Source organism: Thomasclavelia spiroformis DSM 1552, from assembly GCF_025149465.1.
In the GTDB taxonomy this organism is placed as follows: Bacteria; Bacillota_I; Bacilli_A; order Erysipelotrichales; family Coprobacillaceae; genus Thomasclavelia; species Thomasclavelia spiroformis.
The window spans coordinates 2076175-2133845 of sequence record NZ_CP102275.1 but is presented as its reverse complement, the minus strand read 5'-3'; the positions used below and the strand labels follow the sequence as shown (position 1 = coordinate 2133845).

Annotated in this window: 33 protein-coding genes, 10 tRNA genes and 1 other RNA gene (2 of these 44 only partly in view); 33 read left to right on the top strand and 11 right to left on the bottom strand. The window is 30.4% G+C overall.

Annotated features, from left to right (window positions below):
* On the bottom strand, nt 1-1993 hold the 5' portion of the coding sequence (locus tag NQ543_RS10140; RefSeq protein WP_004609479.1) for an elongation factor G. 59 nt of this gene lie to the left of the window's left edge; 1993 of the gene's 2052 nt are visible here — the first part of the coding sequence; its start codon is at nt 1991-1993; the stop codon falls past the left edge of the window.
* A 393-nt stretch (nt 1994-2386) separates the two neighbouring features.
* On the opposite strand from NQ543_RS10140, the gene NQ543_RS10135 reads away from it, so the two are divergent.
* The 11 genes from NQ543_RS10135 (at nt 2387) to NQ543_RS10085 (ending at nt 4340) form a co-directional block, all read left to right on the top strand.
* Nucleotides 2387-2462: transfer RNA gene (locus NQ543_RS10135), tRNA-Val, on the top strand.
* Between the two features lie 16 nt (nt 2463-2478).
* Nucleotides 2479-2554 (top strand) — tRNA-Thr (locus NQ543_RS10130).
* Between the two features lie 4 nt (nt 2555-2558).
* Nucleotides 2559-2642 (top strand) — tRNA-Tyr (locus NQ543_RS10125).
* A 6-nt stretch (nt 2643-2648) separates the two neighbouring features.
* Nucleotides 2649-2724 (top strand) — tRNA-Gln (locus NQ543_RS10120).
* Between the two features lie 4 nt (nt 2725-2728).
* A tRNA-Lys gene (locus tag NQ543_RS10115) sits at nt 2729-2804 on the top strand.
* 13 nt (nt 2805-2817) lie between these two features.
* A tRNA-Leu gene (locus NQ543_RS10110) sits at nt 2818-2906 on the top strand.
* Between the two features lie 5 nt (nt 2907-2911).
* Nucleotides 2912-2985, top strand: a tRNA-Gly gene (locus NQ543_RS10105).
* A gap of 401 nt (nt 2986-3386) precedes the next feature.
* Nucleotides 3387-3932, top strand: coding sequence for a DUF2371 domain-containing protein (locus NQ543_RS10100; protein WP_004609480.1), 546 nt, complete (start codon nt 3387-3389; stop codon nt 3930-3932).
* A 178-nt stretch (nt 3933-4110) separates the two neighbouring features.
* Nucleotides 4111-4184: transfer RNA gene (locus NQ543_RS10095), tRNA-Gly, on the top strand.
* A 3-nt stretch (nt 4185-4187) separates the two neighbouring features.
* Nucleotides 4188-4263: transfer RNA gene (locus NQ543_RS10090), tRNA-Asn, on the top strand.
* Between the two features lies 1 nt (nt 4264).
* Nucleotides 4265-4340, top strand: a tRNA-Glu gene (locus NQ543_RS10085).
* 45 nt (nt 4341-4385) lie between these two features.
* On the opposite strand, the gene NQ543_RS10080 is transcribed toward NQ543_RS10085, so the two are convergent.
* Complete coding sequence (locus NQ543_RS10080) at nt 4386-4781, bottom strand: hypothetical protein (RefSeq protein ID WP_004609481.1); 396 nt, start codon at nt 4779-4781, stop codon at nt 4386-4388.
* A 72-nt stretch (nt 4782-4853) separates the two neighbouring features.
* Here NQ543_RS10080 and NQ543_RS10075 point away from each other — a divergent pair, with 72 nt between their 5' ends.
* The 10 genes from NQ543_RS10075 (at nt 4854) to ssrA (ending at nt 13655) form a co-directional block, all read left to right on the top strand.
* Nucleotides 4854-5054: a DUF1146 domain-containing protein gene (locus NQ543_RS10075; RefSeq protein WP_004609482.1), complete on the top strand. Its 201-nt coding sequence runs from the start codon at nt 4854-4856 to the stop codon at nt 5052-5054.
* A 44-nt stretch (nt 5055-5098) separates the two neighbouring features.
* Nucleotides 5099-6001 (top strand): stage II sporulation protein D, encoded by a 903-nt coding sequence (gene spoIID, locus NQ543_RS10070; protein ID WP_004609483.1) that lies wholly within the window; start codon nt 5099-5101, stop codon nt 5999-6001.
* Between the two features lie 44 nt (nt 6002-6045).
* Nucleotides 6046-6687 (top strand): M23 family metallopeptidase, encoded by a 642-nt coding sequence (locus NQ543_RS10065; protein ID WP_004609484.1) that lies wholly within the window; start codon nt 6046-6048, stop codon nt 6685-6687.
* A gap of 114 nt (nt 6688-6801) precedes the next feature.
* Nucleotides 6802-7791: a rod shape-determining protein gene (gene mreB, locus NQ543_RS10060; protein ID WP_004609485.1), complete on the top strand. Its 990-nt coding sequence runs from the start codon at nt 6802-6804 to the stop codon at nt 7789-7791.
* A 243-nt stretch (nt 7792-8034) separates the two neighbouring features.
* Nucleotides 8035-9711, top strand: a complete 1677-nt coding sequence (locus tag NQ543_RS10055) for an MraY family glycosyltransferase (protein WP_039903936.1) — start codon at nt 8035-8037, stop codon at nt 9709-9711.
* Nucleotides 9704-10183 (top strand): GNAT family N-acetyltransferase, encoded by a 480-nt coding sequence (locus tag NQ543_RS10050; RefSeq protein WP_004609488.1) that lies wholly within the window; start codon nt 9704-9706, stop codon nt 10181-10183. The genes NQ543_RS10055 and NQ543_RS10050 overlap by 8 nt, the downstream gene beginning before the upstream one ends.
* A 100-nt stretch (nt 10184-10283) precedes the next feature.
* Nucleotides 10284-10514, top strand: a complete 231-nt coding sequence (secG, locus tag NQ543_RS10045; protein ID WP_004609489.1) for a preprotein translocase subunit SecG — start codon at nt 10284-10286, stop codon at nt 10512-10514.
* Between the two features lie 49 nt (nt 10515-10563).
* Nucleotides 10564-12831, top strand: coding sequence for a ribonuclease R (rnr, locus tag NQ543_RS10040; RefSeq protein WP_004609490.1), 2268 nt, complete (start codon nt 10564-10566; stop codon nt 12829-12831).
* A gap of 21 nt (nt 12832-12852) precedes the next feature.
* Nucleotides 12853-13299, top strand: coding sequence for an SsrA-binding protein SmpB (gene smpB, locus NQ543_RS10035; protein WP_039903938.1), 447 nt, complete (start codon nt 12853-12855; stop codon nt 13297-13299).
* 4 nt (nt 13300-13303) lie between these two features.
* Nucleotides 13304-13655: a transfer-messenger RNA gene (gene ssrA / locus NQ543_RS10030) on the top strand.
* Between the two features lie 563 nt (nt 13656-14218).
* Here the strand turns inward: ssrA and NQ543_RS10025 are convergent.
* On the bottom strand, nt 14219-14872 hold the full coding sequence (locus NQ543_RS10025) for a YczE/YyaS/YitT family protein (RefSeq protein WP_004609492.1): 654 nt from the start codon (nt 14870-14872) through the stop codon (nt 14219-14221).
* Nucleotides 14859-15299: a MarR family winged helix-turn-helix transcriptional regulator gene (locus NQ543_RS10020; protein WP_004609493.1), complete on the bottom strand. Its 441-nt coding sequence runs from the start codon at nt 15297-15299 to the stop codon at nt 14859-14861. The genes NQ543_RS10025 and NQ543_RS10020 overlap by 14 nt, the downstream gene beginning before the upstream one ends.
* A gap of 180 nt (nt 15300-15479) precedes the next feature.
* Here NQ543_RS10020 and NQ543_RS10015 point away from each other — a divergent pair, with 180 nt between their 5' ends.
* Both NQ543_RS10015 and NQ543_RS10010 read left to right on the top strand, forming a co-directional pair.
* Nucleotides 15480-16814, top strand: coding sequence for an MATE family efflux transporter (locus NQ543_RS10015; protein WP_004609494.1), 1335 nt, complete (start codon nt 15480-15482; stop codon nt 16812-16814).
* 211 nt (nt 16815-17025) lie between these two features.
* Nucleotides 17026-22605, top strand: a complete 5580-nt coding sequence (locus NQ543_RS10010) for a GH92 family glycosyl hydrolase (protein ID WP_004609495.1) — start codon at nt 17026-17028, stop codon at nt 22603-22605.
* 713 nt (nt 22606-23318) lie between these two features.
* Here NQ543_RS10010 and NQ543_RS10005 read toward each other — a convergent pair.
* From NQ543_RS10005 to NQ543_RS09990, 4 genes are all read right to left on the bottom strand, one after another.
* Nucleotides 23319-23624: a PTS fructose-like transporter subunit IIB gene (locus NQ543_RS10005; RefSeq protein ID WP_004609496.1), complete on the bottom strand. Its 306-nt coding sequence runs from the start codon at nt 23622-23624 to the stop codon at nt 23319-23321.
* A 23-nt stretch (nt 23625-23647) separates the two neighbouring features.
* Nucleotides 23648-24715: a PTS fructose transporter subunit EIIC gene (locus tag NQ543_RS10000; protein ID WP_039903941.1), complete on the bottom strand. Its 1068-nt coding sequence runs from the start codon at nt 24713-24715 to the stop codon at nt 23648-23650.
* Nucleotides 24716-24779: 64 nt separating this feature from the next.
* Complete coding sequence (locus NQ543_RS09995; RefSeq protein ID WP_004609498.1) at nt 24780-25229, bottom strand: PTS sugar transporter subunit IIA; 450 nt, start codon at nt 25227-25229, stop codon at nt 24780-24782.
* A gap of 2 nt (nt 25230-25231) precedes the next feature.
* A complete protein-coding gene (locus tag NQ543_RS09990; protein ID WP_039903943.1) occupies nt 25232-27259 on the bottom strand; it encodes a BglG family transcription antiterminator in 2028 nt (675 codons plus the stop codon).
* Nucleotides 27260-27572: 313 nt separating this feature from the next.
* Here NQ543_RS09990 and NQ543_RS09985 point away from each other — a divergent pair, with 313 nt between their 5' ends.
* The 5 genes from NQ543_RS09985 (at nt 27573) to NQ543_RS09965 (ending at nt 35553) form a co-directional block, all read left to right on the top strand.
* The gene (locus NQ543_RS09985) at nt 27573-28559 is read left to right on the top strand and encodes a mannose/fructose/sorbose PTS transporter subunit IIB (protein WP_004609500.1); all 987 of its coding nucleotides are present in this window, start codon (nt 27573-27575) and stop codon (nt 28557-28559) included.
* A 12-nt stretch (nt 28560-28571) separates the two neighbouring features.
* Nucleotides 28572-29390, top strand: coding sequence for a PTS mannose/fructose/sorbose transporter subunit IIC (locus tag NQ543_RS09980; RefSeq protein ID WP_004609501.1), 819 nt, complete (start codon nt 28572-28574; stop codon nt 29388-29390).
* A 22-nt stretch (nt 29391-29412) separates the two neighbouring features.
* Nucleotides 29413-30330 (top strand): PTS system mannose/fructose/sorbose family transporter subunit IID, encoded by a 918-nt coding sequence (locus NQ543_RS09975; protein WP_004609502.1) that lies wholly within the window; start codon nt 29413-29415, stop codon nt 30328-30330.
* Between the two features lie 53 nt (nt 30331-30383).
* On the top strand, nt 30384-30770 hold the full coding sequence (locus tag NQ543_RS09970; RefSeq protein ID WP_004610666.1) for a DUF956 family protein: 387 nt from the start codon (nt 30384-30386) through the stop codon (nt 30768-30770).
* A gap of 235 nt (nt 30771-31005) precedes the next feature.
* Nucleotides 31006-35553, top strand: a complete 4548-nt coding sequence (locus NQ543_RS09965; protein WP_004609504.1) for a GH92 family glycosyl hydrolase — start codon at nt 31006-31008, stop codon at nt 35551-35553.
* A gap of 476 nt (nt 35554-36029) precedes the next feature.
* Here NQ543_RS09965 and NQ543_RS09960 read toward each other — a convergent pair whose 3' ends face one another.
* Entirely contained in the window at nt 36030-37214 is a 1185-nt protein-coding gene (locus NQ543_RS09960; protein WP_039903945.1) for an IS110 family RNA-guided transposase, read from the bottom strand.
* 274 nt (nt 37215-37488) lie between these two features.
* Here NQ543_RS09960 and NQ543_RS09955 point away from each other — a divergent pair, with 274 nt between their 5' ends.
* Nucleotides 37489-42027 (top strand): GH92 family glycosyl hydrolase, encoded by a 4539-nt coding sequence (locus NQ543_RS09955; protein WP_004609506.1) that lies wholly within the window; start codon nt 37489-37491, stop codon nt 42025-42027.
* Nucleotides 42028-42207: 180 nt separating this feature from the next.
* Here the strand turns inward: NQ543_RS09955 and NQ543_RS09950 are convergent, their stop codons facing one another.
* Together NQ543_RS09950 and NQ543_RS09945 are read right to left on the bottom strand one after the other, a co-directional pair.
* The gene (locus NQ543_RS09950) at nt 42208-42387 is read right to left on the bottom strand and encodes a hypothetical protein (RefSeq protein ID WP_004608942.1); all 180 of its coding nucleotides are present in this window, start codon (nt 42385-42387) and stop codon (nt 42208-42210) included.
* A gap of 10 nt (nt 42388-42397) precedes the next feature.
* On the bottom strand, nt 42398-43810 hold the full coding sequence (locus NQ543_RS09945) for an IS91 family transposase (protein WP_004608941.1): 1413 nt from the start codon (nt 43808-43810) through the stop codon (nt 42398-42400).
* Between the two features lie 334 nt (nt 43811-44144).
* Here NQ543_RS09945 and NQ543_RS09940 point away from each other — a divergent pair, with 334 nt between their 5' ends.
* The 4 genes from NQ543_RS09940 to gltB all read left to right on the top strand — a co-directional run.
* Entirely contained in the window at nt 44145-50099 is a 5955-nt protein-coding gene (locus tag NQ543_RS09940; RefSeq protein WP_004609507.1) for a GH92 family glycosyl hydrolase, read from the top strand.
* 1406 nt (nt 50100-51505) lie between these two features.
* Entirely contained in the window at nt 51506-53602 is a 2097-nt protein-coding gene (locus NQ543_RS09935) for a glutamine synthetase III family protein (RefSeq protein ID WP_004609509.1), read from the top strand.
* A gap of 12 nt (nt 53603-53614) precedes the next feature.
* Nucleotides 53615-55195 carry an asparagine synthase B gene (asnB, locus tag NQ543_RS09930; protein ID WP_039903948.1) on the top strand — a complete coding sequence of 527 codons (1581 nt, stop codon included), beginning with the start codon at nt 53615-53617 and terminating at the stop codon, nt 55193-55195.
* Nucleotides 55196-55208: 13 nt separating this feature from the next.
* Nucleotides 55209-57671: the 5' portion of a glutamate synthase large subunit gene (gene gltB, locus NQ543_RS09925; RefSeq protein WP_039903949.1), read on the top strand. The gene runs 2040 nt beyond the window's last position; only the first 2463 of its 4503 coding nucleotides appear in the window; it begins with the start codon at nt 55209-55211; the stop codon falls past the right edge of the window.

Sequence of the window (57671 nt, the reverse complement as noted above, 5' to 3'; positions counted from 1 at the left end):
CCATTTCAAAAACACCTTGCCCTTGGGTAATAGATCTTAAATCAACAGCATAATTCATAACTTCACTCATTGGTGCTTCGGCAATTATCTTTACTAAGCCGTCATTTAAAATATCGCTACCAATAACCCGAGCACGTTTAGTATTAAAATTGCTCATAATATCTCCTGTATATTCTTCATCAACGATTACCTTCATTTTCATATATGGTTCAAGCAATGCGGGATTTGCCTTTGGGATAGCTTCTTTAAAACACATTGAAGTAGCAGTTTTAAATGCCATCTCTGATGAATCAACATTATGATATGAACCATCAATTAATGTAGCTTTAATTCCTAAAACAGGATATTTAGCTAAAACACCAGTTTTAACGCTTTCTGCTAATCCTTTTTCAACGGCAGGAAAGTATGTTTTTGGAATAGCACCACCAAATATTTTTTCTTCAAAAATATAAGGTTTAGTGTAATCGTGTGATGGTTCGAAAGTAATTTCTACTTCACCAAATTGACCATGACCACCTGATTGCTTTTTATAACGAGTTCTTTGGGTGACACTTTTTCTAATTGTTTCACGATATGGTATTTTGATATCTTCATATGTGGCATCAACTTTAAATTTATTTTTTAATTTTGATAATAAAACATCTAAATGAATATCACCAATACCATATATACATTGTTGCTTTGTTTCGTAGTTAGGTTTAAATTGTAATGTTGGATCTTCTTCTAATAATTTATTAATAGCATTAGTGATCTTTTCTTCGTTGCTTTTACCAACTGGAACAATTGATTTGCCATAATATGGTGTAGAAAAATTAATTTCAGGAACAATTATCTGGTATCCAGCCATGCATAAAGTATCATTGGTTTTAGAAAAATTAAATTTTGTAACAGCACCAATATCTCCAGCATGTAAGCAATCTACTTCAATTAATTTTTTTCCTATTGGTTGATATAGTTTGGTAATCTTTTCAACTTCTTTACGCTTTACATTATATATCGATGTACCGCTGTATATAGTTCCTGTGATAACTTTAAATAAAGAAGTACGTCCAATAAATGGATCGGCAATTGTTTTAAAGATAAAAATACTACCAGGTAATTTTTCATCATAACCAATAATTTCTTCTTCGTTTTTATCGACATTTTCAACGATTAGTGAATTGCTCATATCGCCTGCGGCACTAAAAAAGGCAACCATAGAATTTAAAATTATTTGAATACCGATTTGATCTGTACCACATAAAACAGGAATTAAAGTTTTTTCAATAACACCTTTACGCAAAGCTAAAGAAATTTCTTCTTTAGTAAAGGGTTCTTCATTAATATATTTTTCTAATAATTCATCACTTGTATTGGCAACGGCTTCATCAATCATTTCTTTAATTGGAGTAACTTGATCCATCAATTCTTCAGGAATATCCATAGGCTTAGTTTGGGTACCTTCAAAAATACGTCCTTCCATTTTCGCAACATTAATATATCCAATCATTTTATTATTATCCATAATTGGTACTTGAATAGGGGCAATAGCCTTACCATAAGTATCTTTTAATTGTTGTAATTTAGTTGCATAATCACTATTAGGATTGTCTAAACCATTAATATAAATTATTTTAGCTTTATCTTTAGCTTTATACATAGCTTGTTTAGTTCCAGCGTTAATGCCAGATGATGAAGGAACAATTATTAAAGCAGATTCACATACACTTAAAGCAGATTCACATTCACCAGTAAAATCAAAAGTACCAGGAACGTCAATTAAATTAATTTTACAGTTATTCCATTCAACTGGAATAACAGAAAGATTAACAGAAGATTTACGAGAAATTTCTTCACTGCTATAATCACTAAGTGTATTTCCGCTATTAACATTGCCGATATGATCAATTAGGCCGCTACGATACGCCATCGCTTCGACAATGCTTGTTTTACCGCAACCGGAATGTCCTAACACGGCAACATTTCCAATTTCATTTGCATGATAAGTTCTCATTAAAATAACCACCTTTCTGTAATTGAACTTTATAATATAATTTTATCATATCTTTAAACAAAAGAGCATTAATATAGTAATAAAAAGATAACGCTTACATGAAAAAATTATTTGTAAGTAAATAATATTAATTAGTGTTTTTTAGATGATAATCAGTTTTATTGATAAAATTATATTTTATAAAATTAAATGTATTATTGGGGTAAAAGTTGAAGTTTTTTAGAAAAAATAAAAAATTTAAACTTTTTGTTGAAAAAATTTAATAGTTATGATAATATAGTTCTTGCTTGAGCCAATGAATATTTTGTGATTGAAAAATCCAAAAATAAATTTGGTGAAAAAAGTAGTTGACTTGTTGATATAGATATGATATATTAATTAAGCAAGATTTATGGAGGTTTAGCTCAGTTGGGAGAGCATCTGCCTTACAAGCAGAGGGTCAGCGGTTCGAGTCCGTTAACCTCCACCATTAAAATAAAAAATACGCCGGCTTAGCTCAATTGGTAGAGCAACTGACTTGTAATCAGTAGGTTGAGGGTTCAAGTCCTTTAGCCGGCACCATGATGGAGGAGTAGCGAAGTGGCTAAACGCGGCTGACTGTAACTCAGTTCCTTTCGGTTCGGTGGTTCGAATCCGCCCTCCTCCACCATCTTCTTGGGGTATAGCCAAGCGGTAAGGCAACAGACTTTGACTCTGTCATCTCCCTGGTTCGAATCCAGGTACCCCAGCCAATATGACCCGCTAGCTCAGCCGGTAGAGCATCTGACTTTTAATCAGAGGGTCAGGCGTTCGAATCGCCTGCGGGTCACCATTTCTTATAAATTGCCCAGGTGGCGAAACTGGTAGACGCACAGGACTTAAAATCCTGCGGACCTTAAAATCCGTGCCGGTTCGATTCCGGCCCTGGGCACCATTCTTGCGGGTGTAGTTCAATGGTAGAACTTCAGCCTTCCAAGCTGACTACGTGGGTTCGATTCCCATCACCCGCTCCATATTTTAAGTGCAATATGATGACATATGTTTATGTCATCTTTTTTTATAATAATAGATTTAAGTGCTTTCTATAAAGTTAAAATATATATATTATGATTTGGGTTAGAAAAATATGATTCCCTGATTTTCTTACCATAACCATTTATATCAAGAGGACGGTTTTAAATTTGTAACATTCATAAAATTTTTCTTTACTACTAACAGATATTAAATTAGTGCATTAACTTTCTCTTTTTAAAGTATCTTTTCAAATTAATGTTGTTTTTTTAGAACATTAAATAAAAGAGGTTCTATATTATAGGAGTATAAGTGATAAAAGTGTAAAATCAGTTAATTTATTATTGTTGTTTATATAAAATTCATATCTTTGTATAATATTAATATAAAAGAGGTGTAAATAATGGCAAAAAGATTTGAATTTGATGATACTACAGAAGTGGAAGATATTATTTATGAAGATGATTTAAATGAAGATGGAAGTGAAGATAAATCTAAAAAAGACAATAAACAAAAGCGAGCAAAGAAAAAGAAAGTAACAAAAACTAAAAGAAAGAATAAAACTAAAGTTAAAACAAAAGTAAAAAAAGAAAAGAAAGGTCGTTCAGTATTTTCGACATTAATCATATTTTTGTTGATTTTAATTGTTATAGCAGGAATTTGTGTTGGTGGCTATTTTGCTTATGAATATTATCAAGATCAACAAGCACAAATTAATGAATTACAAGAGCAGATAGATGAAAGCAATAAAAATGAAGATAATGATAAAGAATCTCAAAAATCTTCTGAGGCAGATGATAAAAATAAAGCTACTGATAAAAAAACTGATGAGAGTGATCAAACTAATGAATCTAATGATAAACCAATTGAAGATAATGGAATAGAAGATTCTAATGATATTCCTTTAGATGAAGGGGATGTTAATACTGGAAACGAGTCGAATCAATAAGTGCTGATTATATCAGTGCTTTTTTGTTTTGGGATTAAAAGGATGATATTTGTGTATATAGATGAGTAAAATTATTGAAAAAAATTTTTAAAATTTTTAAAAAAATGCTTGCATTAATTTAATATAAATGTTATTATACATGAGCAGTAGTCGTTAAGGGCTCTGCTAAAAAGGAGATGCGGGTGTAGTTCAATGGTAGAACTTCAGCCTTCCAAGCTGACTACGTGGGTTCGATTCCCATCACCCGCTCCATTTGCTTGAATAGCTCAGTTGGTAGAGCAATCGGCTGTTAACCGATCGGTCGTAGGTTCGAGTCCTACTTCAAGCGCCATGGCCTGTTGGAGAAACGGTTAACTCACATGCCTTTCACGCATGCATTCACGGGTTCGAATCCCGTACAGGTCACCATTAGAAAATTAATCCAAGAGTTATCTTGGATTTTTTATTTATATATTATTTTGTTAGTATTATATGACAAAGCCCCATGTATTGGTTGATTAAATTACCGGAAATATATTTTAATATTTTAATTTGATTATCTGGAAATTTATTGTTATAAGAATTTAGATGAAAAATGCGATATGCATTTTCAGTGTATTTTAAAAGCCACATAGTTGATTGTTTAAAATTACCATGAAATTCTGGTTTTTCAAGTAATGGAAAGAAACTGGTAGTGTTCAGTTCTTGATAAAGTTTATCAAGAAAAGTTGCGTTATTTTTACAATCAGATGAATAGTTATGCAATTGATTTTTAACTGTTTCATTGGGGGCAATAGTAAGAATTAAATCGTAGTTAGCAGCAAGATATAATAGATTGTAAATTAAATTTTTTATCATTGTAATGTCCATTTTATCACCTAGTATAGTCTATGCTTAAATTATAAAAAGATGATATATTAAATATGAAAGGTGGTATGTAAGATGTCATATCAAATTATTAAAACTTTGGTATATGTTATTTCAGTAATGCTTTCGATGTGGGGCCTTAGTTGTTTTAATTTTGATAATGTGATTAGAAAAACTAAACTTCGAGAGTTTTATTTATTTTTTTTGATTGCATCATTGGTATTAGGTTATTTATTAGGTTCTTTTATTTTAGAGTTTACGTCAATTCATTTTTAACATATAAATAAGTTTTTTTCATATATTTTAGATGAGGTAAATATATGAAAGAGATAAGTGTGAAGTTTGGAATTGTTTTTTTAATAGTAATTATTTTTTTATCAATGGGTCAGTCTCAAGGTAATAAAGAAGATGACGAAGTTATTAAAGAAGTAAAAAAAGAAGAAAATGTTAAAGTTGCAGTTACTGTTAATGATGATGTTAATTATGTAGATTTAGATGAATATCTTTTGGGAGTAGTTGCAGGTGAAATGCCTGCTAATTTTGAAAAAGAGGCATTAAAGGCTCAAGTTGTAGCTAGTCGAACATACGTTTATAATCGTAATTTAAGTGTGGATAATACTACAAATACCCAAGTTTATTTAGATGATAGTGAAATGAAGAAAAAATGGGGCGATAATTATAATGAATATTATGAAAAAATCAAAAGTGCTGTTGCAGAAACTAAAAACGAAGTAATGATGTATCAAGGTGATTATATTTCTGCACTGTTTTTTTCTTCGAGTAATGGTTATACTGAAAATGTAGAAGATTATTTTGATTCTAGTGCTTTACCTTATTTAAGAAGTGTTGATAGTCATTGGGATTTGACTATTGATCCTAAAAACACAAGACAAATGACATTTACTAAAAGTGAATTAGAAAGTAAGTTTAGTTGTGAAAATTTGGATTTTAATATTATTGCATACAAAAAAAGTGGTCGTGTTGAGACTTTGAGTGTTGGTGGCAAAAATTATAGTGGACGTGAAGTTAGAGAAAAGTTAGGTTTACCTTCAAGTTGCTTTACAATTGATTATGCAAACGGTAAATATACTTTTACTACTAAGGGAAGTGGCCATGGTGTAGGAATGAGTCAATACGGAGCTCAAGCTATGGCATTAGATGGAGCTAGTTATAAAGATATTTTGAATCATTATTATACAGGAATTGAAATCGTAAATAATTAGTATAAACCTTGTTTTAGTGGAAACACTACAAATGAGGTGAAATGATGAAAATATTTGTAAAACGTAATCGACGAGTTTTAATTTTTGGTACAGTTGTAATATTATTTTTAGTTGGTGTTGGTTTGATTCAGTTAGTTTTGAATCAATATCAGCCTTTTGAAGATACAGCGGTTGTGAAGGTTGAAGATAATAAAAAAGATACTGCTAAAGAAAAAGAAACAACTGTTAAAACAGAAAAACTATTAAAGCCAGTAGGCGATGATGTTAAGATTGTAAAAAAATTTTATGATGCGAAATTAAGTGATGAAGAACTTGAAAAAGCATTAGTTTATTTTGAGGGGGTTTATCGTCCTAATTTAGGTGTAGATTTTTCTAAAGATGGAAAATCATTTGATGTCATTGCTGCTTGTTCAGGAACGGTAACTAAAAAAGAAAATGATGCCTTGCTTGGTTGGATTGTAACAGTAACTAATGAAAATGGCTTTAGTACTACTTATCAATCTTTAAGTGAAGTTAGTGTTGAAAAAGACGCTGTTATTAAACAAGGTGATAAAATTGGCGTTAGTGGAGAAAATGTTTTTGAATCAGAATTAAAGAGTCATTTACATTTTGTTTTAGAAAAAGATAATCAAGCTTTAAATCCAGAAACATATTTTAATCAGGATGTTACAAAAATAGCGGTATAATCAACCAAATGGCAATAATAAAAAAATTATTGCTATTTGGTTTTATTTTGTTTTTTACCTTGTAAATATCAAAAATCATGGTACAATAGATAAGAAAAATAAGGAGGACTTGTGATGGCATTATCAAAAGAAATAGGTATCGATTTAGGTACAGCAAATATTTTAATTTATGTCAAGGGTGAAGGTATTGTTGTAAATGAACCTTCTGTAGTAGCAATAGATGATGAAACAAAAAAACCTTTAGCAGTAGGTCAAGAAGCTAAAGATATGTTAGGTAAAACACCAGGAAGAGTTAAAGCGATTCGTCCATTAAAGGATGGCGTTATTGCAGATTTTAGAATTACAGAAATTTTAATTACTCATTTTATTAATAAATTAAATTTAAAAGGAATTTTCTCAAGACCAACAATTTTGATTTGTTGTCCATCAAATATTACATCAATTGAAAAAAGTGCAATTAAAGACGTAGCTGAAAGATGTGGTGCAAAACGTGTATTTATCGAAGAAGAACCAAAAGTTGCAGCAGTTGGAGCTGGACTTGAAATTTCTAAACCAACAGGAAATATGGTAATTGATATCGGTGGGGGAACTACAGATATAGCAGTATTATCTTTAGGGGATATTGTAACAAGCAGTTCATTAAAGATTGCTGGTGACGTTATGGATGAAGATATTATCAAATTTGTTAAAGATAAATATAAATTATTAATTGGAGATCGCACAGCAGAACAAATCAAAATGCAAATTGGTACGGCAATCAAGGGAATTAGTGAAGAAATTTTTGAAGTTAGAGGAAGAGATTTAGTAACTGGATTACCACATACAATTACAATTACTGCTGATGAAACAGAATTAGCTTTAAGAGAAACTTGTCAAACAATTGTAAGAGAAACAAAACATGTATTGGAACAAACACCTCCAGAATTAGCAGCTGATATAGTATCAAGAGGAATTTTCTTAACAGGTGGAGGAGCACTTTTAAGTGGACTAGATCGTTTATTAGAAAATGAATTAGGTGTGCCTGTATTTGTAGCAGATGATGCTTTAAATTGTGTAGCTAATGGATGTGGTGTTATGTTAGAAAATACACATTATGTTAAATAATTTTGATGTTGCTTCAGATTTTATATTTCAAAATATTATCATTGTTTTCGTGAAATCTCAGGTACATACACCTGAAATTTCACGATTTTTTATTTTGTATGAAAAAATAAAGATGATAAATATAATAAATAAAGGGTATAGTAAGATGTAGAATATTAGCTATTTTTCTAATGTTAAGTGAGATTTTATCTTGTATTTTACTTAAAAATAATTGATAATATATACAAGATGAGGTGTGAAAAGATGAATCCTAGTTTAATCATGTCGTTTGTTGTTACAATGGTAATTACGGCTTTGTTGATACCGATAGTTATGAAAATAGGAGCAAAGTTAGGAATTGTAGCACATAAAAACAAGAGAACTGTTCATAAAGTTGAAGTCCCTCGAATTGGTGGGTATGCGATTTATATTAGTTCATTAATTGGGATGGTGATATTTTTAAAAACTGATCCACAAATAAATGCGATATTAATTGCTAGTTTTTTAGTTTTTTTTATCGGTTTATTTGATGATGTCCATGATTTATCGCCAAAAACAAAATTGATTGTTGAATTGATTGCAGCATTAATTGTGATATTGTATGGTGATATTTATTTAAAGGGATTTGATTTTTTACCTGCTAACTGGCCACCGATATTACCCGGAGCAATAACTGTTTTATGGATTGTAGGTATAACTAATGCAATTAATTTGATTGATGGACTTGATGGATTGTCATCAGGAATATCGATAATTGTTTTATTTACTATTTCAATTACTTCTTTAACAAGTGGAAGAACCGATATTGCGTCGTTATCATTAGTTTTGGCTGGTGCGATAATGGGATTTTTATTTTATAATTTTCATCCAGCGAAGATTTTTCTTGGAGATTGTGGGGCGTTGTATATTGGCTTTATGATTTCGGTTATTTCTTTGCTTGGTTTTGGATATAATGTTTCTACATTTTTTACTTTAGGAGCACCTATTGTTGTATTAATGGTTCCGATCATGGATACTTTAATTGCAATTATTCGTAGAAAAGTGCATCATAAAAAATTTAGCGAGGCGGATAAAGCTCATTTACATCATAATTTGATGTTTAAGTTAAAATTGGGTCACCGTAAAAGTGTTATTGTTCTTTACGGAATAACATTTTTGTTTTCGTTAACATCATACATATATTTATATGATTCATTACTTGGAACAATAATGTTTATTATTTTAATGTTAATTTTTGAATTGTTTGTAGAAATGACGAATATGGTTAGTAGAAAATATAAACCACTATTGACGATTATTAATATCTTTATACAAAGTGATCGATTACCTAAAATTAAATTTTTAGAACGTTATCGTTTAAAAAGAAGTAAAAAAAGAGTTATTATCGATCGTTTAATTATTATTAGCTGTTTAGTACTTATAATAGGTGGAGCTGGTTTTTATTTATTTGATGATGATAACAAACCGATAGCTGAAGAAACTCGTGTTACGCCTTATGTTAAAACAGGGTCAACACAATTATTAGATGATATCTATATTAGACTAGATAAATCGTATCAAAATAAGCTTGTAAGTGAAGAATGTCAATTAGTAGCAGCATATTTTGCAGCTGATTATTTTACTTTAAAAGGAAAAAAGGATAATCAAGTTGGTGGTTTAGATTATGTTTATCCAAGTTTACAAAGTGAGTTAAGTTCATTTGCGTTAAAATCATTTTACACATATAAAGAAAAATATCCTAAATTAGAGGTTGTTGATTATGAGATAATTTCTTTTTCACCTTCTAAAGTGGTAGTTGATGGTTTAGAGGATAATGAGTATTATAATGTGTTAATATCATTGGAATTCAATCGCGAAGTTGAAGAAATTTCAAAAAGTGCTAATATTGTATTAGTATTAGAAAATGAACGTTTTTATGTGGTAGGGATTGATAATGCTTAAATATCGAAGAGTTTTGGAATTGGATAATGAATTGTATCAATTTCATTTAAGGCAAAAAGGATATTATATGTTACAAGAAATTATTCCAACTAAAGAATATTTGATTAATGATATGGTTATTCCTGATGGATTTGATGAAGTCGATCATTTTATCTATAAAGTATATTTTAAAAATGAAATGGTAGGTTTAATCGATTATCAACTTGGTTATCGTTTTTCAATGATTCATGACGATAAATGTCTTTGGATAGGATTGTTTTTGGTTGATGAAAGTTATCAAAGAAAAGGTTTTGGTAAAGAGATTTTGAATAAAGTAGTTAAAAAATATGGTGATTTTTATAATCGGATTCAACTAGCTTGTATTAGGGATAATTTTAAAGGATTAGTTTTTTGGAAAAAGATGGGTTTTAAAGAAATTGCAACATCTAGTTATTGTAATTTAGAAGTTATTATATTCGAAAAGAAAATTTAGGTGTAGTAATGGCTAAAGTATGATTAAATCGTTGAAATTTTAGAAATATTATGTTATTATGTTCTAGCAATGTATCAAAATATCAAATAGGAGGTATATTATGTTTGGCACTATTTTAAATGTCTTATTAGTGATAATATCAATAGTACTTATTATATTATGTCTATTACAAAGTGGTAAGTCAGATGGAATTGTTAATGCTTTAACAGGTCAAAGTTCAAACTTGTTTGCTCAACAAAAAGAACGTGGCGCAGATTTAATAATTACAAGAATTACTGCTGGTTTAACGATTGCATTCTTCGTTATTGCCATTATTATTAGAATGTCATAATTAATAGGACTATTGGTCCTATTTTTATTTTAATTAAGGAGGTGAATCGATGGAAGACGAAATATTATCGTTGTTAAGTGATGATAATTTTTTAGAACGTTCAATCGATTTATTAGCAAAAAAATTGGAATGTACTTCTAGTGAAAAATTTATTCAATTAGTTAAGTTAATGAATAATTTAGAAGAAAGTGGAAAAATAGTTAGAAATAAATACAATCATTACTATCTACCAAATCAATTTGGAATGGTTTTAGGTACTTTAACAATCAATAAAAAGGGCTTTGGTTTTGTAGCGGTAGATGGCCAGGAAAAAGATATTTTTATTTCGCCCGATAATTTAAAAGATGCTTTTAATAAAGATGTTGTTTTAGTTGAAATCAATCCAATTGGTGATCCTGAAAAACCAGAGGGGAAAATACTTCGAGTTATTAAACGAGGTCAAACAAAATTAGTGGGTGAAATAAAAAAGGGTAGACGAGAATATTATGTTGAAGCTGATGATTCTAAGTTTAATAAACCTATTTATGTAGATCATGCTCATTTACATGGAGCAATTGTTGGTCATAAAGTTTTAGTTGAAATTAAAGTTTATAAGCCTGTTTTAAAAGGTAATGTAGAAAAGATTTTGGGGCATAAAAATGATCCGGGTGTTGATATTTTATCGATTGTGTATGATCATGATGCACCGGTAGAGTTTCCTAAAAACGTTTATGATCAAATTGAAAGTATACCAGATGCATTAGATGGAATTGATGTAAGTGATCGTGTTGATTTAAGAAATGAAGTCGTTGTTACTATTGATGGCGATGATGCTAAGGATTTGGATGATGGTATTTCATTAAAAAAACTAGTAAATGGTAATTATTATTTAGGGGTACATATAGCTGATGTGTCTTATTATGTAAAGGAAGGATCGCCATTAGATAAAGAGGCTTTTTTACGTGGAACATCAATATACTTGGCTGACCGTGTTATTCCGATGTTGCCACATAAATTATCGAATGGAATATGTTCTTTAAACCCTAAGGTTGATCGTTTTACAATTTCATGTTTTATGGAAGTTAATCAAAAAGGTGAAGTTGTTGATCATGAAATTGTACCTGCTATAATTAATTCAACAGAAAGAATGACATATACTAATGTAAATAAGATATTAGATGGTGATCAAGCATTACAATTAGAGTATAGTCATGTAAAGGATATGTTCTTTTTAATGCAGGAATTAGCTTCAATTTTACAAGAAAGGAAAGCAAAGCGTGGAGCTATTGATTTTGATGTTAAAGAAGCAAAGGTAATTGTTAATAGCAAAGGTGAAACAGTAGATGTTGTTTTAAGAAATCGTGGGGCTAGTGATCGAATTATCGAAGAATTCATGTTATTGGCTAATGAAACAGTTGCAAAACACTTTAAATGGTTAGAATTACCATTTATATATCGTGTTCATGAGCAACCTAAAACAAAAAAATTAATGCAATTTAGTTCGATTGCTAAAGTTATGGGATATACGATCAAAGGTTCATTAGAACATATTTATCCTAATGAATTAAGTAGTATCATTGAAGCAAGTAAGGATACTCCTGAACATACGATTATTTCTACATTATTACTACGTTGTATGCAAAAAGCACGATATGATGAACAATGTCTAGGACATTTTGGTTTGGCTGATGAGTTCTATACACATTTTACTTCACCAATTAGACGTTACCCTGATTTGATTGTTCATCGATTAATTAGAAAATACTTATTTGAAAAATGTATAGATGACCAAACTATAAGACATTATCAGGAAATAATGCCAGAAATTGCCCTTCAAAGCTCAAATCGTGAACGTGAGGCAATTGATATTGAACGTGAAGTAGATGATATGAAAATTGCTGAATATATGGAAAAACATATTGGAGAGGAATTTGAAGGAATTATTAGTTCGATTACTAATTTTGGTTTTTTTGTAGAGTTGGATAATACTATTGATGGACTAGTTCATGTTAGTGATTTGGTCGATGATTTTTATTTTTTTGATGAAAAGAATCTTCGATATGTTGGTCAAAGAACAGGTAAAGTATTTAAAATGTCAGATCGAGTGAAAGTAAAAGTATCAAGTGCCTCTAAAGTTGATAAGGCAGTAGATTTTGAAATTGTTGGCATGAAATCCAACAAAAAGACAAGAAAAACTGTTATAATAAACACATATCATGATGATAAAAGAAAACATAAGAAATCAAGACATCAAAGAAGTCGCAGAGAATCACGATTTAATCATCATAATCAAAATGAAAGACGTAAATCAAAACGCGTAAAAAGTAAATATCGATAAATCAAGGAAGGAGAAATGGACATGAAAATAATTTCAAATAATAAAAAAGCGTATCATGATTATTTTATTTTAGATACATATGAAGCAGGGATTGAATTAAAAGGAACAGAAATTAAATCTGTTCGCTTAGGTAATGTTAATTTAAAAGATGCTTTTGTAAGAATAAAAGATAATGAAGCTTTTGTTGAAAATATGCACATTTCTCCTTATAGTCATGGTAATCGTTTTAATCATGAACCAAGACGTAATCGAAAACTTCTTTTACATAAAAAAGAAATTTTAAAAATTTCAAATAAATTAAAAGAAGGGGGCTTGACAGTTGTCCCAACTAAGTTATACTTTAATACTGGTAGTAAAGTTAAACTAGAAATAGGGCTTGCCCGTGGTAAAAAACTTTATGATAAACGCCAAGATATAAAAGAAAGAGACTCTAAAAGAGAAATCCAAAGAGCTCTAAAGAATTATTAATCTTGGGGGTGTCCTGGGTTCGACAGGTATATGTCTGACCTTAGCTGCAGTCGAAGGCATTCGTAAAATGCACCAAAAAATAACTGGAAACAGACAAACTAATTACGCTTTCGCTTAGTCGACATAGACATGAAAGCTGCCACTGTTTAGTGTGCCTATAACTAAATAACTGGTATCATAACGCATAGGATAAGAGTAGTTATTGCTTAGTTAACTATTACGAAAATTTAATAAGCTCGTTAGGTGGAAAATTGCTCATTGATTGTAGCCTAATTAAATTTATTCAATGAGCTAAACTGTAGACGCTTTGGAGGGATTATGCTTGGACAGGGGTTCGATTCCCCTCACCTCCACCAGAGTTATTAAATAATTAATGATTGTGGTGAAGGTGAAAGGAGAATATATACAATAAAGTAGTTCTTTATTATTTTGAAATATAAATATCAAAATATATCAATTTAACTGATTTTATAGTTTTTAGGTACAATTAATTCAGTATGAAGAATTATAACATATATTATTTGGATTATTAAAAAGAGAATATATTTTATATGCTTTTTAAGTGATGTAATTATGATTGATCATTTTTAATCAATATATAATTTTGATAAAAAGAAGTTGAATCTATAAAATTAATGATGTATATAAGAGCAAATAGCTTATTTGATTAGAATTATTGTTTTTTAAGTGATTTGTAAGTTATAAGAAATATATAATAAATTAGCTGATATGATGGAAATTTATAAAAAAATTATTTATTTGTTAATTAAGTGAATAAAAAGGATAGTATCAGGAATTCTTCATAAGTTCTGATACTATCCTTTTGTGTTATCAAAATTAAATAAATATTTTAGAATCTTTTTATAGATATAAAATTATTAATTTATAAAAGTATTAGATTATTTTATTATGTTTACATTTAAGTCAGGCGATTTTTTACAAGCAATTTATCTTTGATCTTGGAAAATAAATTATTAAATATTCCAACGATAAATCCAACTAATATAGCAGCAACAATTGTTCCTTCACGAATACCTTGAAGTTGATAAAAAAAGACAAATGATAATATTCCAGCAATGACTGTCATTGAGACATCAAAAATTACTTTTATAGTACCAAATTTTTTATGCCATGTGTCGCTTATTGCTCTTACAAATGATTCCCCTGGAAGCATGGCAACGTTTGCTATAACTTCTAAATATACGCCAATAGCTAATACTAAACAACCGATAATTAGAAATATGATTGAAAATAAATAATTTTTATTAAATGACATTTTTGATAATAAAATCATCGTATAGTCAATGAAGTATCCAAATAAAAAAGAGATAGGAATTTGTAATAAATGTTCTAATTTAAAATTTTTTCTTAAAATTAATAATTGTAAAGCTACTAATAAAATACTAAAAAGAATTGTAAATTGTCCAAGAGTTAGAGAAAATTTCAAACTTAGTACATAAGGAATTGAGGAGATTGGGGATGTTCCTAAATTAGCTTTTGTAATAATACTTACCCCTAATGAACTGATAAACAGTCCGATCAAAAAAACTATATATCTTTTAATTTTTATCACTTTTTTTATACCCTTCTTTCATATTTAAATATATTTTTTCAAACATATTAATGAAAATTATTTTTTCTTCATTGCTAAAGTTTGAAAATGCAATTTTTTCTAATTGCTTAAATGATTGAACAACTTGAATTTGTAGCTGTTTTCCTTTTTCTGTTAGATAAATATGATAAGATCTGCGATTGTTATTTAACATTTTTCTTTCAATTAGTTCTTTATTTTCCATTCTGTTTAAAATAGAAGTTAAAGAGCCTGGCTCAATATTACAAGCATTCGCAATTTCTTTTTGGTTTGCACCGTCATGTTCGCTAAGATAATCTAGTATCTTAGGTTGTCCCATTGTTAACCCTGATGATTTAACTTTTTCAAAAATACTTTTTTGAAAATATGTATAGTTCAACATCAGTAAATAGTGAAATGATTTTTCCATAATACCTCCTTATAAATAGTTATAATTGATATAATTAGAATTATAACTATTTGTTATTATATGTCAATAAAGTTATTAAAAAATAGCTAATATATTAATTTACTAATTATCGTAATGATTTTGTTATTTTACAAGTGCAAAATATGTGATAGAATTTATTATATTTAAAGGGGGATAGATATGAAACAGGGGACTTCAATGTGTGAAGGTTCAATTGCTAAAACGATAATTGCTTTTGCAATACCGTTATTTTTAGGTAATTTATTTCAACAGTTATATAATACTGCTGACTCACTGATTGTGGGAAATTATTTAGGAAGTAGTGCTTTAGCAGCGGTAAGTTCTTCAGGAAATTTGATTTTTTTATTAGTCGGTTTTTTTAATGGGATTGCTGTAGGGGCAGGTGTAGTTATTGCCCGTTATTTTGGGGCAAAGGATTATAAAAGAGTTCATTTAGCGATTCATACTACTATTGCTTTGGGAATTGTTTCAGGAATTTTTTTAACTTTGTGTGGTGTTATTTTAGCACCTAAAATACTTGAATTAATGGCAACACCTAAAGATGTATTACCGAATTCAATTATTTATTTTAGAGTTTATTTTATGGGATCGATTGCATTTGTCTTATATAATTTTTTAACTGGTATTTTACAGGCTGTAGGGGATAGTAAACATCCATTATATTATTTAATTATTTCATCAATTATTAACGTTGTTTTGGATCTTGTTTTTATTTCTGGATTTAATATGGGGGTTGGTTCTGCTGCTTTAGCAACAATTATCTCACAAATTATTAGTGCAATTTTATGTATTGTACATTTAACAAAAGCACCTAAAGAATATCGTTTGGTTATTAAAGATATTCGTTTTAATCGTTATTTATTAAAACAAGTTATTTCTAATGGTTTACCAACTGGAGTTCAAAATTCTATTATTGCACTTGCAAATGTTGTAGTTCAAAGTCATATTAATAGTTTTGGAAAAATGGCAGTAGCAGGATGTGGATCGTATTCAAAAATTGAAGGATTTGGTTTTTTACCGATAACATGTTTTGCGATGGCGCTAACAACATTTATTAGTCAAAATTTAGGAGCAAAGAAATATGATCGAGTAAAAAAAGGATCTAGATTTGGAATAATTTGTTCTTTGATTTTAGCAGAGTTAGTAGGAATTGTAATTTACATATATATTCCACAATTGATTGCAATGTTTGATGGAACAAAAGCGGTTATTGAATTTGGTAGTGCACAGGCAAGAACAGTAACATTATTTTATTTTTTGTTAGCATTTTCTCATTGTATTGCTGGGATATTAAGAGGGGCAGGTAAATCAATTGTTCCAATGTTAGTTATGCTTGTTTGTTGGTGTATAATTCGAGTTACGTATATTTCTATTGTTGTATCTTTTGTCCCTAAAATTGAAGTAGTATTTTGGGCATATCCATTAACATGGACCTTAAGTTCAATTGTTTTTTTAATGTATTATTTAAAATCTAATTGGATGATGAAAGCTTAGTTTTGTTTAGTTTGTGTTAAGATTTTGAGTCTTTCTAGATAAAGAGTTAGAAAGACTTTTTAATTTTGTTACTTATATAGAAGAAAAACGTACAAATATGGTAAGCGGTTATAAATTTTGTAAAAAAAATTACAAATATTATAACTTAAAATAAATAAAACGAATGATATAATTAAGATATAAAATTATAAGGAGGAGAAAGAAAAAGAAAATGAAAGCAAGAAAGAAAAAACTATTTTCGTATTTTGCTACTGGATTGATTAGTGCAACTACTATTATTAGTTCTTGCCCAATCAATGTTCTTGCAACTGATACTAGAAATCAGCTCACAGAAGATATTATTTTGTGGGAAACTTCTTTCAATGGTGAAGAAGGATTTTTAGAAAATACAGTTGACAAAACTAAAGGTAGTGAAAACATTGAGGGGTTTGTTCCTGCTGATTTGATCAAAGGTGATGTTACTAGAGAAGTTGATCTAAGTACCGTTACTGGAAGCAGCGACTTCAATGATGCTGAAAGAAAAGTTAAACTATTCGATGGGGATTCTGGATCAAAATTCTTAACTAATGATAATGTTCCATCAGAAGATAACCCAGTTCATGTAGAGTTTGCTTTTGAAGAAGCAAAAACTTTAGATCGCTATGCGATGGTATCAGCAAACGATTCTCCAGAACGTGATCCAAAAAATTGGACATTCTACGGATCTACAGATGGAAATGAATGGGTTGTAATCGATCAACAAAGTGATCAAGCATTTTCAACAAGATTTGAAAAGAAAGAATATGCAATTGCAACACCAACTGCATATCAATATTACAAAATTGAAGTTACTGCAAACCAAGGAAATAATCAGTTAACACAATTTGCTGATTTGCTTTTAGGAACAGGTGAAGAAAAAGAAGAAGTTGTAGAACCAACTATGGTCACTAAAATTTCAACTGGTCCAACTGAAGCATGGAACCAAAGTACAAATGTAGGATGGGATGATGGCTTTGCTCTAGAAGTATCAGGTAAACATCTAGGAACAGGAGCTGCTCATTCATGGAATACTTTGTACAAAGACTTAAATATTACAATTACTGAAAATACTGCTTTAAGTTATTTGATTTTCCCAGGTTTAATTAATGGAGAATATGATTATAACTGGACACAAATGAATATGGCAGTTGATTTAAAATTTAGTGATGGAACATATTTGAGTGATATGGGAATCGAAGATACTAATGGTAATTTATTAACACCACAAGGTCAAGGGGATTCTCGTACATTAACAACTAATCAATGGAATAAAATTACTGCTCGTTTAGGAGAATATCCAAGCTTGAGAGGTAAAGTAATTACTGAAGTATTAGTTGCTTATGACAACAAAGACAATAAAGCTGAAGAAGATGTAGATTTTAGAAATTATTTAGATAATGTAAAAATCTATGAAGAAGCTTTAGAAGAATATGATGACAACAACTTAGCTGAATATGTAAATATCTTACGTGGAACTAATGACTCACCAAACTTCTCACGTGGATTAACTGCACCTTTAGTTACAGTACCACATGGATTTAACTTCTGGGCACCAGTAACTAATAGTGGTGATAACAAGTTATATACATATCAACAAAATGGTAACACAGGAACTCTTAAACATATTAGTGTAAGCCATGAACCAAGTTACTGGGTTGGTGACCGTGGAAACTGGGAATACATGGTAAATACAAGTATTGATCCAAATGGTGATTCTTCAATTGGAGCAAATGAAAGAGCTGCAAAATTCTCACATGAAAATGAAACTGCAAAAGCTCATTACTATTCAGTTGAATTTACAGAAGGAAATGCAGCTGGATCAAAATTAGAATTATCACCAACATTGCATGGATCTGCAACTAAATTTACATTTGATGATACTGCGACTTATCATAACGTAATTTTAGATTCAGTTCGTGGAAGCAATAAAAAAGTTACTTTAAATGATGATCATAAATCATTTACAGCTTATACAAACAATAATAGTAATGGTATGAAAACTATGTACATATATGGGGAATTTGATACAGAATGGACAGATTCTCGTTATGGAAATAGTTCAGAAAATTCTGCTATTATTAACTTTGGTGATGCTCAAACAGTTGAAATGAAAGTTGCTACATCTTTCATTAGTCCTGAACAAGCTAAAAAGAACTTTGATTTAGAACTTCAAGAAAAAGACTTTGATGAAGTTTATAATGATAGTAGAGAAGAATGGAATGACAAGTTAGATGTTATTACAGTTAAAGGAGCTACTCATGAACAAAAAGTAACTCTATATTCTAACTTATATAGATTATTCTGTTATCCAAACTTATTATCAGAAAATACTGGAACTAATGAAGAACCAGTTTGGGAATATAAGAGTACAGTAAGTGATGAAGTAAAAGAAGGCGAATTATATTATAATAACGGTTTCTGGGATACTTATCATACTACTTGGGCTGCTTATTCATTATTGACTCCAGAAAAATATGAAGAAATGTTAAACGGTTTAGTTGAACATTACAATGATGGTGAATGGGTTCCTAGATGGGTTGCTCCAGGTGGAACAAACTCAATGGTAGGAACAAGTTCAGATGTAATTTTTGGTGATGCAGCAGCAAAAGGTGCAGACTTTGAAATTGAAAATGCTTATAAATCAGCTTTAAAGAACGCATCAGTTGCAAATGTTGAAAACTTGACTTTAGGTGGTAGAGCTGAATTAACTACATCTATTTTCAGAGGATACACAACTAATTCAACAGGTGAAGGTTTCTCATGGTCAATGGAAGGCTATATCAATGACTATGGTATTTCACAAATGGCTCAAAGATTAGCTGATGAAGCTTTAGCTGCAGGTGACGAAGAAGCTGCACAAACATATTTAGACGAAGTAGAATATTATCGTAACAGAGCTTTAAACTATGTAAATTTATTTGATGGTTCATCTGATGATCCAACTGAAAAATGGTTTAAAGGTAAAAATGCTAATGGTGAATTTACTAGTGGAGATAGTTTTGATCCAACATTCTGGGGAGGAGATTACACTGAAACAGATGCATATAACATGACTGTAACAGTACCACAAGATGGAATTGGTCTTGCTAACTTATATGGTGGAACTGAAGCATTAGCAGCAAGAATGGATACAATCTTTACAACAAAAGGTACTTATAATGGATATAATGCAACTGATGGTGTAGGTGGTATTCATGAACAAAGAGAAGCACGTGAAGTTAAGTTAGGACAATATGGTCATAGTAACCAACCTTCACATGGTATTATTTACATGTACAATTACGCTAAACAACCTTGGAAAACACAAGCATTAGTTCGTGATGTATTACATAGATGTTATGTAGGTGCTGATTTTGGACAAGGGTACTTAGGTGATGAAGATAATGGTGAAATGAGTGGATGGCAAGTTTTATCATCACTTGGATTCTTCCCAGTAAATATGGGTAGTGGTGAATATGCTATTGGCTCTCCGTTATATGATGAAGCAACTATTCATTTAGAAAATGGTAAAACATTAACAATCAAAGCTAATAACAATAGTGATGAAAATGTTTATGTTCAATCAATGACTGTTAATGGAGAAGCTCATAATTCAAGCTTCATTTCTGCAAAAACATTAACTGATGGTGGAGAAATTGTTTTCAATATGGGATCTACTCCAAATAAACAATGGGGTGTTGAAGGAGATGGTACTTCAATTACAACTGGAAGCGAAGTTCCAAATCCAGATGAAGATTTAACTGTTTCAAGCTTAGATGTTACAGATGAATTTGCTATGTATGTTAATAAAGATACTGTTTCTGGAAAAGATGTTAGCGATATTACTAATTTATTTGATAACAATTCAAATAATGCTGCAACATTTACAGAAGATACAGAATTATATTATAGCTTTAATAGACCTGTAACTGTAAATATGATGACTTTAACATCAACAAAAGATCAACAAGCTGCCGCTCCTAGCTCATTTGTATTATATGGATCAAATGATGGAAGTGAATGGACAGAAATTGCAAATAGAGATAATGTCGAATTCGAATGGGGAAGATATACTAGACCATTCGGTGTAGATGCTCCATCAGCATATCAATATTATAAATTAGCATTAAAAGGTGGAACAACTTTATCAGAAGTTGAATTACTTGGAGATGCAGATGATTATTCAGGTATTACAAAAGATTTATTGAGCAAAGTAATTGCAAGTGCTAAAGAAATTGATCAATCTCAAATGAGTGATACAGTAAAACAAATCTTAAATGATGGTATTGCAGCTGCTCAAGCAGTGGTTGATAATCCAGATGCGACTCAAGATGAAATCGTAGCACAATACAATGCATTACGTGATATCATTAAACGTGTTGAAAACGTTAGAGATGGTTTAGAAAAAATTGAAGCAGAAAGCTTTGATACAAGTCATAGTAGCATCGTAAATGATGGTACAAATATTGGTGGTGTTAAAAAAGATACATGGGTAGGATACCGTGATGTAGAATTTAATACAGCTCCAGATAAACTTGAAGTTAGATATTCAGTACAAAATAGTGATGGATGTGAAAAAGGTGAAATCGAAGTACGTGTAGATTCACGTGATGGTGATCCATTATTTACAGTAGGTACTACTAAAACTGGCGGATGGGGTAACTATGTTACAACAACAGTAGAAATTCCTGAAGCTGTTCGTAATCAATTTATTGGATTACATGATTTATATTTTACATTTGTAGGAAATGATCCAGTTGATGTAGATCAAGCATATGTAGCAAATGTTGATTACTTTAATTTCATGGCAACTGCTGATAAAACATTATTAAAAATGGCAGTAGATAAAGCAAATGCTGTAACTGATGAACAATTAGAAAATGTAATTCCTGTAGTTGTAGAAGAATTCAAAGCAGCTAGGGATGAAGCAAATGCAGTATATAATGAAGCAAATGCAACACAAAAAGAAGTAGATAATGCATTTGATCGTTTATCATCAGTAATGCAAAAATTAGAATTCTACAAAGGAGATAAAACAGCATTAAAGATTGCAATTGACTTAGCTGATCAAGCTAATTTAGATAATGTAATCCCAGTTGTAGTAGAAGAATTCAATGCAGCATTACAAGAAGCTAAAGAAGTATATGCAGATGAAAATGCAATGCAACCAGAAGTAAATGCAGCATTTGATCGTTTAGCTGAAGCAATGCATAAATTAGAATTCTACAAAGGAGATAAAACAGCATTAAAAGCATTCATTGATAAAGTTAGTGGATTAGATTCAACTAAATACTCAACAGATACATGGACAGCATTTGAAGCAGAATTAAATGAAGCAATTGCTGTATATAACGATGAAAATGCAATGCAAGAAGAAGTAAACACAGCATACAGTGAATTAGTAACAGCATTCTTGAATTTAAGATTAATTCCAGATAAGAGCTTATTAGAAGAATTAATCAATAAAGCAGAAGGATTAGATAGTGCAAACTATACAAAAGCATCATATGCTGTAGTAGAAAGTGCCTTAGCAGCAGCTAAAGCAACATTTGAAAATCCAAATGCAACTCAAGAAGAAGTAAATAGTGCAAAAGATGTATTAGAAAAAGCAATCAATAGCTTAGAAGCAAATACGACAGCACCAGTAGACAATACTGCAAAAACACCAGTAAGTAATGGTGATAGTACAGTAAGTGTAAAAACAGGTGATGATGCACTAGTAGGAACATTAGCAGGATTAGCATTATTAAGTATTGCAGGAGCTAAAGTTCTTAGAAAAAAAGAAAATGATTAATAGTCATATATAATTTACGGGATGATTAAATCATCCCGTTTTTGTATGCGATATATAGAAATTTTAATTTAAATATCAAATAAATTTAGAAATATAGAGATAATATGTCATTTGCTACATTTTTAAGCATTAAAGTGTCTCATAATTAAGTTTAATATTTTAATAATCTTTAATATAGAACTTATGAAAGATAAAAAGTTTTTTAATGCAGAATAGTACATTGTCATGACTTAATTTTAAAATATAAGTGATATCATCGTACATGATATTATTCTTTCTTGATAGATTGATATAAGTAATTTAATCATGTCATGAAAGGTTTTTTTTTGTATGAAAAAAATTTAATTAGATATCTTTAAAAAGATAGTATTCATCATAGTTTAAATTGGAATACTGTATATTAAATAACTAAAAATAAAGAAATAGGAAATAATAGGCTAGAAAGAGTTTGATTTAAATTCGTTATAGATATCAAACAAGGATTAATAATCTTATATAATTATTAAAATTGGATTTAGTTAAATTACTGAATATAAAAACATTATAGAAAACAATAAAAAAAGAGTTTGCTCGATTTAACAAACTCTTTATGAGATAGATTATCATAATTAATGAATATTTGCATTTTAATTTAACAGTAATAGATGGAAAAGAAATTCACTAATTTATGTTTGATACACATATTTATTATATTTCTAAAAATGATTAACCATTTAAAATGTTTTTTTGATTTTTGAAATAATTGCATCTGATTTTTCAATTAAATCAGAAACTCCCATACGGAGAACCTTTTTTCCTTTAAAACGATCTTCTCCTTCGATATTAATATCATTTGATAAAATAACACAAACTGCTTCTTCGATATCTTTAGGATCTAATTTATTTTCAATCCCACACCCCCCTTGAGTTTCCATGTGTACTTCGACACCATATTTTTTTCCTGATAACATTAATGCTTCAGCAGCCATATATGTATGTGCTACTCCTGAAGGACATGCAGTACATCCAACAACTTTCATTCTCTCCACTCCTTTATAATGTATTATAGTTCTTCAAAATTTAATTCAATATCATCTAAATTATCTTTATAATCAGTTTTATCTGTATTTACTTTTTTTAATAAATTTACCATTATAGCAGTAATAATTGAACCGATAACGATACCTAGAATATATCCTAATCGTCCCTCTATTACGGGCAATACAATAAATCCACCCCATGGGGCGTGATTTAGTACACCTGATAGAAATGCAATTACATTTCCAATTGCTGCTCCAACACAAATAGAAGGAATAACTCTTATTGGATCATTCGCAGCAAAAGGAATTGCTCCTTCTGTAATTCCAACACAGCCCATTATAATTGCAGCTTTACCTGCTTGTTTTTCTTCGTTACTGTATTTTTTTGGTGCTAATAATGTTGCTAGTCCCATGCCAAGTGGCGGCGTACAAATTGCAACACCAACTCCTCCCATTAAATAGGGTAAAGTATTTACTTGGGTTTGAGCAAATAAAGTAGATACTTTATTTATTGGTCCTCCCATATCAAATGCTGTCATTGTTCCTAAAATAGAACCTAAAGGAATTAATCCAGCATCACTCATGCCTGCTAACCATTCTGTTAGTTCATTCATCAACATACTTAGTGGTGTTCCAATTAACCAAAATACAATGCCACCTGTTAAAAAGGTGCCAACCAATGGATATAAAAAAATTGTACCTAATGATTTTAAAGATGTAGATAGTTTGATTTTTTTTAATTGGTTGACAATATAACCAGCAATAAAGCCAGCAGCTATTCCGCCTAAAAAGCCGGCACCAATATCTCTAGCAATCCATGCTCCACACATTCCAGGGGCTAATCCTGGTCTATCAGCAATAGAATATGCAATATATCCACCAAGAATTGGAATATATAAAGTTAATCCTGCATTTCCAATCTGTGATAAGCCATAAAGAAAAGTATTGCTATCTCCTGATGGGGCCGTTGCCCCATCGGGATTTAACATAACTGAAATTGAAAATAAAATTCCTCCTGCTACAATAAATGGAATCATATGAGATGTACCAGTAAGTAAATGACGTTTTAAATTTGTTAGTATTTTTTTCATTTTCATCCTCCATTAAGATGGTATACATATCTGTATTATACTACAACAAATCATTATATATAATTTATATTTCTACTGTTGCATTTAAAAAGTCAAATACTTCTTCTTGGGTTCCGTTTAGTAATATATTTCGATACTCTGTATGCATTAATTTACGGGCTAAAGAAGAAATAATTTTCATATGTACATCAGATGAATTTTTTTCTGGAACAGCTATCAATATAACATATTTAACCTTTTCGCCTGTTTTTTCATTCCATATTACTGGATTAAGTAATCGACCAAAACAAATAGATGGTCTTAATACATTTGAAGTTTTGCCGTGAGGTAAACCCATTTCGTTTCCTATTGCTGTAGCACAAATTTCTTCTCTGTCTAAAACATTTTTATAAAATTCTTCGACATTAGAGATACATCCTACTTTATCAAGTTTACTAATTAAAGTTTTTATTACGTTATCTTTTGTAGTATCTGGGATATCAAATACTACGCATTCTTTATCTGCCAGATACATTATTATATAATTCTCCTTTCATATTGTACTAATGTTTCATACGCTTCTTTACTTGAATCGGCTTTTAAAACATACTTTATGAAATCTGTAGTTTTTTCTAATTTCATAAGATTAATAATCGCTGGTATATGTTCTTTTTGATCTTTACTAGATAAACAGAAAATTATATTAACTTCTTTTTCTCCAAATTTTATCTTTTTCTTATTAATGATCATGCTCATAGATGTTTTATACACGCCAATATCACAATTTCCATGTAATAATGCAAATGAACCATCAATAATTGAATAAAAACCATTTTGTTCAATTATATCAAAAATAGATTCCATATAGTTTCTATTAATAGCATTGATATTTTCCATGATACTACAACTTTGTATAATGGCTTCTTCCCATGTCATTTCTTCATCAACGATTTTAATAACATTTTCACTTAATAAATCACTTAATTTAGCAATTTTCTTCGGTTTACATAAATCACGATATCCAAGTTCTTCCCTAATAACATCTAATACCCTTAATCTATCTTCATCAGTTAAAAAGTCCAAAGATTTATTTATTGAATAATAATTTGATAACGGTGTTCTTCTGGCTATTCCAGCATTAATCAAACATCTATCATCTAGTTCTGTTAAAATTGGATTTACTTTTAAATAATCAATACCAACATCTAATTTTGTAGTTGTAATAACTAAATCGATATTATCAAAGTTTTGATAACTTGATATTTTATATTTTGGAATTGTGTCAACTATTTCAACTTGATATTCAGTTAATAATGTTTCTTTTAACATAGTTGTTGTGCCATAACCATGTCCACATACGAGTAATACTTTTTTACGATTAGTGGTATTGATTCTTTTTAGACTAGCAATAAAATGAATTGTTAGATAGGCAATCTCATTTTCATTTGTAATTTTGTTTAAAATATCTATTTTTGTTATAACTCGAGATACAATTTCATATACTTCTAAATTCTTTGTAGATAATAATGAAATAACATTTTCATCAACTACTACACCTAATTTAATCCGTTGAATAAGTGGAACAATGTGATTGAACAACCCTTCGATTAAAATTGGATCATTTTGAAATGGAATTCCCATTTCTAAAGACATTCCGGAAATAAAATTAGTAACTATTGCTTCAACATTTACCATATCTAAACTATTTTCTGATTTTGCATATAAATTTAAATAACTTAAGAAATTTATCATTTTATTACGATTTTTTTTATCGATTTCTTTATTTAAAAGTGTTTCTAACCGGAATATAAATTTATCAATATTTTGATCATCTCTTTCTAAAAAGCCAAGATCAAAAGCAGGTATTCCATCTTTTTCAAAAAGCCATATCATGCATAAAATATTTGCAACATACCAGTTATATGTTTCATCTGTAAATGTACGATTTGTTTCTTCAAGCATATCATCAATTGATGTAATAATTTTACTTAATGAAACACCCTTAAATGATTGTTCTAAAATTTCTAAAACATATTCTTGAAAACTATTTAAATATTTTGAATGTTTAATTAATGAAATATATTTTTTTATTTCACCTACCATAAAGCGAATACGATGTCTTGTATCACCATTGATAATAAAATTATCATCATATTTAATTTCAAATCCCTTTTTTAATAACATTTGCTCAATCTCATCAAAGTCGTTTTTAATTGTACTTCGAGAAACTTGAATTTTCTTTGCAATTTTATTAAGTTTTAATTCTTTGTTATTAAAGAAAAGATACAACAATAATATTGAAGAACGTTCTGCTTGTGAATAAACAAATTCGTTATTAGTTTCAAAGATATATGTTTTAAAATTAGCAGGGACTTCTAAAACACCCTTACCTTTTCTTTCTATTTGCTCTAGCCCATTTTCTGCTAATATTTCATTAATACGGTCAACATCATATCTAACATTTCTTTCTTTAATACCAAGAGATTGTTCTATTTCTTTATATGTAGTTGTTTTGTACTGATACAAATGTTTTACTATTTCAAGCATTCGTGCACTTATTAACATTTTTATACCTCCCATTTACCTAGTATATATTATAATGAACATTATTAATTTGAAAAGTTAGAAATTTCGTAATTTAATTTACAAATATTCTTATGTTCTAAAATTTCACAAGATTTGTAAATAAAATTACAAAACTTATAAGGGGTCAGTATATATAAAATTCTTGAAAATATTGATAAATATTTATATACTTAAAGTATAGTTATGAGTAAAGTTAACGGAAATAAAGTATATAAATAATACTGTAGAAATAAATATTTCCTATAAAAAATGCTTATAACTTTCAAAGACTAAAGAATGGGAGGAGAAAAAGATGGTAGGAATTATTCTTGCTAGTCATGGAGAATTCGCAAACGGAATCCTACAATCCGGATCAATGATCTTTGGAGAACAGCAGGATGTAAAAGCTGTAACATTACAGCCTAGCGAAGGACCAGATGATTTAAAGGCAAAGATAGAAGAAGCAATTGCTACATTCGAAAATCAGGAACAGGTCTTGTTTTTAGTTGATTTATGGGGTGGTACACCTTTTAATCAATCTAATGGACTAATCGACGGACATGAAGACACATGGGCAATCGTTACTGGTTTGAACTTGCCAATGCTGATTGAAGCTTATGCTTCTCGTCTATCAATGCAAACTGCACATGAAATTGCAAAACATATCGTAGAAGTTGCAAGAGAAGGTGTAAAAGTAAAACCTGAAAAACTGGAACCGGTAAAAGCAGCTCCAGCAGCTACAAAAGCAGCAGTTCAAGGAGCAATTCCGGAAGGAACAGTGATCGGAGACGGAAAGATCAAATATGTACTTGCACGTATCGATACACGTTTGCTTCATGGACAGGTAGCTACAACATGGACAAAGACAACAAATCCAAATCGAATCATCGTAGTATCAGATTCAGTAGCACGAGATGATCTTCGTAAGAAAATGATCGAACAGGCAGCGCCACCAGGAGTAAAAGCTAATGTAGTACCAGTTGATAAAATGATCAAGGTAGCTAAGGATCCACGATTTGGAAATACAAAAGCGATGCTGCTGTTTGAAACACCACAGGATGCATTGAAAGCAATCGAAGGTGGAGTAGAGATCAAAGAACTAAACATCGGATCAATGGCGCATTCAATTGGAAAAGTGGTTGTAAATAAAGCAATCGCAATGGATAAAGATGATGTAAAAACAATCGAGAAAATAAAATCGAAAGGAATCAAATTTGATATCCGCAAGGTACCAAGTGATTCAAAAGAAAATATCGATAATCTTCTTAAAAAGGCAAAAGCCGAATTAGGAAATGCTTAGGAGGAAATTATAATGTCAATCATAACAGTAATATTAATTATTATAGTTGCCCTGCTAGCAGGTATGGAAGGGGTATTAGATGAATTCCAGTTCCATCAACCACTAGTGGCATGTACCTTAATAGGTATCGTAAGCGGACATGCAACAGAAGGAATCATTCTAGGAGGTTCGCTACAGATGATTGCACTTGGATGGGCAAACGTAGGTGCTGCAATTGCACCTGATGCTGCACTTGCATCAGTAGCATCAGCAATCATCATGGTGTTAGGATTAGAAGGAGGAAGCACTGATGTGCAAACTGCTATTTCAACATCAATTGCAGTAGCAATTCCACTTTCAGTAGCTGGATTATTCTTAACAATGATCTGCCGTACAATTGCAATTCCAATGGTACACTTCATGGATGCAGCAGCAGAAAAAGGAAACATGAGATCAATGGAAATGTGGCAAATCTTAGCGATCTTATTACAAGGTGTCAGAATCGCAATCCCAGCAGCTGCACTTTGCTTCGTACCAGCATCAGCAGTAACAGGGGCATTGAATCAAATGCCATCATGGTTAGCAGACGGTATGACAATCGGTGGGGGAATGGTAGCAGCAGTAGGTTACGCAATGGTAATCAACATGATGTCAACAAAAGAAACATGGCCATTCTTTGCACTAGGGTTCGTACTAGCAGCAATTGGAGAATTAACATTAATTGCACTAGGGGCAATTGGAATCGCATTAGCATTAATCTATTTAGGATTAAAAGAAAATGGCGGATCTAATGGAGGAAACGGAGCCGGAGGTTCTGGAGACCCATTAGGAGATATCTTAAACGATTATTAATCTTGAAGGGAGAAAAATAAACATGGCAGAAAAATATAAGTTAACAAAAAAAGATCGTATGTCTGTTGCATGGCGTCATCAGTTCCTTCAAGGTTCATGGAACTATGAACGTATGCAAAACGGAGGATGGTGTTATTCAATAATACCAGCCATCAAAAGACTATATCCAAATAAAGAGGATCAAATAGAAGCATTAAAGAGACATATGGAATTCTATAATACACATCCATATGTATCAGCACCAGTAATGGGTGTAACATTAGCGTTGGAAGAAGAAAGAGCAAATGGAGCAGAAATCAACGACCAGGCAATCCAAGGGGTTAAGGTCGGAATGATGGGGCCATTAGCCGGAGTAGGGGATCCAGTATTCTGGTTTACATTAAGACCGATATTAGGTGCCTTAGGAGCATCACTTGCATTAAGCGGAAATATCGTGGGGCCATTACTATTCTTCTTTGCATGGAACATAATCAGAATGGCATTCATCTGGTATACACAAGAATTCGGATACAAAGTAGGAACATCAATAGCGAAAGACTTATCAGGAGGGCTATTAGGAAAGATCACACAAGGGGCATCACTATTAGGGATGTTCATAATCGGATCACTGGTACAACGCTGGGTAAGTATTTCATTTACACCAACAGTATCAGAAGTAACACAATCAGCAGGAGCATTCATTGACTGGTCAAATCTGCCATCAGGAGCAGAAGGGATCAAGTCAGCATTGACAACATACAGTCAATTGGGAGCTTCAGCATTGGATGAAGTAAAAGTAACAACATTACAACAAAACTTGGATCAGTTAATTCCAGGGCTTGCAGCATTATTATTAACATTACTATGCTGCTGGCTATTAAAGAAAAAAGTGTCACCAATCATAATAATCATCGCATTATTCATAGTAGGTATTGGAGCACATTTAATAGGAATCATGTAAAAGAAAAGCTCGGGGAAACCGAGCTTTTTATACAGAGAAATAGGAGAATACAGATGGTACAGTCAATGAATACAAAAGTAGACTATACAGTAGCGGCGACATCATATCTGGGGATGGCGAACTATGGGAAGGTGATGATAGGGGATAAGGCATTTGAATTCTATAATGAAAAGAATCTCAAGGACTATATCCAGATACCATGGGAAGAGATAGACTATGTGATGGCATCAGTAAACTTTAAAGGGAAATGGATACCGCGCTTTGCGATAGTGACGAAGCAAAACGGAAGGTTTACATTTTCAACAAGAGACAACAAGGCGACATTGAGAGCAGTAAACAAATATATAGAATCGAACCGGCTGGTAAAGTCACTGAGTTTCTTTCAGGTAGTAGGCCGAGGACTGAAGAGACTGTTTAGAATCAAGACGAAGAAAAAATAATATTAATACTTATATTGAAAATGCCCAATTGGGCTTTTTTTATTTAGAACAGTTTTAATAGTATAAAATTTTCGTAAATTTATTTTACGTAAATTTTATTTAGACTTTTCGAAAAAATAATTACAAAAGTTGAAAATTGTTAAAATAAGTATGAAATATTATACTTTAATTGTGAAAGATTGGAGGTGATGACTTTAATAATTGTAAATCATATCATAAATAGTGGGAGGTAAATATGAAAGGAAAAAGAAGCATATCTTTCTTGATTACAGGTATGGTGGCACTTACTAATATCTTAGGTAGTGCATCGACTGTATTTGCAAAAGAAAGTACGAATTATGAAATTACAACAAGTGATTATGAAACTAAGGATTTAGTACAACATGTTAATCCTTTAATCGGTACAAATAACTTTAAAGGGGATAGTGAATGGTCAGGAACTGCACCTTTTGTAAGTGCACCATTTGGAATGACTAATTTCACACCACAAACAAGAGAAAATCGTATTGGTGACATTTCTTACGAATACAAAGATACAAAATTTAAAGGTTTCTTTGCAACACACCAACCAGCAATTTGGATGGGTGATTATGGGTATGTTAATGTTATGCCTCAAATTGGAGATGTTAGTCCTGATCAAAATGGAAGAGCGTTGACTTTTTCACATGATGATGAAACTGCAACACCTTATTACTATAAAGTAACGGCTGGTAAAGAAGAAGGAAAACCAATCACTGCTGAAATGACTGCTACTAAACGCTGTGCGATTTATCGTTTTACTTATCCTAGCAGTGATGAAGCAAAAATATTTGTTGAATCTGCAAGAGGTCGTGGAAACGGACATATTGAAATTGATGAAGAAAATGGAGAAATTACTGGATGGAATAATGATAACATGAGTTCTCATTTAAATAATAATCCACCTGAAAATCTTAAAGGATATTTCGTTATTCAATTTAGTAAAGATACAGATGGTAAAGGAACTTATGAAAATTATAAAATCCAAAATGATGCTACATCAGCTGATGGACAAAAATCAGGTGCTTATTTAAGTTTTAATACTGAACAAGATGAAACAGTTGAAATAAGAATTGGAACATCATTTGTTAGTGTTGATCAAGCTAGAGCAAATATTGAACAAGAAATTGGAGATAAAGAATTTAATGAAGTTAAAGAAGAAACAAAGAATATATGGAATGATCGTTTAAATGCAATTCAAATTGAAGGTGCAACAGAATCAGAAAATCATATTTTCTATACAGCAATGTATCATGCTTTATTATATCCAAGAACTTTCTACGAAGTAGTAGATGGAAAAAATATTTACTTTAGTCCTTATGATGATCAATATCATGAAGGTAAATCATATACTGATTTTTCATTATGGGATACATTTAGAGCACAAAATAGTTTATTGACAATTGTTGCTCCAGATAAGATTGATGAAATGGTACAATCATTATTACAAAATTATCAAGAAGGTGGCTATATGCCAAAATGGCCAAATCCTGGATATACAAATATTATGATTGGTACACATGCAGATTCAATTGTAGCTGAAGCAATCAATAAAGGATTTGATGGTTTTGATTATGATTTAGCTTATGAAGCAGTATTGAAAGATGCAATGGTTCCTCAAGAAGGTGATGGAACAATTTATAAATGGGGCGATAGAGCTACAAACGTACCATATGAAGCACGCGCTGGACTATCTGCTTATAAAGCATTAGGATATATACCTAATGGTTACGTTAATGAAAACGTTTCTAGAACAATTGAATTTTCTTATGATGACTGGTGTGTAGCTCAAGTAGCAATGGCAGTTGGAAAAGATGCTGAGGCAAAATTCTTCTTAAATAGAAGTATGAATTATAAAAATGCAATTAATCCTGAAACTGGATATGCAATGGGTCGTGACGTAGATGGGAATTGGTCAACAAGTGGAGAACAATTTACTGAAGGTGATAGAAGAAAATATACTTGGTTTGCACCACATGATCCACAAGGTTTATTAGAATACATGGCTGAACATCAAGGTGCAGATTTCTATAACACTGAACTTGAAAAAGCATTTGGTGGATTAGGTGGCGACAAATGGATTGAACAACAAAATGAACCATGCCATCATTATGCTTATATGTTTGACTTTAGTGGTCGTCCTGATTTAACACAAAAATATGCAAGACAAACTTTATTAGAAAGTTATTTTGATGATACTAGTGGACAATTAGGAAATGATGACTGTGGACAAATGTCTGCTTGGTATGTATTTTCAGCAATGGGATTTTATCCAGTTAATCCAGCATCTGGAGAATACATGATAGGAAGTCCAATATTTGATAAAGTTACAATCAATAATCCAAAAACAGATACTCAATTTGTTATCACTGCAAATAATAATGATGATAATGAAACAAATGCTAACTGTTATATTCAAGATGCAACATTAAATGGCGAAGCATTAAATATTCCAGTTATTACATATAATCAAATTACATCTGGTGGAAATGTAGAATTCAACATGAATGATACACCTTCTAGTTGGGCAAGTGATTATCATAAAGAAGCAATCCAATATGACGAAGATGCTCAAAGTCCTGAAGATGATTCTGAACCACCATTCTTTGGAAATAGTGAAGTGACTAGAGTAACAGGTAAAAACTATGCATCTAAAGCAAAAGTAAGTACAACTGATTATGGACAACCTGGTGGTGATATTGATGTTCCATCAGTTTCATTGATTGATGGAAACTATGACACTGGTTATGTTAGTGCGAACGTTCATTCAAATGAAGATTTGTCTAATACACCATATTATTTGACAATGGAATGGGATAACCCATTAAGTAGAGTAACATCATTTAAAATTTGGTCAAATTATAGAGGTAACCAAAATCCTACAAAAATGGATATTGAAATAAAAGATTCATCATCAGATCAATGGAAAGTTATTGTAGAAGATTGGACACCTGAATGGAAAGACGAAAGCGGTGGCGATAATCGTTGTAGTGCAAATATTAAATTTAATAAAGCACTTAAAGATATAATAGGATTAAGAATTAGAATTAAAGAAGCAAACTTTACATGGGGTAAAATTGCAGTAAGAGAATTAGAATTATTTGAGGATTATTCTCAAATAATTGAAATTTCTAATCCATCTGATTATGTTGCTAATATTAAATATAATAGAAATACATTAGAAAAAGTATTATTTAATGGCAAAGAATTAGTAGAAAACGAAGATTATGCATTCTCAAGAGAAAATAATAATCAAATTACTGTCTTTGGAACATCGCTTGTAAAAGATGGTGTGGATTCAAGTGCTAAACTTGAATTTGTATTTAGTCAAGGTGATTCATATGTTGAAACATTAATTATCTGGGATGGATGGAAAGCACATCTTGAATCACTTGTAGAAAAAGCTGAAGCAATTGATACATCAATTTATACATCAGCAAGTGTAGATAATTTAAATGAAGCAATTAACGAGGCTAAATCAATTATAGATAAAGAAGATGCTAGTGATGAAGAGCTAGAAGCTGCTTCTAATAAACTTAATGAAGCAATTGAAGGTTTAGTTGTAGATACATTTAGAGGAAGTATTATGAATGATCCATCACTTAAAGTATCTGCTAATGGACAAGCTAATGAAAATGAAGGACCAGAAAAAGCAATTGATGCTGATTTGAACACAAAATGGAGCTGTCGTTATCAATATGCAGATGATGGAAAATTCTGGATGGAAATGGATTTTGATAAGAAGTATGCAGTTAATGGTTTAATCTTTATTGGTGCAGCAACAGAAAACTCATCATATCTTACAAAAGAATTCTCTTTACAAGTTAAAGAAAATGGTGAATGGAAAGATGTATATACTTTAAAAGATATTGAAGAAAATGAAGTAAAAGTTACACTTGATGAACCAATTATGGGTAGTCAATTCCGTTTGGTAATTCCTAAATTAAGTGATACAGATTCTGCAAATGCAAGAGTATATGAATTCCACTTATTAGGAAATGTGTTAGCTGATAAAACAGCATTAGGTATCGCTATCGATTTAGCTAATGCAATCACTGATGAAGATTTAGCTAATGTCGTACCAGCAGTAGCTGATGAATTTATTGCTGCAAGAGATGAAGCTAATGCAGTATATAATAATACTAGTGCTTCACAAGTTGAAGTAAATAATGTATTTGATAGGCTTGCTAACGTTATGCATATGTTAGACTTTAAACAAGGTGATAAAACAGCATTAAAAGCATTTATCGATAAAGTTAGTGGATTAGAAGCTGATAAATATATTCAAGCTACATGGACAGCATTTGAAACAGAATTAAATGAAGCTAATGCTGTATACGAAGATTTAAATGCAATGCAAGAAGAAGTAAACAATGCATACAGTGAATTAGTAACAGCATTCTTGAACTTAAGATTAATTCCAGATAAGAGCTTATTAGAAGAATTAATTAATCAAGCAAATGGATTAAACGGGGCGAACTATACAAAAGCAACATTTGATGGATTAACAAAAGCATTAGATGAAGCAAAAGCAGTATTTGATAATCCAAATGCTTCGCAAGTTGAAGTAGATAATGCAAAAGATGTTCTAGCCAAAGCTCTTGCAGGATTACAAACAATAACAACTGATAACACAGTAAGTACACCAGTAAATAATGGTGATACTACAAGTGTAAAAACAGGAGATGAAAGCTTAGCAGGAATGTTTGCAACAATAGCATTATTAAGTGTAGCTGGATATGCAGCATTAAAAAGAAAAGATTAATATTAGATAATAATTAAAATTGCTTTCTTTCCTCTTATAATTAATAAAATATTTAGGTTACTGATATATTTTGATAGCAGTAACCTTTTAGTTTATTGATATAAAATTATTGTATGATAAATTTACAAAAATTTTATCTATAGTTTTCGAAAAAATAATTACAAAAGTTCTAAATAGTAAAAGTTTTTTATTGGATTTATAATTGAAATGTAAATAAGTTTTTTAATGATTTAAGGAGGTGAAATTAATAGAATTTTAAATTATGGATAATATTTTAATTAATGATTTTAATTTTGAGAAAGCTAACTATATAAAAATCAAGAGTTTTTGATGAAAAAGTCTGAAAATAATAAACTTCCTGATTTTATGAATCAACTAGTAAAGTTCTTTAAAAAGTGAATATGTATTTGTAGTTTTTGGGCATGATGAAAACTACCTTGAAAAAGGTATTTTTAAAATTTGCATATGGCTATTTACTATCTCAGGAGTTCAGGGTCAAACTGCTGACCTGTAGTTAATAGATGATAAATGATTCTAAGCAACTTTCTTACACAATGTCCCTGAGCACAACGATGTCCCTTGCCTTGAGAAAGCTTCAATTGATAATACTGTTTGAATACTGGATTATTGTTGATCACAGGCAGTATGATTTGATATAAGGTCTTTCTCAAGTATTTAGATCCTTTCTTTGTAATAGCGGTATGCTGTGCAGTAAACTGACTGGATTCATAATGCAAAGGAGCGACTCCTGCAAATTTAATGATTTTTCTTGCGCTGGAGTAGTTGCTTATCTCTCCTAATTCGGCTAAAATAGAGGTACCAGAGAAATGAGAAATTCCTGGGATACTTAGGATAGGAGAGTTGTTTTGAACAGAGAACTCTTCTATTTTTTTATCTATTTCAGCGATTTGATCATGAATAAGTTCAATTTGACTAATGAGATGCTTGATTTGAATCACTTCTGCAGATGAAGAAATGCCTATAGAAGATTTGGCACACTCTTTAAGTTTTTCAGCGGTCAGAGAGATACGACCACCTCTGCCTTTGATGTCAAAACATTTACGAATGGTTCTGATATCAGCACTGGCGATATTTTCAGCACTGCCAAATGTTTTAAGTACATTCATGTAGACAGTACCATACTTGCACTTGAATAGACTATTAAACTCGGGAAACACAACATCAATGCATTTTTGTAAACGATTTGTATAGACGTTTATTTCCTTTTTTAAATTATGATGATGTCTAGTCAGCTGTTTTTGTTCATAAAGGTCGAAACTGTCAACCTTTGTAATACGATACTGTTTCTTACGTTTGGGGGTATCTAAGACGTCGCAAATAGTCAGCGTATCAAGTTTGTCATTTTTCGTGATACCACCTTGGAGCTTGCGCGTGAAATCGGTCGTTTTGGGATTGATCAAGGCAACAGTAAAACTTTGATCTAAGAGATACTTTAACAAAGCAAAATGATAATGTCCGGTATCTTCCATACCAATCAAGACAGAAGATTTAGAATAAGGTTTAAGTTTTTGAACAAGAAAATCAAATCCTTCTTTATTGTTGGCAAAAGAAGTAGGCGAAATAATAAGTTCACCTGTATCTTTATCCATGATGCAAAAGAAGTGTCTGTTTTTTCCAATATCGATTCCAACTAACTTCATGATAAAACATCCTTTCCTAATAGATTATGTGAAATGGTATCCACAACACTTAGACCACAAAACCTGGTGCAAAATAGGAATTCAAGACTCATCTAACTCATCATTGTTTAGGAATAAGGTGTGGTAAGATCCTTTCTAAAGTAGTCAAGCCACAAGGAAAAAAATACAAATCTACATTCACATATTCAATATTTTACAGAATAACTTAAACGTCATCAACCACGGATAAACAAGGTTGATAGAAAGGAGAAGGTATACTGTAGATGACTATTAAATGAGTCAATTACAATATACCAGGAAAAATGAGATTATGAATATTCGTGGAAAAAAAGTTGTTACAGTTTTATTATCAGCGTTTATGACTATGTCAGTATTTTCAATAAATAGTGTAAATGTTGATGCAAAATATAAAACTGACGAAAATTATGTTGAATATACGAATACTTTATTTGGAACTGATGTTGATGAAGGATCAACATCAGCAGGTCCATCATTACCTAATGGATCTATTCATCCAAGTCCTGAAACAACACCACCTGATAATGGAGGGTATCATCGCGGAAATCCTGTAGTTGGTTTTGGTCAATTATATACTCAAGGTTCTGGAGGAACAAAATCATATGGTAATTTCTTATTATCACCTCAAACTGGTGAAATAAAAACAAGTGATCGAGATCATGCATCAAGTATAAGTGAAGAAAAGGGACAAGCAAATTATTATACAGTTAAGCTTGATAAATATGATATTAAAGCTGAGGTAACACCTAATCAACATTCAGCAATTTATCGTTTCACTTATCCAGAAAACGCTGATTCATCACTATTAATTGATGTAAGTAGAAAAATTGGAGGAGAAGTAGCTTTAAAATCTGGATCAGTTAATATTGATAAAGAAAATAAAATGATTACTGGTGGTGGTACATTTAGTAAAAACTGGAACCCTAGTGATTGGAATATGTATTTTGCTTTAGAATTTGATCAAGATATTGAAGAAATTGGAACATGGGATAATAGTGGATTAAAAAGTGATGTTTTAAGTTTAGAAAAAACATCTAATAATGAACATTTTGGTGCCTATGTAAAATTTGATACTTCAAGTGATCAAGAAGTTAATGTTAAAATTGCAATTTCTTTTGTAAGTGTAGATAAAGCAAAAGAATTTTTAAATAATGAAATTAGTGAATTTGATTTTGAAAAAGAAAAAGAAGAAGCAGAAGAAGTATGGAATGAAGTTCTTGGAAAAGTAGAATTAGGTAGTCAAGTTGACGAAGAAACAAAAGATAAGTTCTATACAGCTTTATATCATACTAATGTTCAACCAAGAAACCGCAGTGAAGACCATGGAACTTGGGATGATTATTATACATTGTGGGATTCTTGGCGAACAGTATTTCCATTTTTACAATTAACCCGTCCAGAAATGGTAGCAGCAAATATTAATTCATTTATCAAACGTTATAAAGAAAATGGAAAAATATCAGATGCTTATATTCAAGGAAAAGAATATATTTGTGGACAAGGTGGAAATGATATAGAAAATATTATTGCTGATGCATATTTAAAAGGAATTGAAGGTGTAGATTGGCAAGAAGCTTATCAAGTTGTTAAAGGTGAAGCAGAAAATTATCGTTCAAAAAATTATGCAACACTAGGATGGAATACTGGTGAAACAGAAGCAATTAATGGTGATAAGTATTCATGGCGTTTGAAACCAAGTTCAGCAACAATAGGTTTTGCTTATAATGATTATGCTGTAGCTATGATGGCAAAAGGTTTAGGTTATCAAGAAGATTACGAAAAATATATTCAATCTTCTAAAAAGTGGTTAAATAACTGGGATGAAAATCTGGTGTCATCAGATGGTTATAAAGGATTTATTCATAAAAGAGCAGCAGATGGAAGTTATGCAACTGTAGATCCAAGTCATTTTGTAGGAAATGATGGAACTGAAAAATTATGGCAAGGGTACAATGATGACTTTTATGAAGCAGGAATTTGGGAAGGAAGTTACTCTCCTACATTTGATTTACCAACATTAGTAGAAAAAATGGGTGGTAAATATGAATATGCTGATCGTTTAGATTATGCTTTAGGACAAGGTTATATCAACTTTGCAAATGAACCGGCATTTCAAACAATTTGGACTTTAGCAAGTGATGAAGTTCAACGTCCTGATTTAGCAAGTAAATGGGTTGACGTATATTTAAGTAAGTATACTGATGTTGGTTATCCAGGTGATGAAGATAATGGTGCAATGAGTTCAATGTATTTATTCATGATGAGTGGCTTCTTCCCAATGTCAGGAACTAATAATTATTACTTACATGGAACACATTTACCAGAAGTTACTTATCATTTAGGAACAGGAAATGATCTTGTTATTAAAGGAATCAATGTTAGTGATGAAAATATCTATGTTCAATCAGCAACATGGAATGGGCAACCATTAACATCTTCTAAATTAACTTGGGATCAAATTAAAGAAGGTGGAACTTTAGAATATGTAATGGGTAGTCAACCAAGTGATTGGGCAAGAGAAGTAGATAATGAAAATCCAAGTGATGTAACAGGATTAACATTAGATGATTCAAAATTAAATGAAGGTATATTAGCATTAAATTGGAATAAAGCTACAGATAATACACAAATTAAACAATATAATATCTATAGTTCAACTCAAGAAGATTTTGAATTAAATGATGAAACATTAGTTACTTCAATTAAAGATACAACTTATACATTTGATGTATCAAATGAAGTTAAATATTTTAAAGTAGAAGCAGAAGATTATTTTGGAAATAAATCATTAAATTCACCAGTTGTAAAAGTAGATATTTCTGATTTTGAAAAACCTATATTTAATGGTGAAATTGAGTTGGATGAAAGATATCTTGATATTGGTTTAGTTAAGTTTAGTTGGCCTGAAGCAACTGATAATATAAAGGTTAAAGAGTATCGAGTATATCGTGATGATGAAGAAAATTATGATTTAGATGAATTAAGTCTTTTAACAACTACAAGTGATTTAAGTTACAGTGAAACAAAGCAAGCAGGAACTTTCTATTATACTGTAGTAGCAGTTGATCTTTTTGGAAATGTTTCAGATCCATTAAAATTAAAAGTAGAAAATAGTAATGGTTTAACAGGTAAAAAAATAAAATCTACAGAAAATATAGCTAAAAATAAAACTGTAACAGCTAGTGGTAGACATAGTGAAGCAGAAGATGGAAAATATGCTGTTGACGGTAATACTAAAACTAAATGGTGTAGTAAAGATAATGAATCATCAGCAAATCCAGATTTCTGGTTAGAAATAGATTTAGGAGATGTTTACCAATTAACTAAATGGGTTGTAAAACATGCTCAAGTAGGTGGAGAACAAGCATCATATAATACAAGAGATTTCAAACTTCAAGTAAAATCAGGTGATGAATGGTTAGATGTTGATAGTGTTGTAGGAAATACTGATTCAACAACTTCAAGAATTTTACCGATGTTTGAAGGGCGTTATATTCGTTTATATGTAACAAATCCAACTCAAGCAAATCAAGCTAGAACAACTAGAATTTATGAAATTGAATTTTATGGTGATAAGGATTATTCAACATTTACTGGAAGTATTATGAAAACTCCGGGTATTGAAGTATCAGTAAATCATGCTGTTAATGAAAATGAAGATGCTATTAAAGCAATAGATTTTGATACAAATACAAAATGGAGTTGTCGTAATAGTAACGATGATAATGGGTACTACTGGCTAGAAGTAAAATTACCACAAAAATACCGTGTGGATGCTTTAGAATTATTAAGTGCAGAAAAAGAAAATGCAAGTTATATTACAAGAGATTTCCAATTACAAGTTAAAGAAAATGATGAATGGAAAGATGTTCATAATGTAACTGGTAACCAAGAAAATCTTTATTATGCAAACTTAGATACACCAGTTATAGGTGATAATTTTAGATTATTAATCAAAAAATTAGGTAGCGCTAATGAAGATAATGCTAGAGTATATGAATTCCATTTATATGGAGACAAAGTAGTTGATAGCGATAAAACAGCATTAAAGATTGCAGTAGATCTAGCTAATACAATTACTGATGAAGATTTAGATAAAGTAATTCCAGCAGTAGCTAATGAATTCAAAGCAGCAAGAGATGAAGCTAATGCAATTTACAATGATATCAGCGCAACTCAAGAAGAAGTAAATAATGCATTTGACAGACTTGCAAGTGCAATTCATATGTTGGACTTTGTAAAAGGTGACAAAACAGCATTAAAAGCATTTATTGATAAAGTTAGTGGGTTAGAAGCTGATAAATATACACAAACTACATGGGCAGCATTTGAAACAGAATTAAATGAAGCAAATGTTGTATATAACGATGAAAATGCAATGCAAGAAGAAGTAAATAGTGCATACAGTGAATTAGTAACAGCATTCTTGAACTTAAGATTAATTCCAGATAAGAGCTTATTAGAAGACTTGATTAATCAAGCAGAAGGATTAGACAAAGCAAATTATACAAAAGCAACATTTGACGGATTAACAAAAATATTAAATGAAGCAAAAGTAGTATATGAAAATCCAAATGCCACTCAAGAAGAAGTAGATAGCGCAAAAACTACATTAGAAAAAGCAATCAATAGTTTAGAAAAAAATACACCAGTAGAAAATACTGTAAACACACCAGTAAATAAAGGTGATACTACAAGTGTAAAAACTGGAGATGAAAGCTTAGTAGGAATGTTTGCCTCAATTGCATTACTAAGTGTAGCTGGATATGCAGTACTTAGAAGAAAAGAAGATTAATGTAATTAGACTATTGATAATTTAGGTTATCGATAGTCTTTTTAATAGGTAAAAAAAACGTAAAATTATTTTACGTTTTTTTTATTTAATAAGAATTTGGATTCGTCAACGGGTATATTGTAAAAATAAAACTATAAGGGTACCTTTAAAATAAGGTACCCAAAAAAGTGTCAGAAAATATTATTTCCTGAACATGTTTTTATTACACTCTGGACATTGGCAGCTGTATCTTCTTTCTTTTGATCCGTTATGTAATTCTATTTCCAAAAATTCTTCCAGTATCCAATCAGGTACGTCTTCTTCATACCCGCATGATTCACATTTCATCCTGACCATTACATCATTTTCAATAAACTGCATAAGTTCTTCATCAGTCCATCCCTGTTGCTGCTGGTCTGGTTCGACTTTTGAGATACTTTGAGTTGTAGATGCATCCGTTTCGATATCGTCTGTCATTTTTTATCCCTCCTTCAAAAGGATCATATGTCTCTGCATAATTCATTATTTCTCCACATGTACATAGTAGAGGATCCCTCTGAAATGATTGTATCATATAATATCTGAAATGTGTCTTTTCCTTATTTATTTTAGCTGCTGCTGCTCTTTCTTTTTTGTACTGAACTTTACGTTTAAGTTTTTTTCCAACCAGTTCTGCCATTCTGTCATATGTCTTTAAACTTTTGTTTGCATAGAATCCAAAATATCTTACCATCTTAAAATTTCTTTCAGGACAGTGTAGAACAACATTATTGATAAAACTGGTAACTGGTTCGATTACATCAATACGCTTATCATCTTCGTGTCGGTGATAAAACCAGTGAACTGTTTTATTGATATCATCATATTTTACTATCCTGCTTTCGGCCATGACCGGTCTGCTGGTATACCTGGTGATATATTTAACGCAATCATTGATATCGTCTTCATCCTGATCTTTTTTGAATTTAGGAGCATGGACATAGAAACCTTCAGTGTATTTAGTATAATACCAGAGTTTTAGTCTTCTGAAGGTCTCATTGTTACCGATTCTTTTATCAAGATAATCAAGTAGCTGATATCGCCATGTCTGTCTTAGTTTTTTATAGGACATAAAGGAAAAGTTTTTAATTTTATCATTTTTTGTATCGTATGCATCTTCACATACTAAAATATGAATATGAGGATTCCATTGGAGATTACGCCCAAAAGTATGCAATGAAGCGATAGCACCAAATATAATATTATTTCTGGTATCTTTGTAGAGATATTTGGATTTGTGCTTTGTTTTTTTGCAGATATGATTCTTTTTAAATCTGTTTTTCATTTTACGGTATTTACAGTCATTGAAAAGAGAAGCCAGTACATTGCGAGATACAGTGAAGAAACCCTCAAGAAGAGATCTGTCTTTTAAAAAGAAAGGTCTAAGTTCTTTAGGGATAGTAAAAACAATGTGTCGATGTTTTGATTCAAAAGCCATAGCAGAAACATGAGCAGCACGTTGCTGGGCAGCTTTTGAACCGCATTTGCTGCAGAATCTGGAAGAACAGGTATGAGGGACAATAGTTTCATGACCGCAGTTAGGGCATTCGAAAAGATCGAAACCTAAATAAACAGAGGAGCAAAGAATAGTTTTTTGAATATTATCAAAAGTAATATCACGCAATTTACCAGAAAGATAAAGATTGTGAATATATTCAAAATTATCAAAGAAAATGTATTTAAAAGATTCTTTAGAATTTTTTTTAAAATATTGTCTTAAATTAAAAAGAGCTAATGTATCAGTAGGTACAGCTAAATCAATCATCTAAAATCACCAGTTCTATTATAAAACAAAAAAAGGGAGATAATCATAAAAGTTGTGATTTATCACCCAATGGACAAAATTTATTTTTGTCCTTTTTTTAGATAGAAATTATGTAAAAAAACTTACATTTTATCTAACTTATCTAAGCAATATTACTGTGCTATAGTATAGTCAGGTATGAAGCTTTAATATATTTTTTACAATCTTTTTACAAAAGTGATATGTTTTTATCTTTGATATATGACATATAATTTTTATGATCTTAAAGGAGGTGATAGTGATAAATAGGGGGAATAATATAATATTTAAAAAATTTTGAGAAAGGAGAAAACAAGTGAATAAGAAAATTAATCGCTTATTAAAGGGAGCATTAGCTTTTACAGTTGCATTTTCAACATTAGCTGTTACTACTTCTACATCTAGAAAAGTAAGTGCAGTAGAACAGGAAGAAAGCTATACTCAATATGTTGATCCATTTGTATGTACTGATGTTGACTATGGTCAATTGTTTCCAGGAAGCGTTGTACCAAATGGATTAGTTAAATTGAGCCCTGATACATATCCACACAATACTCTTGATCATGCTGGATATGACTACAGTAAATTACAAATTCAGGGATTTTCACATACAAGAATCGAAGGAGTTGGGGGTCAAGGTGCCGGTGGTGATGTCTTAGTCACTCCTACATATGTAGAATATAGTCAAAGACCTCAAGCTCAAACTCGTGCAATGAATTACACAAAAGAAGATGAATCAGCTAAACCTGGTTACTATAGTGTAGAATTGACACCTAAAACTGGTAAAGATAATGATGTTAAAGATAGTCCAGAAATCGGTAAGATCAAAGCAGAAATGACAACAGATCAACGTACTGGTTTTCATCGTTATACATTTCCAGAAGCAGGAAGTGTAAATATCATTACTGATTTAAACTATACATATCATGGTACTGATATCAGAAATGCATATGTAGATGTATTAGAACAAAGTGATACAACTACTGCTATCGGTGGAAGATTCAGTGGTAGAAATGTTAGTGGAAATGGTAAATATACAATGTATTTTTACATGGAAACAAGCAAACCTGCTAACAGTGTAAAAACATGGAATGATACAACTTTAAGTGATAAAACATCACAAAAAGGTAATGACATCGGAACAATCATGAATTTTGATGTCAAAGAAAATGAAGAAATACAATTAAAAGTAAGTATTTCACCAATCAGTGTAAAACAAGCAAAAATCGATATGCATAATGAAATCAGTGATTGGGATTTTGATGCGGCAGCATCAAGAGCTGATAAAGCATGGAATGATGTATTAAGCAAAGTAAGAGTAGAAAGCTCAAAAGTCAGTGATCCAACTGGTGAATTAAAACAATTATTCTATACACATCTATATCATATGTTTATGACACCAGTAAATGCTACAAGTACAAGTGGAACATTTAGAGGAACTGATGGAAAGATTCATGAAGCTAATGATTACATACATTATGATTCATGGACATTATGGGATGACTATCGTAAATATCCGATGATCGGATTGATTCAACCAGATACATATAAAGATATGGTAAAATCAATTGCAGATGCATTAGATTATGGAATCGTTACATGGTCACATGATAAACAACCAGTACCAAATGTAAGAACAGAACATGCAGTTGCATTACTTGCAGATGGTGTGGCTAAAGGATTTACAGATATCGATAACTTAGAAGAAGCATATGAAGAAGCTAAAGAAATCGTTAATGAAGTAATTACAAGTGAAGTAGAAAAAATTGGATATGTACCAAATCGTGTTGATAGAACAATTGAATATGGATACGATGACTGGTGCTTATCAATCATTGCTGAAGCTTTAGGTAAAGAAGATGAAGCAGCATATTTCTTAGACCGTTCATTCAATTATAAAAACACATTTAGAAAAGATGCTGTAGATTCACCATTCAGTGATAAAAAATTAGGATTATTATGGAATAGAGACAGCAATGGAAATTGGTTAAATCAAGATCCATCATCTACTAATACAGGTTTATATCAAGGAACAATGTGGCAATATACATGGTATGGTTCAAATGATGTAAACGGATTAATGGATTTAATGGGTGGAAGAGAAGCAACATTAGAAGCATTAATGTATATGTTCGGTATGCAAGATCCAGATGATCCAAAAGGAATGCAACATAATGCTGCAAATGAAGTTGAATTACATACACCATATTTATTTAACTTTGTAGGACGTCCAGATTTAACACAACATTGGGTAAGAGAAATTTATACAAGAGAAACATGGAATAGTAACTACGCAAGTGGAACACAAACTGAAAAACAAAAAATGTATAAATTATCACCACAAGGATATCTGGAAACAATGGATGATGATGCAGGAACAATGGCAATGATGTTTGTATCAGCTGCAATGGGAATCTTCCCAATGACACCAGGGGATACAACATTCCAAATTGGATCACCATTCTTTGAAAAAATAACATTAGACGTTGGAAATGGAAAAACATTTACAATCGAAGCAAACAATGTATCAGATACAAATGAATATATTCAATCAGCAACATTGAATGGAAAATCATTTGATCGTACATGGGTAGATTACTCTGAAATCACAAGAGGAGGAGTATTATCATTTGAAATGGGAGATACACCTTCTTCGTGGGCACAAAACGGAGTAACTGCAAAATCAAGCAGTGACAATGCTGATACATCAACATACGATGATGATGAAATAGCGTATTCATCAGCAATGTTTGAAGAATCAAAAGCAAATGATGGATCATTTGATCAAAAAATAACAATCACATTAAAAACAAAAGAATTCGCTGGAGAAATTGGAGAAGATCTAGTAGCAACAGGAAAGATCAATATCACTAATATACCAGAAGGATTAGAAGCCTCAGCAATAAAAACAGAAGCAAATAAAGTAGAAGTGTCATTAAATGGAAAAGCTAAAAACCATACATTAAATGACAGTATCAGTAACCTAACAATCGAAATAACTGACGGCGCAACAAATGAACCAATTAAAGACAGTATTAGAAAAACAAAAGATAATGTTAAAGTAATGTTCATTGATAATCAATTAACATATTCACAATCAGAATTCAAAGAAAGTGAAAGTGATGATGGAGCAATCCTAGAAACATCAACAATTACTTTAACAGGAGATACAACATTTGCTGGAGAAGTAAATGAAGATTTTGTAGCAACAGGAAAAGTACAAATCAACAATGTACCAGAAGGATTAACTGTAAAAATGATCAAGATAGATGATCATACAGCAGTATTGAGCTTTGAAGGAAAAGCAGTAAACAATGATGCAGATGCAGAAATTGAACTTGCATTTACAGATAGTGCTTTCAATGGAGCATTAGCTAGTGAAATTGGTCAAAGTTCACGTGGCGGAATGACTGCTTTATTATTAGATTTTGATTATGATCATACATCTAAATTAAAAAGAACTATGGCTGAAGCAACATATATAAATGCTAGTGCTTATACACAATCATCTTATCAAGCAGTTTTAGATGCTGTAGCTAAAGGACAAGAACTTTTAGATAACAAAAATGCGACTAGTAAAGAAATTGATTTAGCTATTGGTGATATTATTGATGCTCAAGAACAACTTGATATTCCAAGAGATGGATTCTCTGTTTTACAAGCTGAAAGCAGTGATGTTACATCTGGCGGAAGTTTAAGAGTTGAAGGTTCAGTACTTCATGGAACATATGATGGTGCTTGGATAAGATATGATGCTCTTGATTTTAATGGTCTAAGTCCAAAATATTTAGAACTTCGTTATGATAATGCTAGTAATCGTTGTGCTAGTGATAGTCATTTAGAAGTACGTTTAGATGGTGTTGATGGTACATTGATTGGTGATATTCAATTACCAGCAACAGGAACTGCATGGGGAAGTTATGAAACACTTCAATTTGAAATTAGTAATCCTGAATTATTAGATGGAAAACATGATGTATATTTTGTTTTCAAAGGAACAACAGAAGATAGTAAACCATATGTAGCTAAAGTTGATTATTTGCAATTTAAAGAAACTGCTGATATTGATAGTGTTAAATTAGAAGCTGAAAAAAGTGATGAAAACTCAGGAAATGGCTTAAAGAATGAATCTATCAACTTAGGTGGAACATATGATGGAGCTTGGATTAAATACAATAATGTAAACTTTAATAATCTTGAAGCTGATACAATTAATGTACATTACTCTACACGTGTAGATGCTTGTGCATTAGATGCTCGTATTGAAATTAGAAAAGATAACAAAGATGGTGAATTATTAGGAACTATCATGTTACCTCTTACTGGTGGATGGAGCGATTATCAAACAGTTAGTACAAAATTAGATACTAGTGTTACTGGTGTTCAAGATATTTGCTTTGTATTAAGAGGTACAAATGACGGTGGAAGACCATATGTTGCTAATATTGATTACATGGAATTTGTAAATTCTGGTGTAAATCATATAGAAGCAGAAAATAAAGATGACTGGTCAGGAGCTGAATTAAAAGTTGAAAATAGTACTGATAATACTGGAAAATCATTGACAAATATCGGAGGAGCTAGAAATGATGCATGGCTTCGTTATAACGGTGTTGAATTTAATGGGAAAACAGAAATGACAGTACGTTATTCACATAATCCAGGAACTGCAGGAACAAATTCAAGAATAGATGTATATTTAGACAATATGGATGGAAATCCAATTGGAACAATTAATTTACCAACTACAAATGGATGGGCAAATTATACAGTAATTAGAGAAGTATTTGATCAAGAAATCACAGGAAGTCATGATGTATATTTAAAATTACATACAGATGGAAGTGGTTGGGTAGCTAACTTCGACTGGTTTGAATTTGGTGAACCAATAGCTGATGTTGATAAATCACAATTACAAGCAAAATATGATGAAAATGTAGCTTTACTTCAAGAATATGATAAATATCATTATGTTGGATTTAATATCTTCAAAGATAGATTATTAACTGGTAGTGCTGTAATTGATAATCAAAATGCAACAGCTAATGATGTAAGAATTGCTATTAAAGATATTGATAATGCTCTTGCAGCATTACAATATAAAATTGCATTTGATTTAAATGATTACGTAGTACAATTAGAAAATATTAATGAAGCTGATTATACAAAAGATAGCTATGCTAATTTAATGCAAGCAATTGAAGTAGCAAAAGCTATTCCAACTGATAGTGAATACGAAGTATTCAAAAATGCATATGATGGATTAGTTGATGCTCATTCAAAATTAACTGCATTAAATAGAACTGCTCTTGAAGAAATCATTAAACAAGCTGAAGCAATTGATTTAGATTTATATAAAGAAGAAGGAAAAGCAGAATTTAAAGCAGCATTAGAAAATGCAAAAACAGTTTATGAAACAGTTTCATTAACACAAGCACAAGTAGATGAAGCTGTAGCTAACTTAGATCAAGCAATTAAAGCACTTAAACCAATAGAAACTGATAGTGTCAATAAAGTAGCATTAAAAATTGCAGTAGATCTAGCTAATGCAATCACTGATGAAGATTTAGCTAATGTCGTACCAGCAGTAGTTGATGAATTCATTGCCGCAAGAGATGAAGCTAATGCAGTTTATAATGATGTTAGTGCAACACAAGAAGAAGTAGATAATGCATTTGATCGACTTGCTAGTGTAATGCAAAAATTAGAATTCTTCAAAGGAGATAAAAAAGCATTAAAAGCATTCATCGATAAAGTTACAGGATTAGATTCATCTAAATATACTCAAACTACATGGACAGCTTTTGATAAAGAATTAACTGAAGCAATTGCTGTATATAACGATGAAAATGCAATGCAAGAAGAAGTAAACACAGCATACAGTGAATTAGTAACAGCATTCTTGAACTTAAGATTAATTCCAGATAAGAGCTTATTAGAAGACTTAATTAATCAAGCAAATGGATTAAACGGGGCAAACTATACAAAAGCAACATTTGATGGATTAACAAAAGCATTAGATGAAGCAAAAGCAGTATATGAAAATCCAGATGCCACTCAAAAAGAAGTAGATAATGCAAAAGATGTTCTAGCAAAAGCAATCGCAGGATTACAAACAGTAACAACTGATAACACAGTAAGTACACCAGTAAATAATGGTGATACAACTGCAAGTGTAAAAACAGGAGATGAAAGCTTAGCAGGAATGTTTGCAACAATTGCATTATTAAGCATTGCTGGATATACAATATTGAAAAGAAAAGAAAATTAATTATAAAATATTGTTAATAAATAAGGAAGATCAGAATTATTGAGTTTATCAATAATATCTGTTCCTCCTTTTTGTATGCAAATTTTGTAAAAAAAATTACAATAATTGTAGATGTAAATTTTGTAAAAAAACTTACATTTTATCTATCTTTTTTTAATAATTGCGATATGCTATATTATAGTCAAGAAGGTGATAACGATATAAAATTGGAGAAGATAGTTGTTATATAAATAAATGTTTATAAAATTCTTGTTAAATATTTAATGGTGAAACAGTGACTCAGGCTCAAGAGTTTAAAACTTGAGTTATAATAATCGAGGCTGATAAGTCATATTAAGTATTGTTTAAAAAGTAAATGAATATTTAGTTACAGAGATAAATAGCTATTATTTACTACACTAATATTTGGTGCTAATATGCAAGAAATTAAACTTGTATAGTTAGGAGTAGTAAAATGAATAATTTTAAATAAAATATATAATATTATAATAAATAAACCTTTCTTTCCTTTCGAAAATATAATTGATAAGTATTAGAAATTGTATTGAAGACTATTAATGATTTAAATTATTAATAGTCTTTTTTTAGAGGAGGGGGATAAAAAAATGTAAAATAATTTTACATAAATTTTGTCTATAATTTATGTAAAAAAAATTACATTTTATCTAACTTATTTTAATTAATATATTATGGTATATTATAGTTAAGAAAAAGATAAAGGGGTGATGAGATAAAAAGTACTATGATGTAAAATACACGCTATAAAAAAATACACATCATTAATTAACCATCTAAAATCATTAAATAAATTGCTAGATATAATGTGATAGATGGAAAACTGGTACAGTTTAACAAACTGTTTAACCGGTAAATTTTAAAAAATTTCTCTTTAATATTACTGTAATATGAAAAATTAATTTGGCTTGATGAATTAGTATTTATAAATATTGCAGTAGATTCAATTGGTACAATTGTCAAAAATAATAACCAATGATATTTATTACTATTTAAAATAATATATAATTATAAAAATTAATAGTACAACAAATCAATAATAATCTAAAATAAATATTAACTGGTTAGAAATTATAATATGATACACAATACTTAAAATAAAACAATAGATAAAAATATTAAAAATACTTGATATAATAGTAAAAAAACTTTTCTTTCCTTTCCTATCGACATTTACAATAAATTAGTATTGAAAATATAATTATCTATATGGTTTTAACTATTAGTAACAATAGGTTATTAATAGTTTTTTTATTTTATTTGATGATAATATTTTATTAAAATAATAAAAATATATTGACAACAGATAATGTTTGATGCATAATACAAACAATAAGTAATAAATATTTATCATTAAGATATATATTTATCAATAAAAGGGGGTCAACTTAATGAAAAAAGATATTACAAAATTATTTGGGGAATTGGTTTTTGATGAAGAAACGATGGAAAAAAGATTACCAAAAGACACATTTAAAGAATTACAAAAAACATTAAAAGAATCTAAACCATTAAATATTAAAATTGCTAATGCTGTAGCAAATGCAATGAAAGATTGGGCAATTGAACATGGGGTAACTCATTATACACATTGGTTTCAACCGATGACAGGGGTAACGGCAGAAAAACATGATAGCTTTATCAATGTTAAGAAAAACGGAAAAATGATTTTAGAATTTTCTGGAAAAGAGTTAATCAAAGGTGAACCTGATGCTTCATCATTTCCAAACGGAGGATTAAGAGCAACCTTTGAAGCTCGTGGTTATACAGCATGGGATCCTACATCATATGCATTTATTAAAAATAATGTGTTATGTATTCCAACAGCATTTTGTTCATATTCTGGTCATGCTTTGGATAAAAAAACACCATTATTAAGAAGTATGGAAGCAATTCAAAAACAAGCAATGCGAATTTTAAAATTGTTTGGAAATAATGATGTTGTTTCTGTTAAAACAACAGTGGGACCAGAACAAGAATATTTTTTAGTCGATAAAAAATATTATGAACAAAGAAAAGATTTAATTTATACAGGACGTACTTTATTTGGTGCACCATCACCAAAAGGGCAAGAAATGGAAGATCATTATTTTGGAACAATTAAATCAAGAGTACAAGCATTTATGAATGACTTAAATGTTGAATTGTGGAAATTAGGTATTTTTGCTAAAACTGAACATAATGAGGTAGCACCGGCTCAGCATGAATTAGCACCAATTTTTTCAACAACTAATATTGCAACAGATCATAATCAATTAATAATGGAGTTGATTCAACGTACTGCTAAAAAACATGATCTAGTAGCTTTACTACATGAAAAACCATTTGCAGGAATCAATGGCAGTGGGAAACATAATAACTGGTCAATTTCTACAGATTCTGGTGTTAATTTATTAGAACCAGGAGAAACTCCATATGAAAATGCACAATTTTTATTATTCTTATGTGCAATTTTAAAAGCGGCTGATGAGCATCAAGATTTATTAAGATTATCAGTTGCTACAGCTGGAAATGATCATCGTTTGGGTGCAAATGAAGCACCACCAGCAATTATTTCTGTATTTTTAGGTGATGAATTAACAGAAATCTTAGAAGCAATTGAAGAAGATCGAGCATACGATGGAAAAGTTAAGGAATTAATGAAAATAGGGGCACATGTATTACCTAAGTTTACAAAAGATACAACTGATCGTAATCGTACTTCCCCATTTGCTTTTACTGGTAATAAATTTGAGTTTAGGATGCCAGGTTCTAGTTCTTCGATTGCAGGATGTAATATTGTTTTAAATACTGTAATTGCTGATGAATTAAAAGAATTTGCAGATATTTTAGAAAATAGTAATGATTTTTCATCTGCATTACATGAATTGATTCAAAAGACAATTAAGGAACATAAAAGAATTATTTTTAATGGAAATGGATATGATCAAGCATGGATTGAAGAAGCTAAAAAACGTGGTTTATTAAATTTAAAAACTACTCCTGATGTTTTACCATATTTTATTAAAGAAGAAAACCGTGAATTATTTAAAAGACATCATGTTTTTGATGATGAAGAAATTTATTCACGTTATGAAATCTTAATGGAAGAATATGTCAAAATATTAAATATTGAAGCTTTAACAATGGTAAATATGTCAAAAAAAGAAATCTTACCAGCAATAAGTAATTACACTAAACAACTTGCAGATACAATTTTATCAAAACAACAAGTATTACCAACTAATAAAAGTTTATATGAACAAGAAATTCTTGAACAAACTACAATATTACTAAATCAAGCCTATGAAACAACATTAAAATTAGAAGAAAATCTAAAACAAGCACAAGAAATAGATGATTTTGAAAAACAGGCATTATTTTATAAAGATAATATTATTATCAAAATGAATGAATTAAGAGTTGCTTGTGATAAATTAGAAACTTTAATTGATGAAAAATTATGGCCATTTCCAACATATGGAAAATTATTGTTTGGTATTTTATAAGGGGGAAATTATATGTGTTCAATAATGGGCTATTATGGCAAGTGTATATCACATGAAGAATTCTTGAAGGGGTTCAATCAGACCCTTTCAAGAGGGCCTGATGCTACTAAAATTGTTGAAATAGATCAATGTGTGTTGGGATTTCATCGCTTATCGATTATGGGAATTAATCAAAGAGGGATGCAACCTTTTAAATATAAAAATAATTATCTTGTTTGTAATGGGGAAGTTTATGGATTTCGTAAAATTAAAGAGGATTTAATAAAAAAAGGAGTTAATTTTAATAGTGAAAGTGATTGTGAAATATTACTACCATTTTATGAACAAAAAGGTGTAGAAATGTTTAAAGAGCTTGACGGCGAGTTTGCATTAATTATTTATGAAGAAAATTCTAAACAATTAATTGCTGCAAGAGATCCAATTGGAATTAGACCACTATTTTATGGGTATGATAAAGATAAGCAAATTATTTTTGCATCTGAAGCTAAAAACTTAGTTGGATTATGTGATAAAATCTATCCTTTTCCTCCTGGACACTATTATAAAGATGGCCAATTTATTTGTTACTTAGATATAACTAAAGTAACAAAATATTACCAAGATGATATAGACACAGTTTGTACTAATATTCATGATTTATTAATAGCAGGAATAAAAAAACGTTTGGATGCTGATGTACCAATTGGTTTTTTATTAAGTGGAGGACTAGATTCATCATTAGTATGTGCAGTTTCATCAAAACTTTTAAATAAACCAATTCATACTTTTGCAATTGGAATGAGCGAAGATGCGATTGATTTAAAATATGCTCGTGAAGTCGCAAATTATATCAACAGCAAACACACCGAAGTAATTATTACCAAAGAAGATGTTATTAACTCCTTAGAAACAGTTATTTCAATATTAGGTACTTATGATATTACAACAATTCGCGCTTCGATAGGGATGTATCTTATTTGTAAATATATTCATGAACATACAGATATTCGTGTATTGTTAACTGGTGAAGTTTCTGATGAATTATTTGGATATAAGTATACTGACTTTGCCCCAGATGCTAAGGCTTTTTTAAATGAAGCTAAAAAACGAGTTAGTGAATTATATATGTATGATGTTTTAAGAGCAGATCGTTGTATTAGTGTTAATTCACTTGAAGCAAGGGTTCCTTTTGGTGATTTGGCTTTTGTTAAATATGTTATGCATATTGATCCACACATGAAAATGAATGTTTATGGTAAAGGAAAATATTTATTAAGACGAGCTTTTGATAAAGGATATTTACCAAGACATATTTTAATGAGAGAAAAGGCGGCTTTTTCCGATGCTGTTGGTCATTCGTTAAGCGATGAATTAAAACGTTATGCTAATTTAAAATATACAGATCAAGAGTTTGAAGAAAAAAAGAAACGGTATCAAGATATTGAGCCATTTACAAAAGAAGCATTATTATATCGAGAAATATTTGAAAAATATTATCCTCATCAAGTCCATATGATTAAAGACTATTGGATGCCAAATAAAAAGTGGCCAGGATGTACAGTTGATGACCCATCAGCTAGAGTACTTTCTAATTATGGGGATAGTGGAAAATAGAAAGGTTGAGATTATGGAAGATAGAAATCTAAAGATGCAATTGCTAAATGAACATGATGCTTGTGGAATTGGTGCAGTTGTAAACATAGATGGAAGAAAGGATTATACAGTTGTTGATCGAGCTTTACAAATTGTCGAGAAATTGGAACATCGAGCAGGAAAAGATGCTAGTGGTAAAGTTGGTGATGGAGTAGGAATTCTTCTTCAAATTTCTCATCATTTTTTTAAAAAAGTTACTGCTTTACAAAATATAAATTTAAATGATGAAAATAATTATGGAATTGGGATGTTCTTTTTACCTCAAGATGAAGTTAAAAGGAATATTGCACTTAAAATATTTGAAGATATTGTAAAAAATAAAGAAGTAAAATTTTTGGGATGGCGTAATGTTCCTTATCATGATGAAATACTTGGTCAAAAGGCTAAAGAGTGTATGCCTTATATAATGCAATGTTTTGTTGAAAGACCTAAACAGATTGAAAAAGACATCGAGTTTGAACGCTTATTATATAAAATTAGACGTGAATTCGAACAATTAAATCTAGAAACATATATTTGTTCTTTGTCAGCTAAAACAATTGTCTATAAAGGGATGTTTTTAGTTGAACAATTACGATTATTTTATGATGATTTACAAGATCATGATTATCATAGTGCAATTGCTCTTGTACATTCTCGTTTTTCTACTAATACTACACCTAGTTGGCAAAGAGCACATCCAAATCGAATGATTGCTCATAACGGGGAAATTAATACTATTCATGGTAATAGTCATCGTATGTTAGCACGTAAAGATATTTTAAAATCTCAATTCTATGATGATCAATATCCGATTGTTAATATTCAAGGCTCAGATTCTGCAATTTTAGATAATGCTTTAGAGTATTTATATATAAATGGAATACCTTTAGAAAAAGCAATAATGCTAATGATTCCAGAACCATGGAAAAATGAAGAAATAGCTCAAGATAAAAAAGACTTTTATCACTATTATGCGACAATGATGGAATCTTGGGATGGACCAGCTGCAATTTTATTTTCTGATGGAAATAAAATGGGAGCAATTTTAGATCGAAATGGTTTAAGACCAGCTCGTTATTATATCTTAGATGATCAAACTTTAATTTTATCTTCAGAAGTAGGAGTATTAGATATTCCTGAAGAAAAAATCATTTGTAAAAATAGATTAGAGCCTGGAAAGATGCTTTTAGTAGATACTATAAATAAAAAAATTATTAGTGATGAAGAATGTAAAAATTTATATGCTAAAAAACAACCATATGGAAAATGGCTAAATTCATATTTATTGCATTTAAAAAACTTAACAGTACATAATAAAGCATCATATCTTGATCAAAATCAAAGAGATATTTTATATAAAGTTTTTGGTTATACTTATGAAGATGTTAAAGATATTATTTTACCAATGGCACAAAACAAAAAAGAATCATTAGCAGCTATGGGAACTGATATACCATTAGCTATGTTAAGTAAGTGTCATCCTCGTTTATTTCATTATTTTAAACAACAATTTGCTCAAGTAACTAATCCACCAATTGATGCATTAAGAGAAGATGTTGTAGTAGATACGACTGTATATTTAGGATCACAAGGTAATTTATTGCAAGATCAAGCTAAAAACTGTCAAGTTTTAGAAATTAATAATCCTATTCTTGATCGATTAGATATTGATAAAATAAAACAATTAAATCAAGAAGGTTTTTGTAGTAAAGTAATCTCGCTATCATTTTCAAAGAAAATAACATTACAAAAGGCATTAGATGATTTGTTTGTAAAATGTGACAAAGCATATATAGATGGTGTTAATATCTTTATTTTATCCGATCGAGATGTTGCTTACGATCAACTCATTATTCCTTCGTTACTTGCAGTTTCTGCTCTAGAACATCATTTTATCAATACTAAAAAAGAAACTAATGTATCAATTGTTTTAGAAAGTGGTGAACCTCGAGATGTGCATCAATTTGCATGTTTATTAGGATATGGGGCTAAAGCAATTTATCCATATTTAGCTCATGAATGTATCCATGAAATGATTCAAGAAAATATTTTAGAAAAAGAAGAAAATCAAGCAATTGAAGATTATAATCAGGCAATAGTTCATGGAGTTGTAAAGATTGCATCTAAAATGGGAATATCAACTTTACAATCATATCAATCAGCTCAAATTTTTGAAACAGTTGGAATTAAACAAGAAGTAATTGATAAATATTTTACTAATACTATCAATTGTATTGGAAAAATCGGTTTAGAAGAAATCGAAGCAGATATTCGCTATTATCATAATTATGCTTACGATTCTTCAAAACTATCAACTTTTGCTTCATTAAACAGTTTAGGATTTCATAAATATCGTAAAGGAAAAGATAAAGAAATTCATTTATATAATCCTGAAACAATAGTTATGCTCCAAAGGGCTACTCAAAATAATGATTATGAATTATTTAAATTATAT

What these genes read in the sequence shown, in the direction of transcription:
- NQ543_RS10100 (WP_004609480.1), top strand. Translation starts at nt 3,387, where the DNA reads ATGGCAAAAAGATTTGAATTTGATGATACTACAGAAGTGGAAGATATT.
- NQ543_RS10080 (WP_004609481.1), bottom strand. Translation starts at nt 4,781, where the DNA reads ATGGACATTACAATGATAAAAAATTTAATTTACAATCTATTATATCTT.
- NQ543_RS10075 (WP_004609482.1), top strand. Translation starts at nt 4,854, where the DNA reads ATGTCATATCAAATTATTAAAACTTTGGTATATGTTATTTCAGTAATG.
- spoIID (WP_004609483.1), top strand. Translation starts at nt 5,099, where the DNA reads ATGAAAGAGATAAGTGTGAAGTTTGGAATTGTTTTTTTAATAGTAATT.
- NQ543_RS10065 (WP_004609484.1), top strand. Translation starts at nt 6,046, where the DNA reads ATGAAAATATTTGTAAAACGTAATCGACGAGTTTTAATTTTTGGTACA.
- mreB (WP_004609485.1), top strand. Translation starts at nt 6,802, where the DNA reads ATGGCATTATCAAAAGAAATAGGTATCGATTTAGGTACAGCAAATATT.
- NQ543_RS10055 (WP_039903936.1), top strand. Translation starts at nt 8,035, where the DNA reads ATGAATCCTAGTTTAATCATGTCGTTTGTTGTTACAATGGTAATTACG.
- NQ543_RS10050 (WP_004609488.1), top strand. Translation starts at nt 9,704, where the DNA reads ATGCTTAAATATCGAAGAGTTTTGGAATTGGATAATGAATTGTATCAA.
- secG (WP_004609489.1), top strand. Translation starts at nt 10,284, where the DNA reads ATGTTTGGCACTATTTTAAATGTCTTATTAGTGATAATATCAATAGTA.
- rnr (WP_004609490.1), top strand. Translation starts at nt 10,564, where the DNA reads ATGGAAGACGAAATATTATCGTTGTTAAGTGATGATAATTTTTTAGAA.
- smpB (WP_039903938.1), top strand. Translation starts at nt 12,853, where the DNA reads ATGAAAATAATTTCAAATAATAAAAAAGCGTATCATGATTATTTTATT.
- NQ543_RS10020 (WP_004609493.1), bottom strand. Translation starts at nt 15,299, where the DNA reads ATGGAAAAATCATTTCACTATTTACTGATGTTGAACTATACATATTTT.
- NQ543_RS10015 (WP_004609494.1), top strand. Translation starts at nt 15,480, where the DNA reads ATGAAACAGGGGACTTCAATGTGTGAAGGTTCAATTGCTAAAACGATA.
- NQ543_RS10010 (WP_004609495.1), top strand. Translation starts at nt 17,026, where the DNA reads ATGAAAGCAAGAAAGAAAAAACTATTTTCGTATTTTGCTACTGGATTG.
- NQ543_RS10005 (WP_004609496.1), bottom strand. Translation starts at nt 23,624, where the DNA reads ATGAAAGTTGTTGGATGTACTGCATGTCCTTCAGGAGTAGCACATACA.
- NQ543_RS10000 (WP_039903941.1), bottom strand. Translation starts at nt 24,715, where the DNA reads ATGAAAAAAATACTAACAAATTTAAAACGTCATTTACTTACTGGTACA.
- NQ543_RS09995 (WP_004609498.1), bottom strand. Translation starts at nt 25,229, where the DNA reads ATGTATCTGGCAGATAAAGAATGCGTAGTATTTGATATCCCAGATACT.
- NQ543_RS09990 (WP_039903943.1), bottom strand. Translation starts at nt 27,259, where the DNA reads ATGTTAATAAGTGCACGAATGCTTGAAATAGTAAAACATTTGTATCAG.
- NQ543_RS09985 (WP_004609500.1), top strand. Translation starts at nt 27,573, where the DNA reads ATGGTAGGAATTATTCTTGCTAGTCATGGAGAATTCGCAAACGGAATC.
- NQ543_RS09980 (WP_004609501.1), top strand. Translation starts at nt 28,572, where the DNA reads ATGTCAATCATAACAGTAATATTAATTATTATAGTTGCCCTGCTAGCA.
- NQ543_RS09975 (WP_004609502.1), top strand. Translation starts at nt 29,413, where the DNA reads ATGGCAGAAAAATATAAGTTAACAAAAAAAGATCGTATGTCTGTTGCA.
- NQ543_RS09970 (WP_004610666.1), top strand. Translation starts at nt 30,384, where the DNA reads ATGGTACAGTCAATGAATACAAAAGTAGACTATACAGTAGCGGCGACA.
- NQ543_RS09965 (WP_004609504.1), top strand. Translation starts at nt 31,006, where the DNA reads ATGAAAGGAAAAAGAAGCATATCTTTCTTGATTACAGGTATGGTGGCA.
- NQ543_RS09960 (WP_039903945.1), bottom strand. Translation starts at nt 37,214, where the DNA reads ATGAAGTTAGTTGGAATCGATATTGGAAAAAACAGACACTTCTTTTGC.
- NQ543_RS09955 (WP_004609506.1), top strand. Translation starts at nt 37,489, where the DNA reads ATGAGTCAATTACAATATACCAGGAAAAATGAGATTATGAATATTCGT.
- NQ543_RS09950 (WP_004608942.1), bottom strand. Translation starts at nt 42,387, where the DNA reads ATGCAGTTTATTGAAAATGATGTAATGGTCAGGATGAAATGTGAATCA.
- NQ543_RS09945 (WP_004608941.1), bottom strand. Translation starts at nt 43,810, where the DNA reads ATGATTGATTTAGCTGTACCTACTGATACATTAGCTCTTTTTAATTTA.
- NQ543_RS09935 (WP_004609509.1), top strand. Translation starts at nt 51,506, where the DNA reads ATGAAAAAAGATATTACAAAATTATTTGGGGAATTGGTTTTTGATGAA.
- asnB (WP_039903948.1), top strand. Translation starts at nt 53,615, where the DNA reads ATGTGTTCAATAATGGGCTATTATGGCAAGTGTATATCACATGAAGAA.